General features: G+C 40.9%; 57 protein-coding genes and 1 pseudogene (1 of these 58 only partly in view). 18 read left to right on the plus strand and 40 right to left on the minus strand.

What is annotated here, in order from left to right; genetic code table 11:
• Positions 1–183 precede the first annotated feature (183 nt).
• The 3 genes from KHA99_RS17870 to KHA99_RS17880 all read right to left on the minus strand — a co-directional run bounded on the left by KHA99_RS17870 (position 184) and on the right by KHA99_RS17880 (position 4,282).
• Positions 184–705 carry a cupin domain-containing protein gene (locus tag KHA99_RS17870; RefSeq protein WP_213118925.1) on the minus strand — a complete coding sequence of 174 codons (522 nt, stop codon included), beginning with the start codon at positions 703–705 and terminating at the stop codon, positions 184–186.
• A gap of 1,097 nt (positions 706–1,802) precedes the next feature.
• Positions 1,803–2,804: a 3-dehydro-L-gulonate 2-dehydrogenase gene (gene yiaK / locus KHA99_RS17875; protein WP_213118795.1), complete on the minus strand. Its 1,002-nt coding sequence runs from the start codon at positions 2,802–2,804 to the stop codon at positions 1,803–1,805.
• 77 nt (positions 2,805–2,881) lie between these two features.
• Complete coding sequence (locus tag KHA99_RS17880) at positions 2,882–4,282, minus strand: aminotransferase-like domain-containing protein (RefSeq protein WP_213118796.1); 1,401 nt, start codon at positions 4,280–4,282, stop codon at positions 2,882–2,884.
• A 115-nt stretch (positions 4,283–4,397) separates the two neighbouring features.
• On the opposite strand from KHA99_RS17880, the gene KHA99_RS17885 reads away from it, so the two are divergent.
• From KHA99_RS17885 to KHA99_RS17915, 7 genes are all read left to right on the plus strand, one after another.
• Positions 4,398–5,117, plus strand: coding sequence for an AzlC family ABC transporter permease (locus KHA99_RS17885; protein ID WP_213118797.1), 720 nt, complete (start codon positions 4,398–4,400; stop codon positions 5,115–5,117).
• On the plus strand, positions 5,108–5,434 hold the full coding sequence (locus tag KHA99_RS17890) for an AzlD domain-containing protein (RefSeq protein WP_213118798.1): 327 nt from the start codon (positions 5,108–5,110) through the stop codon (positions 5,432–5,434). The genes KHA99_RS17885 and KHA99_RS17890 overlap by 10 nt, the downstream gene beginning before the upstream one ends.
• A 463-nt stretch (positions 5,435–5,897) precedes the next feature.
• A complete protein-coding gene (locus KHA99_RS17895) occupies positions 5,898–7,121 on the plus strand; it encodes an ABC transporter substrate-binding protein (protein ID WP_213118799.1) in 1,224 nt (407 codons plus the stop codon).
• A gap of 133 nt (positions 7,122–7,254) precedes the next feature.
• Complete coding sequence (locus tag KHA99_RS17900) at positions 7,255–8,118, plus strand: branched-chain amino acid ABC transporter permease (protein WP_213118800.1); 864 nt, start codon at positions 7,255–7,257, stop codon at positions 8,116–8,118.
• Positions 8,119–9,126, plus strand: a complete 1,008-nt coding sequence (locus tag KHA99_RS17905; protein ID WP_213118801.1) for a branched-chain amino acid ABC transporter permease — start codon at positions 8,119–8,121, stop codon at positions 9,124–9,126.
• Positions 9,127–9,135: 9 nt separating this feature from the next.
• Positions 9,136–9,906, plus strand: coding sequence for an ABC transporter ATP-binding protein (locus KHA99_RS17910; protein ID WP_213118802.1), 771 nt, complete (start codon positions 9,136–9,138; stop codon positions 9,904–9,906).
• On the plus strand, positions 9,899–10,594 hold the full coding sequence (locus KHA99_RS17915) for an ABC transporter ATP-binding protein (RefSeq protein ID WP_213118803.1): 696 nt from the start codon (positions 9,899–9,901) through the stop codon (positions 10,592–10,594). The genes KHA99_RS17910 and KHA99_RS17915 overlap by 8 nt, the downstream gene beginning before the upstream one ends.
• A gap of 137 nt (positions 10,595–10,731) precedes the next feature.
• Here the strand turns inward: KHA99_RS17915 and KHA99_RS17920 are convergent, their stop codons facing one another.
• The 17 genes from KHA99_RS17920 to KHA99_RS17995 form a co-directional block, all read right to left on the minus strand.
• The gene (locus KHA99_RS17920; protein ID WP_213118804.1) at positions 10,732–12,309 is read right to left on the minus strand and encodes a benzoate-CoA ligase family protein; all 1,578 of its coding nucleotides are present in this window, start codon (positions 12,307–12,309) and stop codon (positions 10,732–10,734) included.
• A 151-nt stretch (positions 12,310–12,460) separates the two neighbouring features.
• The gene (locus KHA99_RS17925; RefSeq protein WP_213118805.1) at positions 12,461–13,258 is read right to left on the minus strand and encodes an enoyl-CoA hydratase/isomerase family protein; all 798 of its coding nucleotides are present in this window, start codon (positions 13,256–13,258) and stop codon (positions 12,461–12,463) included.
• Between the two features lie 36 nt (positions 13,259–13,294).
• Positions 13,295–14,788: an aldehyde dehydrogenase family protein gene (locus tag KHA99_RS17930; protein WP_213118806.1), complete on the minus strand. Its 1,494-nt coding sequence runs from the start codon at positions 14,786–14,788 to the stop codon at positions 13,295–13,297.
• A gap of 120 nt (positions 14,789–14,908) precedes the next feature.
• Positions 14,909–15,073, minus strand: a complete 165-nt coding sequence (locus KHA99_RS31655) for a PaaD-like zinc ribbon domain-containing protein (protein ID WP_443677939.1) — start codon at positions 15,071–15,073, stop codon at positions 14,909–14,911.
• Positions 15,066–15,704, minus strand: coding sequence for a Phenylacetic acid catabolic protein (locus KHA99_RS17935; RefSeq protein ID WP_213118807.1), 639 nt, complete (start codon positions 15,702–15,704; stop codon positions 15,066–15,068). Before KHA99_RS17935 ends, KHA99_RS31655 begins: the two co-directional genes overlap by 8 nt.
• A complete protein-coding gene (locus KHA99_RS17940) occupies positions 15,697–15,933 on the minus strand; it encodes a hypothetical protein (protein WP_213118808.1) in 237 nt (78 codons plus the stop codon). Before KHA99_RS17940 ends, KHA99_RS17935 begins: the two co-directional genes overlap by 8 nt.
• Entirely contained in the window at positions 15,930–16,250 is a 321-nt protein-coding gene (locus KHA99_RS17945; RefSeq protein WP_213118809.1) for a metal-sulfur cluster assembly factor, read from the minus strand. Before KHA99_RS17945 ends, KHA99_RS17940 begins: the two co-directional genes overlap by 4 nt.
• 1 nt (position 16,251) lies before the next feature.
• Complete coding sequence (locus tag KHA99_RS17950) at positions 16,252–17,190, minus strand: Phenylacetic acid catabolic protein (RefSeq protein ID WP_213118810.1); 939 nt, start codon at positions 17,188–17,190, stop codon at positions 16,252–16,254.
• A 207-nt stretch (positions 17,191–17,397) separates the two neighbouring features.
• Positions 17,398–18,276, minus strand: a complete 879-nt coding sequence (paaX, locus tag KHA99_RS17955) for a phenylacetic acid degradation operon negative regulatory protein PaaX (protein WP_213118811.1) — start codon at positions 18,274–18,276, stop codon at positions 17,398–17,400.
• Positions 18,277–18,352: 76 nt separating this feature from the next.
• Positions 18,353–18,802, minus strand: coding sequence for an acyl-CoA thioesterase (locus KHA99_RS17960; protein WP_213118812.1), 450 nt, complete (start codon positions 18,800–18,802; stop codon positions 18,353–18,355).
• Between the two features lie 125 nt (positions 18,803–18,927).
• Complete coding sequence (locus tag KHA99_RS17965; protein WP_213118813.1) at positions 18,928–19,722, minus strand: enoyl-CoA hydratase/isomerase family protein; 795 nt, start codon at positions 19,720–19,722, stop codon at positions 18,928–18,930.
• 291 nt (positions 19,723–20,013) lie between these two features.
• Positions 20,014–21,801 (minus strand): adenine deaminase C-terminal domain-containing protein, encoded by a 1,788-nt coding sequence (locus KHA99_RS17970; protein ID WP_213118814.1) that lies wholly within the window; start codon positions 21,799–21,801, stop codon positions 20,014–20,016.
• A gap of 179 nt (positions 21,802–21,980) precedes the next feature.
• The gene (locus KHA99_RS17975) at positions 21,981–22,184 is read right to left on the minus strand and encodes a CLC_0170 family protein (RefSeq protein WP_213118815.1); all 204 of its coding nucleotides are present in this window, start codon (positions 22,182–22,184) and stop codon (positions 21,981–21,983) included.
• Between the two features lie 25 nt (positions 22,185–22,209).
• The gene (locus KHA99_RS17980; protein WP_213118816.1) at positions 22,210–23,424 is read right to left on the minus strand and encodes a Ger(x)C family spore germination protein; all 1,215 of its coding nucleotides are present in this window, start codon (positions 23,422–23,424) and stop codon (positions 22,210–22,212) included.
• The gene (locus KHA99_RS17985; protein WP_213118817.1) at positions 23,405–24,511 is read right to left on the minus strand and encodes a GerAB/ArcD/ProY family transporter; all 1,107 of its coding nucleotides are present in this window, start codon (positions 24,509–24,511) and stop codon (positions 23,405–23,407) included. Before KHA99_RS17985 ends, KHA99_RS17980 begins: the two co-directional genes overlap by 20 nt.
• A gap of 50 nt (positions 24,512–24,561) precedes the next feature.
• On the minus strand, positions 24,562–26,157 hold the full coding sequence (locus tag KHA99_RS17990; RefSeq protein WP_372447611.1) for a spore germination protein: 1,596 nt from the start codon (positions 26,155–26,157) through the stop codon (positions 24,562–24,564).
• Positions 26,158–26,309: 152 nt separating this feature from the next.
• Complete coding sequence (locus tag KHA99_RS17995) at positions 26,310–26,795, minus strand: SdpI family protein (RefSeq protein WP_213118818.1); 486 nt, start codon at positions 26,793–26,795, stop codon at positions 26,310–26,312.
• Positions 26,796–26,922: 127 nt separating this feature from the next.
• On the opposite strand from KHA99_RS17995, the gene KHA99_RS18000 reads away from it, so the two are divergent.
• Complete coding sequence (locus KHA99_RS18000; RefSeq protein ID WP_213118819.1) at positions 26,923–27,852, plus strand: ABC transporter ATP-binding protein; 930 nt, start codon at positions 26,923–26,925, stop codon at positions 27,850–27,852.
• Between the two features lies 1 nt (position 27,853).
• Positions 27,854–28,975 carry an ABC transporter permease gene (locus KHA99_RS18005; protein WP_249366723.1) on the plus strand — a complete coding sequence of 374 codons (1,122 nt, stop codon included), beginning with the start codon at positions 27,854–27,856 and terminating at the stop codon, positions 28,973–28,975.
• Positions 28,976–29,522: 547 nt separating this feature from the next.
• Here the strand turns inward: KHA99_RS18005 and KHA99_RS18010 are convergent.
• From KHA99_RS18010 to yycF, 4 genes and pseudogenes are all read right to left on the minus strand, one after another.
• Positions 29,523–30,302, minus strand: a complete 780-nt coding sequence (locus tag KHA99_RS18010; RefSeq protein ID WP_213118820.1) for a nitroreductase family protein — start codon at positions 30,300–30,302, stop codon at positions 29,523–29,525.
• Positions 30,303–30,425: 123 nt separating this feature from the next.
• Positions 30,426–30,491 (minus strand): annotated as a pseudogene (locus tag KHA99_RS31405) (hypothetical protein); the annotation flags it as partial.
• 226 nt (positions 30,492–30,717) lie between these two features.
• Positions 30,718–30,951 (minus strand): hypothetical protein, encoded by a 234-nt coding sequence (locus KHA99_RS18020; protein ID WP_213118821.1) that lies wholly within the window; start codon positions 30,949–30,951, stop codon positions 30,718–30,720.
• A 194-nt stretch (positions 30,952–31,145) separates the two neighbouring features.
• Positions 31,146–31,856, minus strand: a complete 711-nt coding sequence (yycF, locus tag KHA99_RS18025; RefSeq protein ID WP_213118822.1) for a response regulator YycF — start codon at positions 31,854–31,856, stop codon at positions 31,146–31,148.
• Positions 31,857–32,703: 847 nt separating this feature from the next.
• Here yycF and KHA99_RS18030 point away from each other — a divergent pair.
• The gene (locus KHA99_RS18030) at positions 32,704–33,084 is read left to right on the plus strand and encodes a GNAT family N-acetyltransferase (RefSeq protein WP_213118823.1); all 381 of its coding nucleotides are present in this window, start codon (positions 32,704–32,706) and stop codon (positions 33,082–33,084) included.
• Positions 33,085–33,245: 161 nt separating this feature from the next.
• Here KHA99_RS18030 and KHA99_RS18035 read toward each other — a convergent pair whose 3' ends face one another.
• Complete coding sequence (locus KHA99_RS18035) at positions 33,246–33,896, minus strand: YdeI/OmpD-associated family protein (protein WP_213118824.1); 651 nt, start codon at positions 33,894–33,896, stop codon at positions 33,246–33,248.
• 530 nt (positions 33,897–34,426) lie between these two features.
• On the opposite strand from KHA99_RS18035, the gene KHA99_RS31410 reads away from it, so the two are divergent.
• Positions 34,427–35,806 carry a M28 family peptidase gene (locus KHA99_RS31410; protein ID WP_213118825.1) on the plus strand — a complete coding sequence of 460 codons (1,380 nt, stop codon included), beginning with the start codon at positions 34,427–34,429 and terminating at the stop codon, positions 35,804–35,806.
• Positions 35,807–36,836: 1,030 nt separating this feature from the next.
• On the plus strand, positions 36,837–38,060 hold the full coding sequence (locus tag KHA99_RS18045) for an NAD(P)/FAD-dependent oxidoreductase (protein WP_213118826.1): 1,224 nt from the start codon (positions 36,837–36,839) through the stop codon (positions 38,058–38,060).
• 39 nt (positions 38,061–38,099) lie between these two features.
• Here KHA99_RS18045 and pgoN read toward each other — a convergent pair whose 3' ends face one another.
• Positions 38,100–38,936 carry a glyoxal/methylglyoxal reductase gene (gene pgoN, locus KHA99_RS18050; RefSeq protein ID WP_213118827.1) on the minus strand — a complete coding sequence of 279 codons (837 nt, stop codon included), beginning with the start codon at positions 38,934–38,936 and terminating at the stop codon, positions 38,100–38,102.
• 230 nt (positions 38,937–39,166) lie between these two features.
• Here pgoN and KHA99_RS18055 point away from each other — a divergent pair, with 230 nt between their 5' ends.
• The gene (locus KHA99_RS18055) at positions 39,167–40,171 is read left to right on the plus strand and encodes a DUF3231 family protein (RefSeq protein ID WP_213118828.1); all 1,005 of its coding nucleotides are present in this window, start codon (positions 39,167–39,169) and stop codon (positions 40,169–40,171) included.
• A 182-nt stretch (positions 40,172–40,353) separates the two neighbouring features.
• Here KHA99_RS18055 and KHA99_RS18060 read toward each other — a convergent pair whose 3' ends face one another.
• The 5 genes from KHA99_RS18060 to KHA99_RS18080 all read right to left on the minus strand — a co-directional run bounded on the left by KHA99_RS18060 (position 40,354) and on the right by KHA99_RS18080 (position 44,739).
• Positions 40,354–40,947, minus strand: coding sequence for a class D sortase (locus KHA99_RS18060; protein WP_213118829.1), 594 nt, complete (start codon positions 40,945–40,947; stop codon positions 40,354–40,356).
• A 93-nt stretch (positions 40,948–41,040) separates the two neighbouring features.
• On the minus strand, positions 41,041–43,143 hold the full coding sequence (locus tag KHA99_RS18065) for a PhoX family protein (protein ID WP_213118830.1): 2,103 nt from the start codon (positions 43,141–43,143) through the stop codon (positions 41,041–41,043).
• Between the two features lie 359 nt (positions 43,144–43,502).
• A complete protein-coding gene (locus KHA99_RS18070) occupies positions 43,503–44,114 on the minus strand; it encodes a DUF2812 domain-containing protein (protein WP_213118831.1) in 612 nt (203 codons plus the stop codon).
• A 15-nt stretch (positions 44,115–44,129) separates the two neighbouring features.
• Entirely contained in the window at positions 44,130–44,444 is a 315-nt protein-coding gene (locus KHA99_RS18075) for a PadR family transcriptional regulator (RefSeq protein ID WP_213118832.1), read from the minus strand.
• Between the two features lie 139 nt (positions 44,445–44,583).
• Positions 44,584–44,739 (minus strand): hypothetical protein, encoded by a 156-nt coding sequence (locus tag KHA99_RS18080; protein ID WP_213118833.1) that lies wholly within the window; start codon positions 44,737–44,739, stop codon positions 44,584–44,586.
• 155 nt (positions 44,740–44,894) lie between these two features.
• On the opposite strand from KHA99_RS18080, the gene KHA99_RS18085 reads away from it, so the two are divergent.
• Complete coding sequence (locus KHA99_RS18085; protein WP_213118834.1) at positions 44,895–45,401, plus strand: DUF1648 domain-containing protein; 507 nt, start codon at positions 44,895–44,897, stop codon at positions 45,399–45,401.
• 82 nt (positions 45,402–45,483) lie between these two features.
• Here KHA99_RS18085 and KHA99_RS18090 read toward each other — a convergent pair whose 3' ends face one another.
• Positions 45,484–46,050, minus strand: coding sequence for a hypothetical protein (locus tag KHA99_RS18090; RefSeq protein ID WP_213118835.1), 567 nt, complete (start codon positions 46,048–46,050; stop codon positions 45,484–45,486).
• 117 nt (positions 46,051–46,167) lie between these two features.
• On the opposite strand from KHA99_RS18090, the gene KHA99_RS18095 reads away from it, so the two are divergent.
• The gene (locus tag KHA99_RS18095; protein ID WP_213118836.1) at positions 46,168–46,755 is read left to right on the plus strand and encodes a TetR/AcrR family transcriptional regulator; all 588 of its coding nucleotides are present in this window, start codon (positions 46,168–46,170) and stop codon (positions 46,753–46,755) included.
• A gap of 724 nt (positions 46,756–47,479) precedes the next feature.
• Here KHA99_RS18095 and KHA99_RS18100 read toward each other — a convergent pair.
• The 5 genes from KHA99_RS18100 to KHA99_RS18120 form a co-directional block, all read right to left on the minus strand.
• Positions 47,480–48,625 carry an ABC transporter permease gene (locus KHA99_RS18100; RefSeq protein WP_213118837.1) on the minus strand — a complete coding sequence of 382 codons (1,146 nt, stop codon included), beginning with the start codon at positions 48,623–48,625 and terminating at the stop codon, positions 47,480–47,482.
• Positions 48,625–49,737 (minus strand): ABC transporter permease, encoded by a 1,113-nt coding sequence (locus KHA99_RS18105; RefSeq protein WP_213118838.1) that lies wholly within the window; start codon positions 49,735–49,737, stop codon positions 48,625–48,627. The genes KHA99_RS18100 and KHA99_RS18105 overlap by 1 nt, the downstream gene beginning before the upstream one ends.
• Before the next feature lie 12 nt (positions 49,738–49,749).
• Complete coding sequence (locus tag KHA99_RS18110; RefSeq protein WP_213118839.1) at positions 49,750–50,688, minus strand: ABC transporter ATP-binding protein; 939 nt, start codon at positions 50,686–50,688, stop codon at positions 49,750–49,752.
• Between the two features lie 115 nt (positions 50,689–50,803).
• Positions 50,804–51,904, minus strand: coding sequence for a sensor histidine kinase (locus KHA99_RS18115; RefSeq protein WP_213118840.1), 1,101 nt, complete (start codon positions 51,902–51,904; stop codon positions 50,804–50,806).
• 1 nt (position 51,905) lies between these two features.
• Positions 51,906–52,544 (minus strand): response regulator, encoded by a 639-nt coding sequence (locus tag KHA99_RS18120; RefSeq protein ID WP_213118841.1) that lies wholly within the window; start codon positions 52,542–52,544, stop codon positions 51,906–51,908.
• A gap of 147 nt (positions 52,545–52,691) precedes the next feature.
• On the opposite strand from KHA99_RS18120, the gene KHA99_RS18125 reads away from it, so the two are divergent.
• A complete protein-coding gene (locus tag KHA99_RS18125) occupies positions 52,692–53,261 on the plus strand; it encodes a TetR/AcrR family transcriptional regulator (protein ID WP_213118842.1) in 570 nt (189 codons plus the stop codon).
• A gap of 80 nt (positions 53,262–53,341) precedes the next feature.
• Complete coding sequence (locus KHA99_RS18130; protein ID WP_213118843.1) at positions 53,342–54,298, plus strand: SDR family NAD(P)-dependent oxidoreductase; 957 nt, start codon at positions 53,342–53,344, stop codon at positions 54,296–54,298.
• Positions 54,299–54,330: 32 nt separating this feature from the next.
• Here KHA99_RS18130 and KHA99_RS18135 read toward each other — a convergent pair whose 3' ends face one another.
• The 3 genes from KHA99_RS18135 to KHA99_RS18145 all read right to left on the minus strand — a co-directional run bounded on the left by KHA99_RS18135 (position 54,331) and on the right by KHA99_RS18145 (position 57,014).
• Positions 54,331–55,608 (minus strand): serine hydrolase domain-containing protein, encoded by a 1,278-nt coding sequence (locus KHA99_RS18135; RefSeq protein WP_213118844.1) that lies wholly within the window; start codon positions 55,606–55,608, stop codon positions 54,331–54,333.
• 253 nt (positions 55,609–55,861) lie between these two features.
• Entirely contained in the window at positions 55,862–56,359 is a 498-nt protein-coding gene (locus KHA99_RS18140) for a DinB family protein (RefSeq protein ID WP_213118845.1), read from the minus strand.
• A 223-nt stretch (positions 56,360–56,582) separates the two neighbouring features.
• Entirely contained in the window at positions 56,583–57,014 is a 432-nt protein-coding gene (locus tag KHA99_RS18145) for an SRPBCC family protein (protein ID WP_213118846.1), read from the minus strand.
• A gap of 231 nt (positions 57,015–57,245) precedes the next feature.
• Here KHA99_RS18145 and KHA99_RS18150 point away from each other — a divergent pair, with 231 nt between their 5' ends.
• A protein-coding gene (locus tag KHA99_RS18150; RefSeq protein ID WP_213118847.1) for an SDR family NAD(P)-dependent oxidoreductase crosses the window boundary here: on the plus strand, positions 57,246–57,671 show its 5' portion. Its footprint extends 489 nt past the window's final position; only the first 426 of its 915 coding nucleotides appear in the window; it begins with the start codon at positions 57,246–57,248; the stop codon falls past the right edge of the window.

Genomic DNA, 57,671 nt, shown 5'->3' on the forward strand with positions numbered 1-57,671 from the left:
AGTTTTTCCAATCTATCACTTAATATTATTCTCCTCGTTCACCCTTTTTTATAGATGGGAATCGGAGCAGGAAAGGGCGGAGTTACAACGATAAGGAAATTACAATAATAAAAAAGGCCAATTTCTCAGTAGTAAATTGAGAAATTGGACGGACTGCTACAGTTACTGTGGACGGGGTTTGTATTATTCCGCAGCTAAAGCCTGTGCTTTAGTTACATGAACTGTTCCGGCGGGGTGTTGTGGAGGAGCGTATATAGAATAAAGTTTTAAAGGGATATTACCTGTATTGGTTACATTATGCCAGGTGCCTGCGGGAATCATAATCGCAAAATCATCATAAACGTTTTGAACAAAGTCTAAACGCTCTCTTGTCTTCCCCATTTGCACAACCCCTTGACCTTGCTCAATCCGTAAGAATTGGTCAACGTGAGGGTGAATTTCTAAACCAATGTCTTCACCAACATTGATGTTCATTAGTGTCACTTGCAAATGATTCCCTGTCCATAAAGCGGTACGATAGGTATTGTTCTGCCTCGCAGCCTCATTAATATTGACTACAAATGGTCTCCGTCCATAATCTTTTGCCTGATTTCTTGCGTGATCATGCATATTCCAGTAATTAGGATGTCCTGTATAATTATTATATATTGGGGCATTAGGTTGATATGGATTTGGATATGAATACATCCAAGGGCTATAGTACATCAAATTCAATCCCTTCATAGATTAATACAAATTATCGTATGCACTATTTTATGGGAATGTACTTAATGTGTGAGCTACTTTTCCGGTGCTCACGGGAAGTATAGACCCCCTTATTTTTACCAGGGCGATATTTTTCCGGTGCTTACGGGAAGAATAGACCCCTTATTTTTACCGGGGTGCCACTTTTCCGATGATCACGGGAAAAATAGACCCCCTTATTTTTTACCGGGACTACACTTTTCTGGTGCTCACGGGAAGAATAGACCCCTTATTTTTACCGGGGTGCCACTTTTCCGGTGCTCACGGGAAGAATAGACCCCTTATTTTTACCGGGGTGGCACTTTTCCGGTGCTCACGGGAAGAATAGACCTCTTATTTTTACCGGGGTGGCACTTTTCCGGTGCTCACGGGAAGAATAGACCCCTTATTTTTACCGGGGTGCCACTTTTCCGGTGCTCACGGGAAGAATAGACCCCTTATTTTTACCGGGGTGCCACTTTTCCGGTGCTCACGGGAAGAATAGACCCCTTATTTTTACCGGGTCACTACTTTTCCGGTACTATCGGGAAGAATAGACCCCTTATTTTCACCGGGACTACACTTTTCCGGTGCTCAAAGGAAGAATAGACCCCTTATTTTTACCGGGACGACACTTTTCTGGTGCTCTCGGGAAGAATAGACCCCTTATTTTTACCGGGGTGGCACTTTTCTGGTGCTCACGGGAAGAATAGACCCCCTTATTTTTACCGGGGTGGCAACTTTCCGGTGCTCACGGGAAGAATAGACCCCTTATTTTTACCGGGGCGACACTTTTCTGGTACTCACGGGAAGAATAGACCCCCTTATTTTTACCGGGGCGATATTTTTCCGGTGCTCACGGGAAGAATAGACCCCTTATTTTTACCGGGACGACACTTTTCCGGCGCTCACGAGAAGCATAACCCCGGATGCATATCATCTACTCCATGGATTTTAGCCAGTTCAATAATTCCATCACTGTCTAAATAACACGCACAAAAAAGCCATACAATATTCTAATTGCATGGCTAACCAAATTTGTTTTGACTGACTAGTTTGATAAACTAAAACTTGCGAAATTACAATTTCAGTACTGTTTCCCATATATTCTGATTTACCGGAATACCGTCTCTAAGGTTGTCCGCACGCTCCTTCGCGGTCCTTTCGCCTGGATAAAGGATATCCGTAACACCAGGCATCTTTGTTGAGGTTTTAATATAGGCAGACATATTTTCTATGTATGAATCAGCATATTCCTCCCCTGCATATTGCGAAGGATTTATAGCGATAAATACCTGTGAAATTCCTGAATCCTGGCGTTCCATCCGCAAATCGAAAGTAGATCTGCCAACTGATAGTGCGGAAACGACCATATCAATGGCTATGGAGAGACCGGATCCCTTCCAAAAACCTGCAGGAAGGACCTTACCGCCATTTATAATAGCATCCGGGTCGTCCGAAAGATCCCCATCCTCCGTATAACCTCCCACAACCGGCAATTTCTTTCCGGCTAACGTATAGGTTTGAAGTTTACCATATGAGAATTGAGACTGTGCCATATCCAAAAGCAAGTGTCTTCCACCTTTATGGGGAACCGAGATGATTAAAGGATTGTTGCCGATACGGTCTTCATTACCACCCCATGGCGGCATATTAGGAAATGTATTTGTCATGCAAATCCCAATACATCCTGCGTTGGCAGCTCTTAATCCGTAGGTGCCTCCACGAAGCCAGTGGGTTGTATTCTTTAGTGCAACACAGCCTAAACCATAATCTTTCGCCAATTCAACAGCCCTGTCCATGGCAATGGACGCATTGATAGGACCGAAACCTAACTGCCCATCCCATTGTTCAAGGGCCCCGATACTGTTCAGTTTCACAGGCCGCATCCCCGGCTTAATAACTCCGTCTTCTATCGCTTTAACAATGGAAGGAAACCTGTTTAAGCCATGAGAGTACACCCCATCACAGCTGTTGTCAGCTATTATGGATGCTGCGGTTTCCGCAGTTCTCGTATCAACTCCCCTTTTTATGAGAACTCTTTTGAACTCACCTTTCATTTCATCATATGATATACGCATTATTCAGGCCACCTTATTATTACTAGTAAATTACCCGGAAATATCTAAATCCCTAGGTTTCTATATGAAACCTTGTTCTAGTACATAACTTCATCCGACTCCAGCAAAAATCTTTTTAGGATGCAAAGCCCTTTCTCCAATTCGTCGGAGTCTTTAGGAGATGTTAGTGAAATACGAATAAATTGGGGAGATTCCTCTTTTTTGACCAAGAAACGATGTGAATGATAAACATGGATCCCCCGGGTTAAAGCAAAATGCTCAAACTGGTTTAGCTGCCATTCTTTATGCAATGGTATCCAGCGAAAATAACTAATAGGGTTTTCGTATTGATGATTGATTTGAAAATACTTCTGGTATATCTGGTTCCGTTCTTGAGAAATTTTTTGCTTTTTCTTAACGATTTGTTCAGCAGCCCCTGTATTAATTAATTCTGTTACAATTTCTGCATTTAAGGCCGATGTTTTTACGTTCAGATTAAAGATTCCATAGGTGATTTTTTCAGTAAACTGATTGGCGTATGCGACAAATGCAACTCGAATGCCGGAGCTGAGTGATTTAGCAATACTCAGGATATAGACAAACTTTTCCGGCACAAAATGTGAAATAGGGAAATAGCCATCCGGTGCCAGGAAAGAGTATACGTCATCCTCTATTAAAATAAGCCCGTGTTTATTGATGACCTCTGCTATTTCCTTTCTGCGATTCATATTCATTGTGACAGCTGTAGGATTATTGCAGGAGGGACTCAAATATATTCCCTGCAATGAATTTGTTTTGCAGACGGCATCTAATCTCTCCGGATTTATACCTAGCTCATCCCCCTCAATAGGGATTAATTGAATTTTCAACATCTTGGCTAATTCCATAAAATTAGGATATGTATAGATATCTACCGCAATTTTATCTCCCGGATGAAACAAGGCCATCAAAATCAGCGAAAACGAATTTTGCCCCCCTGAAGTGATGGCAATATTTTCAATGGATACATCCATGTTAAAACGCTGCATCCACTTTTTGGCTGCCATTCGATGATAAGGCATTCCCAACGGGTGCCTGTAATCTAATAAATTTTCCAGATAATCTTTAGCCGCAATGCTTTTAATCGCTTGTGCGACGAATGAGTTTGTGTGATCAAGGGGCTTGATGATTCCCATCTCTATAACATTCTTATTCTCGTCACTATCTGCCATGAAAATAGCATTTTTTATATTGGGAGTAACAAAGGTTCCCCTTCCAGTAACGGCATAGATTAATCCTTTCACTTCGCAGATTTTAAAGGCCCTTGTGACAGTGCTGAGGTTAACATCAAGATAATCTGCCAGTTCTCGCTGAGGAGGAAGCTTCGTATTGGGTGCGAGATAACCATTGAGAATATCATATTCAAGCAAACTAGCAATCGATTGATACAATGGAGTGACAAGCTGTTTTTTATCTGGCTTCCACGACATAGGGTAATCTTCAAATGAATTAACTGGCATATCATTCCCCCTCCTCGAAAAATTGTATTGCATACAATTATATCATTGAAGCCATACAATCAGGATGGTAAAGTAATCTTTATACAAATAATTTTTTACCAGGGGGTGAAGGATGATGAACATTAGTGAAAACACTATTTTGCGGGAAGAAAGCAGCTTCCTTGCCGGTGTACGGGATTGTCTGCCCACTGTACTTGGTTACTTAAGCATTGGTTTTGCGGCCGGAGTTGTGGAAAAAACCGCAGGACTCTCGATTGTTGAAATTGGGCTGATCTCCTTGCTTTTATATGCGGGTTCTGGTCAATTTATTGCTGCCGCGATGATTGGGGCTAATAGTCCCGCGCTAGCGATTATCTTTACTATTTTCTTTATTAACCTCCGCCATCTGTTGATGAGCGCGGCTATATCGCCTTATTTCCGTCATCTTACACCCTTCAAGAATGTATTAATCGGTTCTTTACTTACAGATGAAACATTTGGTGTAGCAATGAATGAAGCAGCAAGTAAGAAAATGCTCAGCGAAAAATGGATGCACGGCCTAAATATAACGGCTTATTTAAATTGGTTCCTTGCCAATCTTGCAGGAGCATTTTTCGGAGAGTGGATTTCGGATCCGGAAAAATTCGGACTTGATTTTGCCTTGCCGGGCATGTTTATTGGCCTTCTTGTCCTACAGATGTTCAGCCGAAGGAAATGGATGAAGGATGTTCTTGTTGCACTTAGTGCTGTTGCGATTGTGGTAGGGGTAAGTTTAGTGACATCTGGAAGCGTAGGGGTTATTGTGGCGACAATCATTGCCTCAACCATAGGGATGGCGGTGGAAAAATGGAAGTAAGATGGTCTATCTTTTTAATTATTTTTGGCTCAGCCCTTGTCACATTCATTCCAAGAGTGCTTCCCATTGCGATCTTAAGTCGTGTAGAACTGCCAGAATGGGCCATGCGCTGGTTGAGCTACGTTCCGATTGCCGTTATGGCAGCCTTAGTGGGGCAAGAATTGCTCATGCCAAACGGAAAATTGGCACCTTTGACAGATAACCTTGAACTAATCGCCGCGCTGCCCACTTTTCTTATTGCCATTATTACACGCAGTTTGTTAGGAACTGTTTTAGCTGGAATCATCTCTATCATGGTGTTGCGTTTTGTGTTTTAAATAAGTAAACATTGATTGGAATACATGCAGGATCAATCTTCTAACCTATTAATCAATATTGATGTTAAAAACTCCTCAAAAACTTTTTGGGGGGTTTTTTCTATTATCAAATACTGCAATTCACCACATACATAATCGTTTTATTATCAAACGAAACTAAAACGTAATATAAAATAACTTATCTACCCTTCCTTCTCAAATTCCATTTGTAACAGCATCCGCTATCAAAGCGCATTATTTATGTAAATTTCCTCCACATTTCTCGGAATCTCAATATATTACACTTTTGCTTTATGAATTTTCAAGAACGGAATTTATATTATGTTTTTGTAACTAACTTTTAAAATATGTATTGTAAATTAGTAACATTGACACTATAATAATATTTGAAATATTCAAAATCTTAAGGGAGAATGGTTTTTTGAGTATTGAAAGCGTCACCAAAAAAACGGGGGGTCTGTTAATGAAAAGTTTTAAAAGAAACGCTTTTTTACTAATCGCCTTAGTTCTATTACTTTCCGCGTGCAGCTCTGGTGCCATTAACACAACCACAAAAGAAAAAGATAAAGATACCAAAACTAACACGGAAGAGAAAGGAACCATCAAAATCGGCGCTCTCCTTCCAACAAGTGGTGTGTATGCTTCTTTGGGTGAGAATCTCCTAAATGGAATGAAATTGTATTTTGAACAGCAGAATTGGGAGGTTGCCGGGAAAAAGATTGAAATTGTCCAGGAAGATGATGAATCGGATCCTCAAGTTGGACTGAGAAAACTCAGAAAATTAACCGACCAAGACCAAATTAATATTTTAACAGGAACGGTAAGCACTGCCGTTGCCTACGCCATCCGTGATGAAGTGGATAAACGAAAACTTCCTTATATTAATTCACATGCCGGAGGCAACGATTTAACACGAGCCAAGAGAAGCGATTATATTTGGCGGTCCTCATTCAGTTCTTGGCAAATTGGCCATTCAATGGGTGAATGGGCTTATAAAAATATCGGGAAAAAGATCTATGTCACTGCCGCTGACTATGCATTCGGCCATGAAGTGGCCGAGGCATTTAAAGCAGCCTATACAGCAGCTGGCGGAAAGGTTGTCGAAGAGGTTTACCCGCCCCTTGGAAACAATGACTATTCCTCCTATCTTGCAAAAATGAACCGTGATGACATTGACGGCATATATGCTTTCTATGCGGGAAGTGACGCGGTAAGGTTTGTCCAACAATACAACCAATACGGATTAAAAGGGAAAATTCCGTTAATAGGCTCCGGCTGGCTTACGGCTGAGGATGTCCGTCCGCAGCAAGGGATGTCGCCAGATGGCATCACCGCCTCGATTTTCTGGGACTACAGCATAAGTACACCAGAAAATAAAGCGTTTATCAAAGCCTATGAGAAGAAATACAACAGCCGTCCTAGTATTGAATCAGCAGAAGGATACGATGCGGCGATGATTATCGCAGAAACAATCAAGAAACTAAATGGAGATATTTCCGACTCCGCCAAAGTTGTGGATGCCATGTCCTCTATCAAAATTACAAGTCCAAGGGGTCCAATTAGTTTTGATAAAGAAACACATAACGTGATTCAAAACCTTTATATCGTGAAAACAAGCGTTGTCAACGGAAAAACAGAAAATAAGGTGATTGATACAATTGAGCAGGTTGTAGATCCCGGAAAGTAAGCGCTCAACTAAAATAGTTAGCTATATTCATATCTAGTATGATGTCTTGTTATATGTCTATGGAAAGAGGCAATCAATTCATTGCCTCTTTCTTTTCAAGATTGGGATGACCACTAATTGAAGGAGGTTACACATGAGTACCCTGCTGCTCCAACTGATCAATGGGTTCAGTTACGGATTTCTACTATTTATTATTACTTGTGGAATCACGATTGTATTTGGAATCTTAGGAGTTTTAAATCTTGCCCATGGTTCCTTCTATCTTCTCGGTTCTTATCTTGGCTACTCGCTCATCATGAAGGCGGGTTTGCCGTTCTGGGCTGCCTTGGCGGCAGTTCCACTCATCATTGCCGTACTTGGGTATATGCTGGAAACGATTATACTGCGCCCGACCTATAAACTGGGTCACCTTTCACAGGTGCTCTTAACTTTTGGGCTTGCCTACATTTTTCACGATCTATTCGCGATCCTGTGGGGAAAAAACATGTTAGTAGTTGACCCGCCGCCAGCACTGAATATGTCGATTCAACTTGCCGGGTATTCTGTTCCTGCCTACCGTATCGCTCTCATTGTAATTGGCTTGGCAATTGCCATATTTCTGTGGTTTTTCCAAGAAAAAACGAAATGGGGTGCCGTCATCAGGGCCGGTTTGTCGGATAAGGAAATGGCAGCAGGGCTCGGCGTTAACATTCACCTTGTCTTTACGTTCGTATTTGTCCTGGGAAGCCTGTTTGCCGGTGTAGGCGGGGTCATTGGGTCACCGATACTTGGGGCGTTTCCAGGAATGGAATTCCAAATCCTCATCCTATCACTGGTCGTGCTCGTAGTAGGCGGACTCGGTTCGGTGTCAGGCACCCTTATTGCCAGCCTCCTGGTCGGATTTGTGGAAACCTTTAGCCGCTACCTTGTACCGGAACTTAGCTTGATTATTACCTTTGCATTAATGGCAGTCGTGCTCGTTGTTCGCCCGCAAGGTCTGATTGGAAGGAGAGTATAGATGAGGAATCTGCCTGTAAAAGGACCGCTGCTGTTTTTAATCATGGTATTTGTGCCTTTCTTTTTAAGCATATTTTACGTTAATTTGCTGACGGAGATTTTCATTCTTGGCGTTTTTGCCCTCAGTTTAAATATCCTTGTCGGGCAAACTGGCATGGTGTCATTGGGCCATGCCGCTTTCTTTGGTGCCGGTGCCTATGCAGCCGGGCTCGCGGCAATACATGTAAGTACAAACACATTCCTGAGCATTGCGGCCGGCCTGTTGGCGGCATTTCTACTGGCGGTCATCATTGGTCTGTTTTCGACCAAAGCAAATGGTTTTTATTTCCTTATGCTTACTTTGGCATGTTCGCAAATCGTTTATTCGATTATCTACCAATGGAGGACCGTCACTGGCGGGTCAAACGGATTAACCGGGATTGCCCCGATTGACTTGGGTGCAAATATCGTTCTTTCCAATCAAGTATGGGTTTACTACTTTATCCTAGTCGTATTTACGATAGTATTATTCTTGATCAACAGGTTTTTGCATTCCCCTTTAGGTTCGGTTTTGATCGGAATCAGGGAAAATGAAGAGCGAATGAAATCAATCGGCTACAATACCGCCCTTTATAAAAATATCAGCTTTATCATTGCCGGTACACTTGGCGGACTTTCCGGCAGTTTATATGTTATTTTCAATGGATTTATTTCACCGGCAGAGGTTTATTGGACCGCCTCGGGATCTGTTTTAATTATGGTCTTAATCGGAGGGGCCGGTACATTATGGGGACCTGTCATTGGCGCTGCCTTTATTGTCATTTTGGAAACGCTCATCAGCTCCTACATGGAAAATTGGATGATGATTATCGGAGCAGTATTCATTATCTTTGTCATCTTTGCACCTGATGGAATGGTTGGCATCTTCAATGCATTAAAGAAATTCTTTGTTCAGCCGAAGAAACTGGAAGTGGATGCCGACGAGCCAATCATAAAGCCAATCAAACAGGAAACTAAAATGGATGGATAGGTGAATTCAATGGAGAAGGATAAAATTCTATCACTCAAAGGTCTTTCAAAACATTTTGGCGGCATAAAAGTCATTGAACACGTGAGCCTGGATGTAACGGCGGGAGAACGGGTCGGCTTAATTGGCCCCAACGGCGCCGGCAAGTCGACCCTTTTCAATATGATTGCCGGAGATCTTGAGCCCTCCGGAGGAACGATTCACTATTATGGGGATCGTATCAATTCTATGCCAAATTATAAACGGACACAAAAAGGCATCGTCCGCACATTTCAGAAAAATAATTTAATGATGGGTTTAACGGTAAGAGAAAATATATTACTCGTTTTACAGCGAATCAACCAAAAGCACACGCAGTGGTGGAAACAGGCAACACCGGGAAATTATCAGCTCCTGTTTGAACATGCAGGCAGCCTCCTGCATGAATGGGGACTTGAAGAATACAGCCAAACGAAGGTAAAGGACTTATCGTATGGAGTACAGCGCCAGATCGAAATGATTATGGCCATTGCCGGGAACCCGAAGCTGCTTTTATTGGATGAACCTACAGCAGGCATGTCACAGGTGGAGACGGACCAGATTATTTCATTGATTAATAAGCTGCCAGTTGAAGTGACGATCATGATGATTGAGCATGATGTGGATGTGCTATTCGGCAATACCGATAGGGTCATTGTTCTGCATGCCGGAACTTTAATTGCCGATGGCAGCCCGGAACAAGTGAGGGAAAATCCGGAGGTAAAAGAAATCTATATGGGCAAGGAGGTAATCGCCAATGCTTAGCCTGAAAGATGTTCATAGCTACTACGGAGCAAGCCATATCCTTCAAGGTGTCAATCTTGAGGTGAAAAAAGGAAGTGCAGCGGTTCTGCTTGGAAGAAACGGAATGGGGAAAACCACGGCCATTCACTCCATCATCGGGTTTGTTACGAAAAAAGAAGGAGAGATTTCCTTCGAGGGAGAAAATGTGATCAATCTTAAAAGCCATCAGATTGCTAGGAAAGGAATCGGTATTGTCCCGCAAGGAAGAAGAATCTTTACAAATTTATCCGTCAAAGAAAATTTAACGGTGTTTGCCAATCAGGAGCAAGGCGGCTGGGACCTCGAAAAGGTTTATAAGCTGTTCCCTCGGTTAAAAGAACGGGAAAAATCACATGCCGGGAATTTAAGCGGCGGCGAACAATCGATGCTGTCGATTGGCAGAGCCTTGATGCGCAACCCGAAAATCCTCCTTCTGGACGAACCGACAGAAGGACTGTCTCCATTAATGGTCGGCGAGGTAATGGAGGTTATTGTCAAACTGAAAGAAGCCGGAATGTCGATGCTCCTGGTGGAGCAGAACATCGCAACAGCCTTAAGTATTGCCGACGATGTCTACATTATCAACAAAGGCAGGATTGTCTACCACGACCGCCCTGAAGAGCTGAAGAAAAACATGGATATTGCCTACCACCATCTTGCGATCAGCTAAAAATAAGCTAAGGCGGCCAATTTGGCCGCCTTTACCTTTTTGTCTTTGATCATTGTGAATGTTAACAGGGATTAACCAGATTATCGATCTGTATTTAGTCCGTATACACATACCTATTGCGTTAAGCTTTATAAAATTTATACCTGTTTCAACCTAAATCGCTGTACCTTCCCAGTGGTTGTTTTAGGCAATTCTGAAATAAATTCAATTTCGCGGGGATATTTATAAGCCGCCAACGTTTGTTTTACGAATAGCTTGAGCTCTTCCTTTAAAGCGTCTGTTGGTTCGACACCCTCCTTCAGAACAATAAACGCTTTCGGGTGAACCAGATTGTTATTATTTTTCGCTTCGACAACCGCAACTTCCACTACCTGCTCATGCCGGATGAGGGTTGACTCAATTTCTATCGGCGAAACCCAAATCCCCCCCACCTTAAGCATGTCATCCGAGCGGCCGCAATACCAGAAATACCCCTCTTCATCCTGATAGTATTTATCCCCGGTATACATCCATTCACCATGAAATTTATGGTGATTCTCTGCTAAATTACAAAAATATCCGATGCTTACGCTGTCTCCGGATATCACAAGGTCGCCAATTTCATTTACACCGACAGGCCTTGATTCCTCATTGACAATTTTCGCTTTGTATCCTGGAACAACCTTCCCTGTACTGCCCGCTTTTACCTCACCCATTTGATTGGATAGAAAAATATGCAATGCCTCGGTCGATCCAATGCCATCGAGAATATCGACATTAAACAATTCCTTCCAACGCTGAATAAATTTTGCCGGCAGGGCTTCTCCGGCGGAAACACAAACCCTGACAGATGATAGGTCAGGAATGACCCCTGTTTTTTCTACATATTGAATTAGAGCTCCGTACAATGTCGGAACACCAAAAAAGATGGTCGGCTTTTGTTTTTCAATCGTTTGAAAAATAAGCTCCGGTGTTGGCCGCTCCTTTAATAAAACAGTAGAGCCGCCGGCACTTAAAGGAAAATAATTGCCATTGCCAAGTCCATAGGCAAAATAAAGCTTCGAAGCGGAAAATGTCCGGTCATTTTCATTAATCTGGAGAATATTTTTAGCATAATTTTTATAGGCCATTTCCATGCTGCGCTGGATATGAACAACACCCTTTGGATTTCCTGTACTGCCTGAACTGTAAAGCCAAAAAGCGGGATCTTCCGATGTAGTCAGAGCAGCCTTCAGTTCTGTTGAAGCCGGCTCTACAAATTCAACATAATCCATTCCATCCGGCTTGTGGTATCCTGTTTCTGAAACCACGATGACATGCTTCAAGAAAATAAATCGCTCTCTATTGTCCTTGATGGTATTCCAGACATGCTCTTCGACCAGCAGAACTTTTGCCCGGCTATGGTTTAAGAAATACTCATAATCCTGCGGCTTCATGGACGGGTTCACAGGGATCGGTACGGCGCCGGCTTTTATCGCTCCATAAAATGAAGCAATAAATTCGGGCGTATCATCTAGGACTTGGAGAATGCGGTTTTCCCGTTCAATCCCCAAATCTTTGAGAGCGTTTCCAAATTTATTGATTTTTTTCAAGAGTTCCTCGTATGTAACCTGCTCATCTCCACTATAGATGGCAACCTTACTGCCAAGGCCCCTCCTTACATTTTCTTCGACAATATAGTCGACACTGTTATAGTAGTCCTTTATCCCTTTTAATTGTTCAGTTGATTTTAGCATTTTTATCCTCCAATAGATTAGTAAACTTGTCTATCCGGACCAATCCTGCAGCCAAAATCTAGGTGGAGTCAATTCTTCTTTCGTTTCTTTTGACAGGGGGAAACAGGGCTGGCTCGTTTGCTGTCTGAACCAGTCCTGCTCCTGCTCTATATTACTGACCTGTCCATTGCGGTGGTCGTTTTTCAATGAATGCCGATAATCCTTCTTTTGCATCCTGGGAACGGAACAATAAATTTTGTAGTTCGCCTTCGTAACGGATGGCGGCATTTAATGGCATTTCCTTGCCATTCATGATAGACAGCTTAATATTGGAGATGGCATAAGTGGCGCTTTCTGCAATCTTTCTTGCGTAGGCCAATGTTTTTTCACGTGTCTCTTCTTGAGGATATACTCGATCAACCAATTTAATTTGCAGAGCTTCTTGCGGTGTTAAGGTTTCCCCAGTGATATTCAGGTCTAGCGCCTTTGAATGTCCGACCTGCCGGGCTAGTCTCTGCGTTCCTCCCGTACCGGCCAGCACACCAAGCGAGACTTCCGGAAGGCCAATTCTTCCAGCCTGGTCGCCCATGAAACGGAGGTCACAAGCCAATGCCATTTCCAGGCCTCCGCCGACGGTATGCCCTTCCAAACAAGCAATCCAAACCTGTGGAGAGCGGGCGATTTTGTCAAGGGTTTCATTACAGAATAAACAAAATTGTGTTTTGAATCGCGGCTCTGCTGCCTTCAGGAAATTGATATTGGCACCCGCCGAGAAAAACTTAGGCATATCACTCATCAAGACTGCTACTTTTATATCTTGATCAAAGCGGATATCATCAATTGCCGCGTTCAGTTCTTTGTAAAATTCCAAATCATAGGCATTTGTTTTATTTACATGAAGATGGATTTCCGCGATTCCATTCTCCTTTTTCACTGTCAATGTGTTAGTGCTTAATTCTACTTGCGACATGTTTTTTCCTCCTATTATTTGAAGATTTTGATAATTTTAAATCCCAAAAATATTCAATGGTTTAGTGCCAATGTAGGATACAACACTCTTTGTTTCGCTGTATAACTCAAGGGTTTCCAGGGATAATTCCCTGCCATAGCCTGATTGTTTATACCCTCCAAAAGGTGTTCCCGGGAAGGCGGAAATCGGACTGTTGACCATTACGATTCCGGCTCGAAGTCCAGCGGCGATTCGGTGGGCTTTGCCATTGTCGGTCGTCCAAACAGCAGAACCCAGCCCAAAAATGGAGTCATTAGCGAGTTCGAGCGCTTCTGCTTCATCGGTGAATTTCATTACGACAACTACCGGTCCAAATACTTCTTCTTGCGCAATCCTCATATCGTTTGACACATTACCGATGATAGTAGGCTCATACCAGTAGCCTTTTTCAAATTCCGGTCCTTCAGGACGTTTGCCGCCAAAGAGAATCTCTCCTCCTTCTTCAACAGCAAGCTTCACATAGCCATCGACCGTTTCCTCATGGCTTTTCGAAATAAGCGCTCCCATATGGGTATCCTTATGGAAGGGATCTCCTACTTTAAGCTTTCTGGCTTTTTCAATCAGCTTGACAACAAATTCATCATAAATAGATTCCTGTACAAAAATCCTTGAACGTGCTTCGCAGGATTGACCTGTATTATAGAAGATTCCATAAATTGACCCAATCACCGCCGCCTCCAAATCGCAGTCAGCAAACACAATGCTTGGCGATTTGCCTCCCAATTCCAAGGTTACACGCTTCAACGTTCCAGAAGCCCTGGCCATGATGTCCTTCCCGGTTTCCGTTTCACCGGTGAATGCTACCTTATCTACTCCTGGATGTTCGGTTAAATAAGGTCCGATTTCCGCGCCGCTGCCCGTCACGACATTCACGACACCCGCAGGTACACCTGCCTCATGGCAAATATCGGCGAGCATAAAGGCGGTGATCGGAGTATAGCTGGCCGGTTTTAACACGATTGTACACCCCGCAGCTAATGCAGGAGCTACTTTCCATGCCGCCATCATTAAAGGGTAGTTCCATGGAACAATTTGCGCACAGACACCAACAGGCTCCTTCAATGTATAGTTGAAAAATCCATTTGGAACCGGATTCGTGCGGCCGCCGAAAGTGGTGATGGCACCGGCATAAAACTCAAAGTCCTCAATCGCCTGATTAATTTGCCCCTGGGCCGCTGCCACGGTTTTGCCTGTATTCAACACCTCTGCCTCGACTAATTCATTAAAACGCTCCCTCATGATTTGGGCGATTTTATTTAGGACCCGGGCCCTTCTGGCTGGTGTCAGCTTTGGCCATTTGCCTGTATCAAACGCCTTGCGCGCGGCAGTAACGGCGCGGTCGACATCCTCCTTCGAGGCTTTGGCGACCTTCGCCAGTACCTCACCTGTTGCCGGATTATGGGTGTCAAAGAATCTTTCATTACTACTATTTTGATAGTTTCCATCGATCAGAAGCTGGTACGTATCCTTTATGGTTCTGGTTTGCAGCATCGATTTAACTCCTCTCATAATTTTTTTACCATGGCAATTCCTTGGCCTACCTCATGAACCTGCTGGCATGGCGGGTTCGGCAATCGCGGTTTTGTTTATCTGAAGGGCCCCCCTTCTCCCTCATTCATTCCCCTGGGGTTCCTGCCAGCGGATATACTCAAAGACACTATAGCAGCTGTTGCAGTAATATTGTCTGACTAGTTGCGCAGTCCCAAAGGAGGAGATTTTCTCTACCTGTTCGGAGGAGCAGAACGAACATTGGACCATTTCTTTCCCCTTACACATGTTGGACCTCTTCGAAATTCGTTAACTGCTCGATTTCTGATTTAAAGGTTTTTACAAGATTACTATTATTTAAGATAATTGCTTCAGATTGTAATTGAGGGTCCTTCTCCACTTTGACCAGCCATTGTTCAACCTCTGCAACAGCTTTTTCCAAGTGTTGTTTAAAGACTCTCGGAACGGCGCCACGGTCCCGAAGCAATTGCTTGCACCAGCTTTTTGCATAGAGTAGATGTTCTTGCTGTTCTCTGATCATTTTATTAAATGGTGTGGGAAGATTTGGCGGCTCCGCTTTCAAAATCGCCTTTATCACTAAATCGACCGCTTGATTATTTGCATATAACCCGGCAATGAGCGACAGCCAATTGGAGGCATTCACCAAGGCAGGAAATGCCTTACCGGTTTGTTCTTTTACTTCCATCTTGCTTGCATTCAGTCCTTGTAATTCATTGGACCATTTATACATTAATCGTGCATGGCCAAGCTCTGCCTGAGCCATCGCAATGGAAGATAGGGAAGCTTCGAGTGTTGGGCCGCTGATGCCAATTTCCACTAACCGGTCGCCGGTGATAAATTTGTTATCGGCAATGGTTTCCGCCAGCACTATGAGAGAGTCATTCTTTTTATTAGCCACAAGAAACACCTCCTTTTGCAAATAACGGTTCCGGAAGACGCACTTCAATTAAATGATCTTTTCTGACCACTTGCATTTCCACCCAGGTTTCTTCATCGTAAATATGCTGGGCATAGATTTTTGCCAAATCGGCATTTTCTGCCAGTAAGGAGCCCACCTGGATTAAATCATCCCCCCGGTTGATCCGGGTAAACAAGAAATACTCATGCCGCTGACTTTTTTTTGTCATGAACTGACCCCCCATGTCTTTAATTTTAGTTTTCCTTTTTCGCTTAAATTGCTGACCGTCCATGGCGGGTCCCACACTACATGAATTTCCACATCCCTGATTCCTTCTTCCTTCAGCAGGCGTTCCCTGATATCGTTTTCAATCCATTGCATGCAGCCGCATCCGGTTGAGGTATAGGTCATTTTGACGGCAATTGTGTCGTCACCAATCTTGGTGATGTCGTAAATTAACCCCATGTCGACGACGCTGATTGGAAATTCGGGATCCATGACCTCTGTTAATGCCTCCCAGTATTTTTCCGTTTCCATGGTTTTCATGTCATCCGGCCTCCATTGCCCGTAATTCCTCTAATTCAAGGGCACCCTTTTGAATTCTTTCAACAAATTCCACATTTTGCGGGCCGCGCTTTTTAAAGCGTTCAATGACACCTTCCCATGTGTCCGGCTGGTCGGTGAGCCATTTTTTATTTTCGACATTAAATTTGCACGGGAACGGAACATCTATTACATACTTTCTTTGCTCCTCATCATAGTGGGCAGGTACTTTTACACCAATTGATTCACAAAATGGAACGGCTGTGGACAGCCACTTTTGCCTTAACTGGTCATTTGATTTTCCCTTCAGTTTGTAATCCAGCTGTGCAGAACGGCTTTTCAAATTGTCGGCAACACCGAAAAACTCCAGCCCCATTAGGAACATCCAATCTACAGCTTCCTGAACCTGCTTGGCTGTGTCCGGATTTTTCATTCCGGCGCGCATGATGATTTCGCCATTTCGGAGATGAAACAGTTCTTCTTTGTCAACCTTTACGAGAGCGCGCTTCCAAGGTCCATAGGAGGTGTTTTCGTATGCATCACCAAGCAAGGTGTATCCTGCCCGGTCAAACAGTCCGTTGAAGACGCCCAGTTGAATCCAATTGTCCAGTTTAAAATCAAATGCGTACGGATTTTTCCACCGATGGGCCGGGCGTTCGTACAGAAGAGCTTCTACATCTTCACTAAGTTCTTCCAACAATCGATAGGCAATATGGGCATGACCGATTTCATCCTGTATAACAGCTAATGCCGTAATCTTATAGTTTAGATTGGGCGCCTGATTATAGACTGTTAACAGCGGAGGAACGCTTAAAAGCTCTGTATCGCCAACAATAGTCAATGTCTGCTTCAAGGCGCGAAGATATTCTTCGTTCATATCATCCACACATTCCACCATAAAACCATCCTTAATCTTGTCGATCAACACCTCAGCTTGATTCAATTTTTTCGCCTCTTTTCATTACGTTTTATTTTTCATCGTCTATAATTAGTAATATAGAATATTTAAAATTATCTGTCAACAAGTTTATTACGTTTTTATGTTGATAATGATAAAAACATAATCTATTAATATCTTTCATATTTATAGGATGATAAAAAAAAGACGCCTTTCGTGTGAAAGACGTCTTTCCATTTCCCGACATGTAAATTATATATAAATCTCTTTAAAAGGGTTAATCGCTCTGCCCCGGTTGGGGGATATTTCTTTATCAGGGGCGCCTTCAAAGATTGATTCAAAAAAGCGGATCGATGGTATGGAAATTAATTGGTGAATATTCCAGAAAAGCTCTCTTGCCTTGGCCCCAATCCAGTCATCCGGCAATAGGTCACGCGGAAATCCGGGGTCCTGGAAAAGAAATTTTCGATATTCATGAACAATATTCGTCCGCTCAATAAAACATTCTTCGTCTTGCAATGTATTATTTAAAGCTCTTTCCCTGAGCTCTTCGAATCTTGGAGAAAATTCCTCAATGAACCTATGATAATTTTCCGCAACCTGATCCAAATCCCAGGCTTTTTCAATAATCCCTTCACTCGTATGGGAGAGCACGTCGGAGGTATTAAATAAAACGGTATTTTCTTCAATTTGGTAATTGTGAATCATCGCCATTACTTGATCCTCGAGCGGATTGGGGCTGATCCAAATACTGTTTGAAATCATGCCAAATCCCGTCCAGGTCAGCTCTTTGCGGATTTCATTTCGCAGCTCGCGTTTTTCCTCAGGGAACGAATAACTGAAAACCCGCCATTTGCCGTCCCAAGATGTATTAGAAGCTGAAAAAACCCGTTTTACCCCATCATCGACTCTTCTCTTTCCTTGGGCTGTAACAGAATAATAGCTTTTATTTCCCAGTTTTCTTACTTCCAATAAATTCTTTTGTACCATTCGCAAAATCGCACCGCGAACAGAAGATTCCGATATGCCAAACCTATTCATTAGCTGAATTAAACTTCCAACCCAAATTTCTCCACCATAATGTTGAATGTATTCCCCATAGAGAGTAAACATTAATGACCTTGGTTTCATCGTTGTCACCATCTTCTTTTGTTAATAGTTAGATTCATGCGATCATTCTTCATCCATTATAGAGGAATACCATTTTTTATGCATTATAACTGGTGAAATTCTCCTTTAATTTAGTATGAATATTTTCTTGTAAAATGTCTTTTACATCTTCTGGGATCGGCACTGCCTTGATCCCTTCCGGCATTTTCTGCACCCAGCCACGCACCTCATAGCCATGTGCTACACGGTTTCCGTCCCTAAATACCTCGTGGCGCAGTTTTAGTGTTTTCCTATTCACCTCCGCTACTTTGGTTTGAATAGTGATAAGATCGTCATAAAACAACGCTTTTTCAAATGTACATTGAGCATCCAGTAAGGGAACGATAATTCCCCGTTCTTCCTCCAATTTCACAGGAGCAAGCTGGCAGCTTTTGAAAAATTGATGGCCAGCAATGTCGAACCATTTAAAAAAGTTGGGATAATAAACAATTCCCGCTTTATCCGTATCACCCCAATTAACAACGAATCGCATTTCATTGGACCTCATTCTATTCCTCCTATCAGATTTAACAAAAGGCGATATCGATGACCGATATCGCCCTTGGTTGGTACTATAAAAATGTATTCCTCTACTTTGCTCAGCTAATTTGTGTGGTCGCTAGCTTTATTCAATTACTTTCCGGCCCATTCCGGCTGGCGCTTTTCAATAAAGGAGCTTAACCCTTCTTGCGCATCTGCGGAACGGAATAATAGATTTTGCAGTTCCCCTTCATAGCGGATTGCCGCATTTAATGGCATTTCCTTGCCATTCATGATGGAGAGCTTAATATTTGAGATGGCGTAGGAGGCACTGCTGGCAATTTTTCTTGCATACTCCAATGTTCTCGCTCTAGTTTCTTCCTGCGGGAACACCCGGTCAACCAACTTAATCGCCAACGCCTCTTGTGGTGTTAAGGTTTCGCCGGTAATATTCAAATCAAGTGCCTTAGAATGGCCCACTTGACGAGCTAAACGCTGAGTTCCTCCGGTTCCGGCAAGTACCCCAAGTGTTACTTCAGGGAGTCCAATCTTTCCGGCTTGGTCGCCCATAAAGCGGAGGTCGCAGGCCAACGCCATTTCCAAGCCGCCGCCGACCGTATGGCCCTCAAGGCAGGCAATATAAATCTGCGGAGAACGGGCAATTTTATCCAGTGTTTCATTGCAGAATAAGCAGAATTGTGTTTTGAATCGCGGATCCGCGGCCTTAAGGAAATTAATATTTGCCCCGGCTGAGAAGAACTTTGGCATATCGCTCATTAACACGACAACTTTAATATCGCTATCAAAACGAATATCATCAATGGCAGCATTTAATTCTTTATAGTATTCCAAATCGTAGGCATTCGTCTTGTTTACATGAATGTGAATTTCGGCAATTCCATTTTCTTTTTTAACGGTTAAATTTTTTGTTTCGGTTACTGCTGACATTTTTATTCCTCCTCGGATTTTTTATTATGGTTTTTTAAACAACGTTTCTAATACATAATATACACAATATTTTAATAATTCACAACACTGTGAATTCAGTCGATTTCATTACAATACCATTCTTTTTCTCCTTGTTTCTACCCTATTCTTCTATTTCCTTAAATTATCATTTTTTTACTATGAAAATATGAGAAACCATCAGGTATCCCCCCAGCAGACAAATCATACTGTTCCTAAAGCAAATGGACCATACATGAGCAATCATGTGTGGTCCATTTTTTGTTTAAGCAGTTAATTTTTTATATGATAGCATTCTGTATTTAACGGAGCGGCGGCGAGCAAAATTTCATCTGTTTTCACTTCATATAAGCCGTATGGAACCAGCCTTAGGCCTGGCAAGAAGTCACATGTTAAAAACAGCAGAGTATAAAGAATGTCGTGGAATGGAAACCCTCGCTCCTGCAGCATCAACAATAACCGGTCATGGTATTCTACGGAAACATCAAAGGAAGGACTGGTCGTCATCATCCCTGTAAATGGGAGCGGGATCTCTAATACGATCTGATAGCCATCGACAATCACAATTCCCCCACCCATGTCATAAACCCTCGCTGCGGCTATTGACATTGCCTTTGGATCTCTGCCGGCCACCAGCAATTCAGTGGTCGTATTATAGGTTGATGCCATGCCATCAAGATGAACAGCAAACCTTTCTAGAATGGCTTTTGAAATCCACTTGCCGCTTCGATCAATCAAGACAGCATTAATCAAGCCTTCGTGATTGGACAGATCAGCATATCCATCGACGGACGGAAGAACTGTATCCTTGCGCTGGGTGATCACATTGCTTTTAAAATAAGCAACAGGAACAGTGCTGTCTTCAGATGGATGGGGATATCGGTAGAGATCGGCCTCGTTTAGGATTGTTTTGCTAAAAGCAAATGGTTCTTTTACTATATATTTTTGCCACTCGATTTCAGGAAGTTGAACCAGCATTTTGCCATTTTCAGCGGCAATTTCTCCCGAGGCAATGACGAGATCTGGGCGGAAGTCGTGCAAATCAGGGAGGATCAGGATGTCCGCTTTCTTTCCTGGCGCCAGGCCTCCGACATAATCGTCCAGTCTTAAATAGGCTGCTGCATTAAGGGTAACCATCTGAAGGGCCTTCATGACGGGTACACCAAGTTCGACGGCTTGTCTGACAAGCCCATCTACATAGCCATCTTTGTTAATAAATCCGGGGTGTGGTCCATCTGTTGTCATCAAGATTTTATCGGTACTGACATTCCCTTCTGTAATCAGTTTAATCAGTTCAGCCAAATCCGGTCTTAATGAACTATTGCGAAGGGTCGTCCACATTCCCAAGCGAAGCCTTTCTAATGCTTCCTTTGCCGTAATCGCTTCATGGCAGGCCGACACACCTGAGGCAACAATGGCATTTAATTTTTCATAGGAGCAGCCGGCCGTGTGTCCATCGGAAACTTTCCCCAATTTCTTAATAAACTCCATTGTTTCAAGCAAAAATGGATCTCCATTATATAGTAACGGCCAACGGGTCACTTCCGCTGAACCAACTACCTCGTCAAGTTCTAGCAGCTCCCATACATTCTTATGGTTAAACCAGCCTCTTTCCCCAGGGAAATCAGCTTGAGAAACAAGCCTCGCCAGCCAAAGAAAGTTTCCGGGCAAACTCCGTAAATCCTTCACCATTTCCTTGAACCCTTCCGCCCCCATATGCAGATAAAAAAATAAATTATCATTCACTGATGTCGTCGTCCCGAGAGGCAGAACTTTTTCTGTAATGCTAACAGGGTTATAAATGACCCATGGATGGGCGTGCGCCTCAATAAATCCTGGGGAAATATATTTTCCTTCCGCATTGATGACCTTCGTGCGCTCCCCAATGGAGGCTTCACTAGTACCGATATAGGCGATTGCATCCTTATAGACAGCAATATTCTGCTGCAAAAATTCCCCTGAATAGACATTAATGACGGTTCCGCCCTTGATATACAGATCGGCAGGCCGAGTTCCCTTGGCCACTTCAATTAATTCACTGCGTTGTGCTGTTAATCTCAATCCTCTTCTCTCCCGTCCTTTGGAATTCATACACGCCTTTTCTAGTTGAAAACATTATGTTTTATTTACCTTTGTATATTTAACATAATATTACTAGGTTGGAAATTTATATGTCAAACAAAATATTAATTGTTTTTTGGCGCCCACCAGGTCGTCCAACCTCTATCAAGGGAACAAAATCACCAGACAAGGTTCTGATAGATCCAATTGAACAGTATTAATCCAATTCCAATGGATATATTAATCCAGCCTAGGATCAATGAGACTTTTTGTTCCTTTTTCTGAGCTGCCTTTTTATATTTTTTGGCGTCTGTTAGTAGAAGCATGAAGCCGGATAGGCCGAATAGAATGATGACGTACACCATATAACCGATATTATTCAAGCGAACCTCAACCTACCTTTATGTATTATTTTGCTTTCATGCCGACGCGGTGAATCAGGGTATCCACTTTAACCTCGTATGTTAGCTGTTGATAGGCTCTCTCCCAGTTTTCTTTGGTTTTTATTTTTCCGTTCCAATACCGCGGAAGCTTTGCCCGAAAGTATTCCCCAAAACCGAAAACATCGGAACCGGCTGCTTGCGTCGTGGAAATCAATTTTTCAATCGAATTCTTCATGTTTTTGGCTGTTTCTTTTTCAATACTTTTCAACACTTTAGAGTGGTTTATCTTAATTTTGGGACTTTCCTTTTCATCGATTTCACATTCATAGCGGATCTTAAGCCTGACGTGAGGAAGACCGTTCTTCAGCTCAATCTTCCGCTTGGTTTTGCGGCTTCTTATTCGCACCATGACCGTTTTGTCGCTGCCAGGTACTTGGACAAAGGCGCCGTACCCGCCTTTGCCGACCCCTTTTATCGCCATAAAAACGCCAATTTCAAGCGGTGATGTCTTGCCAATCATCTTATCGCCCTTAAAGTAAGCAAGGCCTTTTAGCTCAATGATATTCTTCTGCTTAATCGATAAGTATGGAAGGTAGGCTTCCTGCCCTTTACTCGAGTAAATGGTCCAAAATAATCCGATAAAACTAGGCGGGAACCTCCCCAAAGCTGATAAATTATCTACCATATCCGCCAAATACAGTGAGGGAACCCGGTCCAGACTTGGTTCTAGCTTCATATATTCAGAGGCTGCCTCTTTTGACACGACAAGCGCAGCGGTCCTTCGTATTTCTGGATTACGCCTGAGCAAATCATTTAGCCGTTTCGTTCCGTGCCTCGCCACTTTTTCATTTAACACAATTATGCGTAAATGACCGAGAAACAGCTCATTAGCCACCTGCTGCTGAAGATTTTGCAAAGCGTCTTCCAATGAATGGCCCACGACACTCATGATCAATACCGGCTTTTGGCCTCCTCCTTGTTCAGGACCAAGCGGAATCCGCCCTGGTATCGCAATCTGTGCCGTCACCTTAATCAAATTCCCCTGTGGCTTAAGAAAGCTATTTTTTAAATGAGCCACTTCTCCATCTTTATTCCGATCCTTTTCGCCGGCTTCATCAATTCCAATGGCCAAAACATTCGCGCGACGTTCCATTTCCATTGCGTCCCAGCAGCCTGAAAGCAAAGGGAGGATGAGGATAAAAACCAGCAGAAGTCTTAGGCTACGTTTGTTGTGAAGCACTTCCTTTCAGCCCCCTATTCTTAAAGAAATCAATTGTCAGCAGCAAGCCGGGGTACACAATGGTAATCAGCAAGCCTACTCTGCCCACAAATTTAATAAACTCATACATTTGTAAAAGATTTTGGGGCAGCATGGCCGAAATAAATATGAATGGGAAAATAAAACAAGATAACATTCTTTGGTCCGGAAGGTTGAGCAGCTGTTTGATCGAATGAATCGTAAAATAATAGCTGGAGAATAATGTAGTGAATACGGCGGTTACCCAAACGGCTAGGAAGATAACATCCAGCCTCTGCAGGACATTTCCCGGCACTGCTGTCGTTCTCGCCAATTCCAGAGTCGGCCAGAAGATTTGCTTCATCTCTTCCGTCCCAAAAACAGAAACCGTCGCGATAACAAGTAATAAATACAATCCTCCGGAAATGGAAATCCCCCAAAGGCTGGCCTTTATGGCTTTCTTCGGATTTTTCATCGAGGGGATGATCATCGTCACAATAAATGAGCCCTGAAATAGGGCAGAAATGGTCAGTGTCCCAAGAAACATATGCGGCAGATTGGTGCCTATTATCGGACGTAAATATAAAAGATTGGCATTCTTTAACGATAAGGCCACCACGATTAAAACAGGAGCCAATATCATTGGAAGATAAAAACTGTGAATATAGGAAAAGACATTGATATTATTTCGGCAGCTGATACAAGCGAGCAGCAGCATGACAATCACGGTGACCTCCAATGGGGTTTCCTGCAAAACACCGGCCACCACTACCTCACCGAATTCGCGGGCAGCAAGACCGGTTAAGATAAAGAAAAACAGGATGACAAATAAGCTGCAAAATCGGCCAAACCACTTTCCGATGATGTCTTCACTATAGGTAATAATGGTCTTTTGCGGATGGCGGATCCCCAAAAAGGTAAGAATGAATAACCCAATCGCCCCTAAAACCATTCCTAGAAACGTGACAAGCGGTGCTCCGGTGCCGCCCGCCTGTACCGCAAACAAAGGCAATGGCAGAACTCCCACGCCGATAATGGTGCTAATTAAGATCGCAGCAGCTTGAGTTGTTGTGATGTGTCTAGTGTCCATTCCCTAGAAGCCTCCATTCCGTGTATCCTGATCGCATCAATTGCTTTACGCTATTCGTTCCCGAATTCACTTCGATTAATATCTTTACTTAATCGACTGCGGTTTGCGGGATTGAGAAATGCCGGTCTTTTAGGCATCGACCACAATGGGGCCCGGAAAATCACATCTTTCAACCCCTGGTAGTTTTCTGGGGAGACTGGCGCCATATACGGCACCCCGAACGATTTCAACGACAGCATATGGTTGAAAATAAAGATAATGCCGATGACGACTCCATATAATCCAAAAATACCTGCCAGAATCATGATGGGAAACCGCAGCATACGAAGGGCAAATGCAGCGGAATAGGCAGGAGTCGCGAAAGAGCCAATGGTGGTCAGGGCGATCGCCACAACGGTGATTGGGCTTGCCAAACCTGCTTCAACAGCTGCCTGCCCGACAACTAAAACCCCGACAATGGATAAGGCGCCGCCGACCTGCTTGGGCAGACGTACGGTGGCTTCCCTTAAGACCTCCATGGCTACTTCAATAATCAATACTTCCACAACGGCTGGGTATGGAACCCCCGCTCTTCCTCCTGCCACGGCTATGGCAAATTCGGTTGGCAGCAATTCCGGATTGAACGAGATGAACGAGACATAAAGCGCAGGAAAGACCAGCGAAAACACAAGGGCCAGCATCCGGGCCAATCTGACAAAGCTGCCCATCAAAAACCTGGACGAATAATCCTCTGCTGTTTGATAAAATTGGTTAAAGACAACAGGGACCAGCAAGGCAAAAGGGGAACCATCCACAAAAATGGCCACTCTGCCTTCGGCCAAATTGGCGACTGTTTTATCCGGTCTTTCTGTACTTTGAATTTGCGGAAACGGGGAAAAAGGATTATCCTCGATAAATTGTTCAAGATAGCCAACATCCATGATGGCATCGATATCGATTTCAGACAGTCTTTTTTCCACTTCCTGAATGACGGTTTCACTGGCGATGCCTTTTAGATAACAATAGGCTACGGTGGATTTAGTCAAGCGTCCAATTTTCATAGTTCTGACTTGGAAATCGGGGGTTGGAAGACGATAGCGCAGTAAGGCGAGGTTGGTTTGGATATTTTCAATGAATCCTTCACGGGGCCCTAATATAATCTGTTCGGTTTCTGGCTGACTGATGGCCCGCTTTTCCACATTGCGTGTCCCAATCCGAATCGCTTCCTTGATACCGTCGATGATCAGCAAGGTTTCACCGCATAAAATGTACTCGATTAATTTTTCCATATTCCACTCAAGTTTAGCCTGGCTATGATAGATCGTTTCTTTGATAATCATATCGGTTATTTGGTCTAATGACCGGTTCCGATCCTTTAAATGATCCGGCACATACATAAGGGGTTTCAAAATATCATGATTAATACTATCCTGATTTACTAAATTAGAAAAATACATAATTGCCGCTTCATACTGGCCAAATACTTTGAAGTACTTCATGATCAAATCATCATTATCACCTAAAGCCTGTTTAATTCCAGACACTGTGTCATCAAGTGAAGGAGAGAGAATCGCATCGGAATCGGCCTTCACTCCTTTATTAAAAGGCGCCGCGTCTTTTCCAATGTCCCTTTTTTTCGCCCGTTTCCTCTTTATAGTAAAAGCCACGATACCGCCTCCATAACTATAACATTTGCAAAATCACTCTAAATAAACTGGGGCTTTTTACCCAGATTCAAAGTGAAACACGGGGACGGTTCTACTGCTTCAAAAGCAGTTGAACCGTCCCCGTGTCTCTATCATATTCAGTTTCCGGCGAATTACACTTTCCCTTTTTCCCTTTTATACACCATATAGGAATAAATCATGACCAGGGCAATTCCGACCACTAATGCCCCAAGGAAAAGGTACATTCCCATGGAACCTATAAAGGTGGTGATTAATGGTACAAGGCCAATAACGACAAAAACATATCCTCCAAATCGGTGTGTTTTTTTCCAGACATATTCTGATGCCAGGGTCCAAGGTGTCCGAATGCCGAAGAAATAGTTATGCCGGATTTGCGTCATGAAATTTCCAAAAACGATAAACATAATACCAAGCAGCGCCGGTACAACTTTTTGAAAAGGAATATCGTATCCCAGCCCACTAAACAGCCCCATTAAATTAGTGACGACGAGAAATAGGATAATCACAGAGTTGATGATGGAAAATGCGCCGGTATGCTTTTTATAAGCTTCCCTCTTCGGATCAATGGACTTAAAAGCTAAATAAAAAAAGAGGCAGGAGAATGAACTGCGCCCCATGCCTCGGTTTCTTTAAAATTTATGAATCCTTTCCTATTTCACAACATAGGTATAACGTGGTATGCAACTTTTGGAATTGGGGCTTTTGTGACAAAATGGCTGGTTTCCAAGGAAAGGTGATGTGACGATGAATATTTTAGAGGTCCGGAATTTGAAGAAATCGTTTGGTTCCATACAAGCCGTCAAAGATATTAGCTTTTCTGTGGAAGAGGGAGAGATTTTTACCATTATCGGGCCAAATGGGGCAGGAAAAACGACCACACTTGAGATGATTGAAGGCTTGGTTACACCGGATCATGGAGAAATACAGTTTGGTGAATTGAACTGGAACAAGCACACCATAACGATTAAAAAGAAAATTGGCGTACAGCCGCAATCTAGTGCCATGTTTGATTTATTGTCTCCAGAAGAAAATTTGAATCTATTTGCTACATTTTACGATAAGGCACGGTCAACTGAAGAAATTCTCAAACTGGTTAATCTAACCGAGCATCGAGTGAATCAAGTCAAGAAATTATCTGGCGGTCAGCGGCAACGACTGGCTATCGGGCTAGCCATGATTAGTGATCCTGACATCGTATTTCTGGATGAACCCACGACCGGACTCGACCCTCAGGCACGACGCAATGTTTGGGAGATTATTCTTGAGCTTAAGAAATTAGGAAAAACCACTATTCTCACCACTCATTATATGGAAGAAGCCGAAAAACTAAGCGACCGGGTTTGCATCGTGGACCAAGGATTGGTTGTAACCTTGGATTCCCCCTCCGCATTAATCGAAAAATTAACAAATGAACGAGAGGTTCGCTTATCATTCCTTGATGGAGAAAAAGCCGCCCAGGATGCAGAGCTTTTTGCAAGTGCTCTTGATTCTGTGACACGTACAGAACGTGAGGGCACCGCACTTAAGCTATGGACCATTAAACCCGAGGATTTACTGTTTGACCTTTTTAAATTTACAAAAGACAAGGAATATCAAGTGGAACAAGTTTCGATTCGCGAAATGAGTCTTGAAGACGTCTTTATTGCTTATACCGGCAAAGAGTGGAGGGATTAAGATGAATAACCTCAAGCAATTTAAACAAATGTTCCTTGCTCAATTAAAATTAACACTCCGTGAAAAACAAGCGTGGTTTTGGGGGATCTTTTTTCCAGTTATTTTAATGGTCATCTTTATGACGATATTTGGCGGCAGGTCAAACGATGATTTTAGCACGAAAGTTGCCATTGTTAATGAATCTTCAAATGAAACGTCTGCTGTGATGGCGAAGCAATTGCGGCAAATTCCTATTATTGAAGTAAGCCAAAAGGACCCTATTAGTGAAAAGAAAGCAAAAGTTTTAGTAAAAGAGAAGGAAGTCGATGCTGCCATCGTCTTACCAGAATCAGCAAAGGCCACCTCGATTAAACTGATTGTGAACAAAGAAAATGAACAAAGTGTTTCCACCCAAGTCGTTGCGGGTGTCCTAAACCAGTTCATTCAGCAGGCAAACCTGCAGGCAGTTGGTGCAGCCCCAACCTTTGAGCAGCAATTTGAAACCATTTCTTCAGGCAGTTCGGAATTGGAGTATACGGATTTTCTCTTAACCGGGATGATTGCGTTATCGATTGCCCAAGGCGGCTTATTCGGCATGGTTGACTTAGTGGATATGCGCAGGAAAGGGTTAATCAAAAGGCTGCGGATGACCCCGGCAAAAATGGGCATCTTTGGCCTCAGTGATATGGTGATGCGCCTGTTATTCAGCACCATTCAAATCATTCTCTTATCCTTAATTGGCGTATTCGTATTCGGCGCCAATTTGTTTATTAATTTTCCTAGCTTGTTGCTGGTTTTCTTAATGGGAGCCCTCTCCTTCAATGGAATTGGCTATTTGATTTCTTCTTTTAGCAATACAAATGAGGCCTACATGGGTGTAGCAAACATTGTCAGCTTCCTGATGATGTTTGTCAGCGGCATTTTCTTTCCGGTTGAAACCATGCCCGATTGGCTGCAGCCTGTATCCAACATCCTCCCGCTCACCTATTTTGCCGACGGTCTAAGAGACAGTATGGTCTATAATACTTCTATTCTCTCAACCCCACTTTGGTATGGATTTTGCATTATGCTCCTTTGGGGTGGAATTGCCTTTATCATTGGTTCCTTGTTATATAAAAGGAAATCGATTGTGTCAGTCAGGTAATACGATCATGTAAGAGGAATAGCTTTTTGCCACGCTGTAAGCGACCGAACACTTGGAAAAATAACATGTTCGGTCGCATATAGCCTTTCTATGCTCCCCAACTCTTGAAAAATTCAGCGGTTCGGTCGCATATAGCCTTTCTATACTCCCCAACTCTTGAAAAATTCAGCGGACCGGTCGCATATAGCCTTTCTATACTCCCCAACTCTTGAAAAAAACAACGGTTCGGTCGCATATAGCCTTTCTATACTCCCCAACTCTCGAAAAATTCAGCGGTTCGGTCGCATATAGCCTTTCTATGCTCCCCAACCCTTGAAAAATTCAGCGGTTCGGTCGCATATAGCCTTTCTATGCTCCCCGACTCTTGAAAAAACAGCGGTTCGGTCGCATATAGCCTTTCTATGCTCCCCAACTCTTGAAAAATTCAGCGGTTCGGTCGCATATAGCCTTTCTATACTCCCCAACTCTCGAAAAATTCAGCGGTTCGGTCGCATAGGAGCAAAAACAAAAATATTTACGAAAACAGCATAAACAAAACTCCTACTCCCTACTCATTTTCCATAAAATTCTGCCTCTCCAAGTAGTTCAGCACTGTCTGTGAAAACTCAAGGTGAGATTCCTTCGTATACTTGGCAATGGTGTAGATTTGGGCGAGGTTTTTCAATCCTAAACGTTCGGTCATTTCCTTAAGCCTAGGGTTCGCCATGTACCGGTTCCAACCGTTTTCATTTCTATCTTTGTAGATTTCGAGAATGTCTTCTTCTGAATAATCTTGATACTGGTCATAGTGAACAAGTCCATGCCTGGGCAATCGGTCACGTGGGGCAGGGTTTTCTGCAGGATACCCTAATGAATAACCAACAACCGGTACGACATTTGGCGGCAAGTTGAGCAGCTCGCCAATTTGATCGCAATTTGCAAGAGTTGAACCCATATAGCAAATGCCCAGCCCGGCATTCTCTGCTGCTAACGCACAGTTTTGTGCGACCAACGTGGCATCAATGGCGCCAATCATAAAGCTCATAAAGTTATCGAAATGCACAGGTGCATCATTAAGAGCAAGCCATTTTCGCATTCTATTAAAATCAGCACAAAATGTTAGTAGAATAGGTGCATCCACTACCATCGATTGGTCCATATGTGCGGAGTACAATTTTTTCTTTAGCTCTTTGTCTTTCGTGACGATAATTGAATACGTTTGCATATTTCCGCTAGAAGACGCACGGATGCCCGCATCTAGGATTTGATCCAACAGTTCTTGACTTACTTCCCTATCTTCATATTCTCGTATCGACCTGTGCCCGAAGATAACATCGTTTAGTTCCAACGTAATCACTCCCTACAAATAGTATAGCATGGGCAGAGAGATGAGGACGGTTGGGATTTCCTTTTTTCACTCTTCCATCCAACAACAGTAAATTAGATAGTATGTAGTATTTAAAACATTTTTTTAATTTGTTTCCAAAATATATTTTTTACTATATTTATACTCTTTTTCAAGGTCACTCAGAGTTAATTCATAAAAATGCTTATTATTTTTTTATAAATACCTAATTTGAGATTATGCTGCTGCAAAAGATATTGGAGGTTGCCTTAAAGGACATGAAATAGATGTGTTTATCCCATCAAATGAAGCTATGGATGATTAAGAGGAACAATTGGATTGCACCATTCTGGACCAGATACAAAGAAGCCGCTCAGGTAGAAGCGGATTCTTTGTCTGGTAATCGTATTAATCTTTTCTATGATATCATTACAATACTTTTTTTAGAGACCTTCCCAAATGCCTTGATAAGATTATGTAAACATTGAATTCGTAGTGTTTCTTCAAACAAAAAAGTATTTAAGATTTCCTTTTCCAGCAAGTCAAAAACTCTTTTGGCAGCATCTTCATGATCATAACTGTATCTATTAGATAGATAATTAACTATTTCTCCCTCATAATATTCGATTGTGCCAAATAAAACAGTTGCCACGAACCTCACCTCCCAGTTAACCCTTCGTTGTCTTTTGATCATATAACTGTAATATCTAAGCATCAACTAACTTCAGCATTTTTTAACAGAAGTGTTAGGATTGTTTAATATAATACGAGATTTTAATACTACTGAAACACAGTCAACATTAAATGGGCATTTTTAAGAGATTTCATTAGAAGATTGATAGGTCATCAGACATTACACTGTTCAGGATTCCGCAAATAATATCCAACTCCGCGACGTGTAGCAATCAAAGCTGGATGGCTCGGTGTATCCTCAATTTTTTCTCTTAATCTTCGGACCGTTACATCCACAGTCCTAGCATCCCCGTAATAATCGTACCCCCATACGGTTCGCAGCAGATGTCCCCTTGTCATGACTTGACCGATATGCTGCGCCAAATAGTAAAGCAATTCAAACTCACGGTACGTCAATTCAATCGTATTTCCGCACTTTGAAACAACATATGCATCTGGATGAATAACAAGGGAACCAATGACAATATCATTTGAATCATTTTCAAATACCGTTTGGGTAATACTTGTATTACGACGGTGCAGTTTCGCTTTGACACGAGCGATTAATTCCCGTGTACTAAATGGCTTTGTTACATAGTCGTCAGCCCCAAGTTCAAGCCCCAGCACTTTATCAATTTCAGAGTCTTTTGCAGTTAGCATAATGATTGGCATTTCATATTTTTTTCTGACCTCCCGGCAAACTTCCATTCCATCCCGGAGCGGCAGCATAATATCGAGAAGGATTAAATCCGGCTGAATCTCCTTCACCAATTGAAGGGCTTCAATTCCATCATAGGCGGAATAGACACTATAACCTTCTTTTTTTAAATTAAACTGCAAAATATCCGCAATTGGCTTTTCATCATCAACGACAAGTATAATCATTTGATTATTAATACTCCCTTCATGATAAATTGATTTATTAATATTTAGGATATAAATAGAGCCAGCACCTTAATAAAAGGAAGCCGGCTCTGCATGGAGGGTACTTGGTGTAGAAACTACTTTATCATAGTTGTTTTACATTTCAGTTAAAGAAGTAGAACAATTTGGTAAAATTTGTTTAAAAGTTTAATTATTGAATAACCACTGCTTCTGTTCTTTTTCATTAACTAAACCTTAATTTTTTTACACAATTGTACTATTTTCCCAACCGAACTGTAAACAAACTTTGATATAGTAAATACAATCGATATTCTCGATACTTTTCCTAGGTTAATGGCTAATTAAAATCCATAAAAAAATTTCCTGTTTCTTTTGCTTTAGATACGATTTTTTCGATGACACTCCTTTTTGTTGTGTGTTTCCTAAATATCTATTTGAAAAACGGCAAGAAGAAAGGGGTTTTTTTCGTGGATTCATTATTAACAATTATTATAACCGGACATCCTTTTATAACTTTAATGATCGCAATTGTGGCGCTTGTACTTTTGGAAATAGCACAAAAATAAATCGTGCGATAATGGAGTGAAATTTAATAAGATGAAAATCCTAACTTTTCACGACATTATATTTAAACCTACATTATAATTTTGCTAACGGGTTAAATTGTGTAAATTTTCTGAAATATATTTTTAATGAGATATACAACATTTTGTAAAACAATAAGATTTAATTCTGCTAAGTTTAATGTAATTAATAACAGAATAGTAAATCAACATCATACCATTTTCATAATGGAGTACCTAATTGACTTGCTACAAGTCCATTTCATATGAATGAGGGATTAAAAATGTTGACACGTTACAAAAAATCGTATAATAAAATAGCCATGGGCTTATTATCGTTTATGCCAAATGAAAAAGATATGCAGAAACTTCAGATTACGATTAATCAATATGAAACTGACCAAGACCACCAACTCTTTTTATGGAAGGAAGAAAAAGGCATCATTGGTCTTATCGGTGTTGTATTTGTAAATAATCACCTTATCCAAATCCAACATATTTCAGTTAACCCTTCCCATCGTGGTCATGGAATCGGTAGTAGGATGGTTAAAGCCCTAAAACAGCTTTATCCAGATACTAGTTTTATCCCCGATGAAAACACAGCTGCATTTTGTGAAAAATGCGACCTAAATGAATCCTTCCTTTGGTCGGAAGCACCGGTATGACTCTTCATAAAAATACATACAAGTAACGCTTATTAACAGATACTCATTACATTTTTTCTCTTTATACACAAAGTTTATCTGCTAACTACTCCTGTGATAATCCTGCTCCCTTTCGAAAATCTTTTATCTTTTTACCTAATGTCAAATAGAACACTAAAAGTCTATTTCTTTTTTTGACGATATAAATCAACTGATTTATATCCCTGTGATAGGATTTCGACCATTTGTTTTTGGCGTTTTTCACGTGTTTGCTGCTGCTTAGCAGAAAATATGTAGCGCGCCCAATCCTTTTGATAACCTGGTGTTAACTCTTTATACAGTTTCAGTTCATTGGGATGATCAGTTAAAAGCATTTCAACATCCTTTATATTTTCTTCATAATCTGCTACACATTGACTAGCAGCTGATGACTTTTGAGGCTTCATTTTTTCGCGCTTTAATCCAACTACAGTAAAGACATCATCCATCCCCACCATTCGTGAGAATTTCAAGTCGCTGTTGGCTACATACCCATCTTCGCCCACTTTCATGGCTGGAAAGATTTCATCTCTATGTATGAACGTTTCATACCTCTTGTTCCCTTTTTTCGGATAGGCAAAAAATAAGTATCCTTTTTCTAGTAATTGCTGTTCATTGATTATCCTTTGAGTATGGGCCACCATTTGATCGAGCGTTTCAATAAAAATAAAGATCGCATCTTGTTCTCCAGTTAATTCATTCTTATATCCATTAAATAAATCATAATCTTCCGGTTGATTAAGTACGGCAAGATTACTATACTTGCCCAGATTTAATTTATCGATAATTGACATTACTTTTCTCCTTCCTTTAACCAGGGTCAAATTGGAACTCTGCTACTCTTTTCTTGTGGTTATTTTCACATCAATCTCTCTTAATAGTTTACCTACTTCAGCTTCTTCCCAAACCCCACACGTTTCTATCCTCTATCATAACCTTCAAAAATGCAAAATCCTATAAAATACAGGAATTAATTGTAATATTTTCAGGGAAATATTTTGTCTTTTTTTCGAGAAAAATGAAATTTAATAGGGATTTCGCAAGGAATGTCCTTTTTACTCGAATGTATTTGCAGGAGGAATAATTAATATAGTAATCTAGCTTTTTTATATGAAAATTTTTGTAAATTTAAAATAACATACTATTTATTATCATACTAATATAGATAGTTATGAAAACGTTTACAAAATGATGAATAGATTTCGTGTATAGTCATTAGCGGATTTTAAAGGAATTTCTATGATTTTGTAAAACGATTCTTGTTTACTATATTTGCCAAAGTAGGAATAATGAAAGAGTATCAATTTTTCAAAGGGGGAGTTTCATGTTTCGTCGTAAATCCATGATCACAGTCCTTGCAACAGGCATGCTTTTATCATCAGGGGTTGTCTATGCTCAAACGAATAGTGCACCAAATGCACAAGCCGCCACAGCGTTTGACAACAATGTTATCAAGAAAATCAGCGCAGACAATATGTATAATACCATTAAGTATCTATCAGCCGTGCCTAGGGAAGCTGGCACAGAGGGAGAGGTTCGTGGAGTCGAGTACATAGAAAGCCAGTTTAAGAGTTTAGGACTCGAAACTAGAAGAATACCGTTTCCGATCTATGATTATAAGTTAAACCACGTACTTGCTGTAGTTGATGGAGTTGATTTCAAAGGCCGTGCCTTTAGCGGCAGTGGAAGCGGAAATGTAACGGCAGAGCTCGTTGATGTTGGAAAAGCATTAGCTGGCACTATTACAGATGATGTGAAAGGGAAAATTGCCTTGATTGAGCGTGGGGATATCACGTTCGTTGAAAAAGTGGCAAATGTAGTTGCTAAAGGAGCAGTTGGGGTACTTATGTATAACAACAGTGCCAATGGCAATAACTTTGGCCAAGCCAATGGAGAAGTTCCTGCTGTGGCAATCACCCAAGCACAGGGGAAAGGATTGGTTGAAAAATTAAAGAACGGCCCTGTTACAGCCACCTTAGATGTCGATATCCAAAAGATCGAGAAAACATCCTATGTGGTTGAGGCTAAATTAAAGCCTAACAAGAACAAGGACACAGGACAGATTGTCACGATTGGAGCACACCATGACTCGGTTCCTAATGGACCGGGAGCAAATGACGATGCTTCTGGTGTATCAGCCGTACTCGAGCTAGCAAGAATTCTTGTCAATACTCCAATTGATACCGAAGTCCGCTTCCTTACCTTCGGCTCTGAGGAAAGAGGAATGGTGGGCTCATCCTTCTACGTATCGCAGCTTCCACAAAGTGATATAGACCGTATTGTTGCCCACTTCCAAATGGATATGATTGGCGGGGCAGAAGCAGGAGAAGATCATCCATTAGGTGGACTGATCATGTATACAATTAACGGTCAGAAGAATCTTGTTACGGACTTAGGAGCGTCTGCCTCATCAAGAATGTATGATGTGGCGGTACCGTACGGACAGTTAGGAAGAAGTGACCATCAGCCATTCCATGATGTGGGCATCCCTTCCGCACTATTTATTCATTCACCTGTTGAGCCTCAGTATCACAAGCCAACAGATACGATTGAACATATCAGTAAAGAAAAGCTACAACAAGCTGCATCAATCGTCGGAGCAGCAGCCTATCAAATCGTTCGTCCTGATACGCCGGCTCTCGAACGGGCACGTGTGGCTCCAGCATTAGTGGACTACGATTTCGAAAACCGCCCAGTAGATTAATAGAACAGTAAAAACGCTTGAATCAAATAGAGATTCAAGCGTTTTTACTGTTAAAAGGAAGCACGAGAACCGTCCGAGACTTCTGAAAAATGATTCTAATAAGCTGCAGCGTTACTTTTCTGGTTCTCACGGGCAGAATAGACCGCTTATTTTTACCGCTGCTCTTCTTTTCATGAACTCTCGGGTAGAATAGACCGCTTATTTTTACCGCTGCGCTTCTTTTCTTGGGCTCTCGGGCAAAATAGATCGCTTATTTTTACCGCTGCTCTTCTTTTCATGAGCTCTCGGGCAAAATAGACGGCTTATTTTTACCGCTGCCCTTCTTTTCATGAGCTCTCGGGAAGAATAGACCGCTTATTTTTACCACTGCTCTTCTTTTCATGAGCTCTCGGGCAGAATAGCTGGCTTATTTTTACCGGTGAGCTTCTTTTCTTGAACTCACGGGCAGAATAGACCATTTATTTTTTAGACAAACATTTGATTAAAAGTAAGAAAAAGTCAACAAAGATAAGCATTATATCCTTGTTAAAGCTAAAAATATTATCGTTTACACAAACGTTTGATTAGGTCTGTTATAAATGTTATAAACTACGTGCATCCGGGAATTGGCTGAATTTTGGGGTAAAAAAATTGTTGAATAAACATGGAACCTACCTCTCTCAAAACCATCAAGCTTTCTAACACAAACTACTTTCGCCAATCTTCACTAAATTTCCCCTTCTAGCAATCTAAATAAACGTTTGGTTAAATACTCTGAAATGCTTGTCATAAAAGCACAAAGCCTTATAAGCTTCTAAAATATTTGTCAATTAAATAAACGTTTGATTAAATATTGAAAAATCTCTTTACTAAACGGATTTTACGCAATAAGCATACAAAATAATGGCAGACGATGACGACAAAAAAACAAATAGCCAAATTTAAAATGATGCACGAGAACCGTCCCCATGCTTCACCCATGCCTCACGTATGTATAAAATGAGGCTGGTTATATTAACATTATCTATTTTTGATAACTGGGGGGATATATATGAATTTACAATCTGGAATTTATTATTGGCCCACTACTTTTCCTGATGCTCCCTCGTACCCAGCGTTGGAAGAAGACCTATCTTGTGATGTATTAATCATTGGGGGTGGAAGCTCGGGGGCACAGTGTGCCTATTATCTTGCTGGTGCTAATTTAGAGGTGGCTGTCATTGAAAAATCAACCATTGGCAGCGGCAGTACTAGTACGAATACCGCCCTCCTTCAATACTCCGGCGAAAAAATGTTTACAGATCTGATCAACACTTTTGGAACTGATTACATAAAAAGGCATTTACAATTACTAAAGGAAGCTATTAATGAAATGGAAGAGGCTTCCAAGAAAGTCACAATTGATTGTGAATTCAACAGAAGAGATACCCTATACTCTGCTAGCTGTCCAGAGGACGTTGAAAAACTAAGAAAGGAATACGAATTTTTAAAGCAGCAAAACTGTGACCTTACCTTTCTAACAAAGGAAGAGATTGAAGCAAACTATCCGTTTAGCAGGGATGCCGCTATTTACTCATACAATGATGCAGAAATCAATCCTTTCCGATTCACCCATGCACTATTGGAGTACGCCGCAAGAAAAGGAATCCGTATATATGAAAATACGGAAATGAACGGTCACCACTATGATGAAGAACGAGGAAAGATGATTGTTTCGACAAAGAATGGGCGTTCGATTCAAGCACGCTATATTATTTTTGCAGCAGGTTATGAAGGAATGGAAATCAAAAAAGAGAAAAAAGCCTCTTTTGTCAGTACATATACGGTCACAACCAATCCAGTCGACAATTTCTCCGAATGGTATAACAGGACACTCATTTGGGAAACTGCTCGTCCCTATTTATTTATGAGGACCACTAGAGATAACCGGATTATCATCGGAGGACTTGATGATAATACTCCATACCCTGAAGATCGCGATAGTAAACTGATTCACAAAAAGGATAAACTGATTGAAGAGTTTAATAAAATGTTTCCTACTATTAAGGTCCAGCCAGAATATTATTTAGCTGCATTTTATGGCGGCATAGCGGATGGCATTCCGATTATTGGCCAATATGAAGAATATCCTAATAGTTATTTTCTATTTGCCTTTGGTGATAATGGGACGGTTTACAGCCAATTGCTGTCGAAGATTATTGTAAAGGAGATTGTTGAGGGTAATTGTCCAGATTTGGCTCTATACTTGCAGGATCGCCCTTTGCTAAATAAGTGATGAAAAATGGGGTTGGTTTTCCCCATTTTTCTTGTTTTATTAGAACCCTACTCTCATGGTATCTGGATCCGATCCAGAGCGGCTGTTTTGGTTGAGTCCATCAATTTTTTCCATGTCTTCTGCGGTCAGTTCAAAGTCAAATACGTCGGCGTTTTCAATGATGCGATGCTCTTTGATGGATTTTGGAATTGTTACGATGCCATGTTGCAGATCCCAACGCAGAATTACTTGTGCAACAGATTTATTATATTTAACCGCAATATCTTCGAGAACTGGTTCATTTAACAGTTCTCCTTTTTTTAATGGCGACCATGCTTCTAGTTGAATTCCTTCTTTTTTACAATAAGCAAGAAGCTCTTTTTGAGTTAAATGGGGATGGAATTCAACCTGGTTGACCATTGGTTTCACTTCAGCGTCTCGAATCAAATCTTCTAAATGATGAACATGGAAGTTACTGACGCCAATAGCACGGACACGACCGTCTTTGTATAGCTTTTCGAAAGCCTTCCACGTTTCTTTATATTTATCAACACCTGGCCAGTGAATTAAATAAAGATCCAAATAGTCGAGTCCAAGCTTGTTAAGACTTGTTTCAAACGCTTCTAATGTGGATTCATATCCCTGCTCGGTATTCCAAAGCTTTGTTGTAATAAACAAATCCTCACGGGGAACACCTGATTCACGAATCGCCTGCCCCACACCTTCTTCATTTAAATAGATCGCAGCCGTGTCGATGCTGATGTATCCGTTCCGAATAGCCGCCTTTACAGACTGAATGACCTCGTCCCCTTCACTTACTTTAAAAACTCCTAAGCCAAACCACGGCATTTCCACGCCATTAGATAAAGTAACCGTATCTTTTAAGCTTGTTGGCATTATGTATCCTCCTATCAAAAAAGATTTCACTAAGAATATTCCTCTCCATAAAAAGAAAATACCACAGTCCTAATGACTATGGTAGTCCCCAATATATCTATTGAATAAAGGGGCATTCAGGATTATTCCCTTTTTCATTTGATGTATTAGGAAGGTTGTCAATTTATGTTTTCCGCTTTTTAGGAAATATTATTACATAATGTATGAATGTAAAATAGGAGGTTGTTCTAATGGATGATAAAACAAATATTCCGTTAACTGCCGCGGAAATGTCTGGTTTATGGACTCAATACATGGGTGATACGATAGTTGTTTGTATGAACAGCTATTTCTTAGAAAAAGTAGAGGATGAAGAAATACGTCCTATTATTGAATGGACACTTGATACAGCAAAAGAGAATATATCCATCATGCAGGAATTGTTTCAAAAAGAGAATTTTCCGATACCCATTGGATTTACAGAACAAGATGTTAATACAAAAGCTCCAAGACTTTTTACAGATACTTTTTTCTTAAAGCATTTAAGTCAACTGGCTGTATTTGCAATGACATCCAGCTGTGGAGGACTAACAGTTTCGACACGTCCAGATGTTGTTGCTTTTCATAAGCGTATCTTAAATAAAGGGGTTGAATTGCAGGATAGAACACGTGATTTAATGCTAAAACAAGGGATTTATGTAAAACCACCTTCTATACCTATTCCTAAAGGGATCGATTTTGTAGAAAAACAACATTATTTAACTGGTTTTTTTGGGAAAAAGAGATCTATTAATTCACAAGAAATCACACACTTATACTTAAACACTCTAATAAATACTATCGGTAAAGAATTAGTAACCGGCTTTGCCCAGACCGCTCAAAACGAAGATGTAAAACAGTATTTCTTAAGAGGAAAAGAGCTTGCCCAAAAATATATAGATATATTTAGCAACTTTTTAACCAAGGAGGATCTGCCAGCCCCTGTAAGTTCAGGTTCGGCAGTTTTAAATACAACAGCAAGTATCTTTTCAGATAAACTAATGATGTTTCATGTTACAGCCATGGTTGCAGCAGGAATCGGCTATTATGGAACTGCATTAGCAGCAAGTCCAAGGAGAGATTTAGGTCTTAAATATATTTCTTTGATTCCAGAAGTCGCACTGTATGTGGAAGATGGTGCCAATATTATGATTAAACAAGGCTGGATGGAGGAACCTCCACAAGCAGTCGACCGTGATAAATTAATACAACAATAATATTCTACAATATGGGATGCTCTTTTCTTGGGGGAGAATCAGGATTATACGGATTTACAACGTTAATACAAAAAACTTTGTATCAATAGATAGTTTGGCGTTGTAAATCCGCATTTTCGGGTCCATCTTATCCTTATGGTACGGTTTAATGCAACACATCAATTTTTTAAAAGATTAGGTGCTTAATTGATAACTTTCGTAAAGACAAGATACCGATATGGAGTTTCCGTGCCTACATCAAACGGATAACAGGTTTCCAGCACAAGAGATGGCGTTACCGTATTATAAATAGGGTCTCCTGTTTTGACCACTTTTGTTTCGTATACTTCAAAGGTTTTCGTTCCTGATAGGGTATCCACTTGAACAGTATCCTTTAACGCAAGCTCGCCAATGTGGTGGAAAAAAGTCGTATTATGAGCGGCAATCACACTTGTGCCATTTTCTCCTGCTGCTACACTTGTCGTCAGATGTCCGGCGCCCTTTTTTAAAGCCTTTTGATCGGTTCCTTCTACTATTGGTACCTCCAAGGAAATCTTTGGAATGACCAGTTTTCCAATTAAATCATCATCTTTTTGATTTTTTCGGTTAATTGGCTTGGGTGGCAGCTGATAATCTGTTGCAAAATCAGAAGTAAGTGCTTGTTCCTGTTTATTATAATCCTTTAACAGTTTCGTTTTGCTGGCATGAGATTGAATAAAATAAAGGGGGATGGAGATCAGTAGGCATAAACCAATAGCAGCCAACAAACTCCCTAACCAAAATTTTTTTGACTTCATCCTTTCAACCTCCTTTTGTTCAAATTGTATTTAGAATAAGGTCTTTCCCGAAAAAGTTCCAGAAAAGACCTCAGCGGTAATGCTCAAACGACCTTATCTTGTTGATTTTGACTTACGTAAAGACGAACGAACCAATGCAAATCCAGCTCCAAGCAGCGCAGCTGCTCCTAACAGGGCATTCACAAACGGAGTTCCTGTAACCGGAGAAGTTCCGCCTTTTACGACTTGATTAGTTGTTTGCGGTGCACCAGAGTTGGTTGTTTTCGGTGCATCAGGATTATTTGATGGCGGCTGAGTTGTTGTCGGTGCCGGTTCTTGAACTGGTGTTACATTCGGTATAGCAAGATAGCCGACTCCGCCTTTTTTATTGATCCCTATTGCATCATCAACGGCTTTTAACAAATCCGCCTTATTGACAGCCGTTCCCTGCCATTTGTCGAGCTCATCACCTGGATGCTGGTAGTTGCTTAGCACATAAGAGAACCCATTAAAATCATCAATGACACGTAATCCGGTTGCTTCTGCCCCTGCTGGTACTGATAACACGCGGGAAAGTTCTTTTGTGTCTACGTTATAAGCCCAAACATAGTTGTTTGTATGCTCAGTACCATCTTCGCCAATAAATAAAGTTCTCATTTTTTCGGAAAAGCTTAGGTTATCCGGTTTATTTACTTTGTCCGGATTTGATTTATTTCCGTAAGCATCAGGTGCAGCCAGATCCTCTCCGACAACAAGACCTTTCATATTCGTGGCAGCATATGCACTGTTGATTGAATTTCCTTCACTATCTTGTAATCCGCCTGATAAGTTAAGCTCATAGGTTACACCAGCATTAATTTTCTGGACATGAATATCATCTACAGGATCAGAACTGCTTGCTAACATTGCACCGCTGACACCTGACATCGCCATGTAGACTTTCTTATCTTTTGCATTCACAGCAATGCCTTCCATTTTATTGAATTCTGAAGTTGCACCCTTTATTGCGGCATAACGGCGTGATTCTAGGAAGGCCGCAGCTTTTTCCATTCCTGGCTTGACTTTCAGATATTCAATTTTTCCGCTTGGATATGTTTTAATGGCAGAAAAGCCGTTATCTTTTGCAGAAGCAGCATCAGTTGTTTTTTCAAAAATATCATCAAATGTTGTTCCATTGTCAATGATGGCCTTTACTTCATCATCCGTAGCATGTCCGAGTTTAATCCATTGTAAATTGGCTGATCCGCCATTTACATCACTCGTCTGGTTCCATTTTGCAGCATATAAGGTTCCAGCAGAAAGGTCTTTTTCTTTATCTGCAACGTACATAAAAGTAGCTGTATAACCGCCGTCATCACCAAAATAAGCAGTCCTGTTATCAGGCATGACCTCCATGACTTCATGAGAGAAACGGCCTGCACTGTAGTGTTTCACTACACTGGCATCGCCATTTGCCGTAACAGTGATTTCTGGAATCCAGCCATAAAAGTATGGATTGGCTTTTGCCTCATCGCCAAAATAGAAATTAGCAAATGCTTTTACATTAGTAGGGTCTGTCGTTGGATTTTCTAAAAATTTCCGTGCATCCGGTTCATATTCCTCTGAACCAAGATGTGTTCCCCAAGGAGATGTCGAGCCATTACATGGAATCCATAAACCATTGACGTTTGCAAAGTCAATTTTCTTCGCATTATTTACGGTTAATTCACCGGTTTTTTTGTCTTGGTTTAACGCTGTTAATGTCATCGATGCCGGAAGTTTACCGTATGCGGAACCGCCGGAATTATCTGCTGTATCATATTCAAAATGGGAAATCATATAAAGATTGCCACCGATATTTAATAAGCTATTGGAGTCGGGTGCATCGGAAATATAGTAAGATGGTTGGCTGGGAACACTTTTATCGACAATTGGATTGCCATTTACATCAATTGGAGTTCCTGCAGGAATTTTAATCCCTTTATTTGTGACAATGTTCTCGTCTGTCATATACAACTGTTTATATGTAAGCGGGAAATTCTTCTTGTCTCCATTACTATATGTAACATCCAGAGAAGCGTTGGTATACGTTTTTACCATTTCTTCAATTGTAGCTGGCGCCTTCATCGAGTTGAATTTATAAGATTGAATCGTGATATCCCCTGCCGCTAAGGCTGCAGGTGCTACTGCCGGTATCATTAAGCTTAAAGCTAATACCGCTGTTACCCTCTTTTTCATTTTTAATTTCCTCCCCTTTTGGACTTTTGAACTAGTACTTTCTTCTCAATTAAAACACTCGTTTTTTAATCCATGGTGAAAGAACGGTTACTTTTCTATGATTTTTTTGTAAATTATGTAAATAAAACATGGCATTCTGATTTAGTGCCAGGAACGCTCCGAATTTAATCGAAGATGAAACACAGGGACGGTTCTCATGCTTCAGAAGCAGAAGAACCGTCCCTGTGTCTCTCTTAAATAGTACCAGCTGCTAAAATTCCATTTAAAAAAACGGGCCTTTTAACCCCTATTTTATCTGGAAAACGTAGTCAGGGTCAGTCCTAGGAACTGACCCTTATTATTAATAAGGCTATTACCATTTATTTCATTAATTTTTTATAATGCTGTTCAGTTTTATAACTAAAGAAAAGGAATAAAATGATGATTACTGGGAAAAGAGCCCATGTTGCTGCCCTAAATAGGGCAAATGGTGTTTCAAACAGAAATGCTCCCCAAAAATCCGCCCCTGCCATATTCCATAACCCCGGTGTATAATAGAGTCTCTTTGGACTTAACAGACCAGCCGCATCAATGGCACCCGTTGTGATCAATGCTGCAAAAATAGGCAAATAACACATAGATAATGCCATATACATTTGTGACAGCCTTTTGTATCTGCCAGCCTTGGAATCTGCATCAGAAAAAATGTCTTCATCCGCATCTGCTCTGACTTTTTTAAAATATTGAGTCCCGGAACTTTTTGTCCCGGCAATATGCTTCCATCCGCAGTCCTCAAAAAGTGTACAATAATCGATAAAATCTTCTTTATTTTTAAATGTGCGATAGTCAATTTTAATATCTGTCTTTTCTGGCTTGGCTGGACGGAAATGATACCCCATTGACTTTCCTACAAATTCAAATCCTTCCTCAGCCATTTGATTCAGCCAGTTTGCTTCCTTTTCAAAGTTTAGGAAAAACTTAAATTTTCTCATGATTTCACCTCATTGTTACTTAATAAACGCTGCTTCCGTAACCTGTATCATATGCTTCATTCTTTCTAAATCAAGATGCAGCATTTCTTTTCCTTTATCCGTAATTAAATAAACTTTTCTCCGGCTATCCTCACTGGGAACCGGCTGTATAAATTTAAGCTTTAATAAATTTTCTATCGCTCCATACAATGTTCCGGCCGCCATCCTCACCTGCCCTCCGCTAAGTTCTTCCACCTTTTGGAGAATCAAATATCCGTGTGCCGGCTCTAATAATGATAAAAGTATATAATACACTGTTTCTGTAAGCGGAATATGTCGATCTCGTTTCATGGTTTCACCTGTCTTACTATAGGATAATATACAGTCTGACTATATAGTTACATTATATACAGTTAAACTGTATAATGTCAAAAAAATAAAAAGCGATTTTAGCCTTTTTTTAGAATAAAGTTAAAGGCTAGATTCGCTTCTACCGTGTCCAGTAAAAATAAATGTCGGATTTCTTAAAGTCAATATTCCCTTTATAATCTCTAACGACCTTTTTGTTCATTGTCGCAATGAGTATGGCAAACGTCGTTCCAAGAATTGCCGCGGCAATCGTGCCTATTAACCACCCTAATGCCATATTTCATCCACTCCTTCTTATCTCTTTATAACTTATACAGCCGAACAGACAAAAAGGTTCATTTTAGGAATGGGTTTTATTGGGATATATAAGCTCAAGATGTTAAAATAAATACATGAAACCTTAAAAAATATTATAGTCGGGGGTGGCAAAACATGTCCAACTCATGGGAACGGCCAAAAATAAATATCAAAAAGACAAAGAACGAATGGATTTGGGATATCATTGGTTACTCATTTTACTTTGGATCAATTATCTTTTTGATTGCTGTTTGGAACAGGCTTCCTGAAGAAGTGCCAGGACATTTTAATGCCTCCGGAGAAGTGGACCGATGGGGGTCAAAATGGGAACTTTTGATTTTACCTGGCATAGGGGCTTTCATTCTTCTTTTCTTGCAAACTTTAGAAAAATTTCCCCAATTTCATAATTACCCACACAGATTTAATCAATCGAACGCAAAACAGTTTTATTTGAACAGCCGAAAATTGATGAATCAATTAAAAAATACCTGTCTAATCGTCTTTGCTCTCATCTTATTTGAATCCATATCGATAGCTTTAGAATGGGGGAATGGTTTTGGCAAATGGTTTCTACCGATTGCAGTTATTTGTACAATCATTCCAATTGTGACAGGAATAATGAGGCAAAAAAAGATAAAATAAAACAACCTTTCTTGCATTTTCATCAATATAAATAACAGCCCCATTCTACACTAGAAAGTGGTACTTCGCTTTACGCTTTTCATTATTGGTGGACTGACCCCGTTTTTTCCTTTACTTTTTTCCTTTTTGGCCAAACAAAGTTTGATATGGCAATGAGTAAATCAATCCCCAGCACAAATGACCATAATCTTAGAACACCGAAAAGGGCTTCTGTTTTACTGGAGTCGTTAATAAGAAGAATGACTCCTGCTAACATAGCAGCTCCAATCAGATAAGCCACTAAATGCTTACCCCATCCTCTTAAATAATGCCGGGCGTACACTAAGCCATAACGCTTTAAGGGCTTTTCGCCTTCTTTTAAGAGATAATAACGAAACCTTTGATCAGCCCATTCAATCATCCCTTTTCCAAAGGCAAGAGAAACTCCTATATACACAGCGGCAATGGCATGTGCGATTGTTGCTGTCGCCCCCCGAAATATATCAATACTAGCGGTAATCAATAAAACTAAGTCAATAACAGGGGTCAACGCAAAGAAAAAAAGCCCCAGCTTCTTTTTCTTTAGAATATATCGCGAAACTAGCCCTAACAATATGACAATCCAAAATCCTATTTCACAGGCTATAATCATCCAAGCAATTAAATTCAAAAAGACACCTCGTTCCAATACAACTGTATTATTTAATACCAATATTAACATCTGATTTTTAATAATACAACTGTATTATTAAATTGCACACGCCCATTTTTATTGATAAAATAAGGTATGCCAAAAATTGTTGACCATGATCATCAAAAAAAGTTAATTGCGGAGGCAACTTGGCGGGTGATTCTACGTGAAGGAATGGAAGGAGCGACGGTAAGAAAAATTGCCAAAGAAGCCGGGCTGTCTTTCGGGGCATTGCGGCACTATTTTTCAACACAAAATGAATTGCTCGTTTATGCCATGAATCTCGTTAAAGAGAGGGTAATTGCTCGTATTAGTAAAATTGCAGCAAGTGATTTACAGCCAAAAGAGAAGGTATTAAAGGTCATTTTAGAAATAATCCCCATTAATGAAGAAACGATGGCTGAAATGGAAGTATGGTTTACCTTTATTTTTTATAGCAGGAAAAAGGGGGATGTATTTGGTACAGACACCGATGGAATTTTCCTGGCAATTGATAATATATTCACTTTTTTAGAAAAGCATCAATTGCTGCGGAAAAATCTACATATCGATATTGAAAAGGAAAAACTATATGCCATTATAGATGGATTAGCCATCCATGCCATGTTAGAACTTTCCCGAGTGAATTATGAACTGGTCTCCAGTGTCATTTCACATCATTTAAATTTAATTTGTAACGATTAAGAATAAAGTTCAACTTTCATTAACGGGTTCCGATACCTGTCACTTTTTATAAAAATCTCCTTATATTTGTTATACATTTTGTTATGTAAGAATATTACGAAGTGCCACCATTTTATGGCCAAGGCACTGTTATAAAACTGAATGTTGATTTCACTGTTTTTGAAAAATAACCGGAAAAATTCCGTTTAAATTGGGAAATACCCATATTTCCTTAAAAATAAGCGGAGTTTTTCCGCTTATATGATCCAAATCTTTGAATTTTGGCTTATTCAGAGCAGTTAACCGGAATTTCTCCGCTTATCTCTGCTACTTAAGCTTCCTCTATATACATTAGCCGGAAATTCTCCGCCTATGAATTCTCATACCTATACGAAAATCATCATTGAATAATTACAGAGCCAAGGCCAAAGAAAAACGTGGTTTTGTAAATAAAAAACACATCATTTTGTAGTCCAATTTGCGAGGTAACAGAAATCTCTGTAACCTTACATTTTGATATACAAATTGGACTACAGGTTCACGCCTATTTTTATAATTATTCGCGTTATATCAATAAAAAATGACCATCAAATTCACATACAAATTGATGGTCATTTTAATACACATTTTGGATTTTTGTGACAGGTAACAGAACCCGTTCTACTCATGTAGCTTTTTTCAGACAAGATTTTACGAGAGAAATCCCAATCAATTTTTGAGATTCCTCTCATTTTATTGTTCCGTCCTATACAAAATTCTCTGTTGTCTTATTGCGGCTGAATTTATAGACCGCAATTAAGAAAAACGCCGCCGCAAAGGCAAAGAGAATCAGCAAGTTCAAGGATAACTCACTGAACGCATGCCCTTCCTGCAGCTTCGTTAACGTATCAAGTGTCCAGCGCTGCGGTAGGAAGTTCGCTATTTTCTGCAAGGTTGTTGGCATGACTTCCACAGGCCAGAAGCACCCGGAAAGCATCACGGTTGGGGTAATAATTAAATTCTGCAGGGCGTTTGCTGCACTGCGGCTTTTTGAAAAGGAAATCAACACAAGCGATAGCCCAACCGCAATCATTGAGAACAGAAGCATAACGACCGCCGCTTCCCAATAAGACATGTTCAGACCAATATGAAAGACGCTTTTCATGATGGTTAGCGTAACGGCAACCTGAACCGTCATCACCAGCATGTTGACCAACACATTTGCCAATAAATATTTTCTTGCGTTAATCGGAGTCGATAACAGTCGAAAATAGGTGCGTTTTTCTTTTTCCAGCAGAATGATCTCTGACAAATTACTTGCAGAAATCAGCATGATCATAATCAGGAAACCAATCGTTTGAGTCGTCATATTTTTATTCCTCGATGTATCCGCTAAAGAATGTGTTGAGAGTTGAAATGACGATTGCTGGTAATCCTGGTACATTTGCTGAAAAGTCTGTTGATTTCCATCGGCTGCACGGCTGATCGTCGAGATATTATCGATGTATTGATATAAATAGGACTTCACGAAGCCTGTCACTTGCGCGCCTTTGATGGAAGTGAGCTGAATATGGTCAGGCCGCCCCGCCAATACACTGTCTGAATACCCCTTTTCAAAGGTAATCACACTGTCGAGCTTACCGGAAACTATTTCTTCTTGAACCTGCCCTGCCTCTAGCTCGGTAATCTTCACATTCTCTAATCCTGCTAAAAACTGAATCGTATCCGCAGTAATCTCAGCTTTGTCTTGATTGACAACGCCGACATGCAAGATCATTTTTTGATCACCGCCATAGGCCATCAGCGCAATAAAAATTCCGATTAACGGCATAAACAAATACAGCAAGATGTTTTTCTTTTTTCGAAATGTCACACGTAACGTGTTTTGCACGATCCAGAGGATATCCCTCATTATAGCCCCTCCCTTCTTTGCAGTGAGATGATTGCCACTAGTAACAATAAAAACGAGCCGATCAGATTGATGCTGATTGCCGGAATGACGGCAGCAAAGTCATTTGCATAGATGATTTTCGTTATCGCTTCATTCATCCAGGTAAGCGGTGAAAGCTCGGTTATCAGTTTAAAAATTCCTTCCGGATTGTCTATTTTAAAATAAGCCCCGCCAAAAAAGGACGATAGCTGCACCATGATCATAATGATGACTTGAGGTGCCGCACTAGATTTCGTTAGGAAGCTGATGCCAATTCCCAAACTAATTGCAAACACCACTTCTGTCAGCAGCACAAGAAATACCAGCCCCAGATGGTCACCCCAGTTTGCCTTGAATAATAGTTTGCTAAACAGGATGACGAGAATGACACACAAGCCGTTGCTAACGAGACTCCCCAACACCTTTCCGATAAAAATTTCACTTTTCCTTACTGGTGCAGCAATCAGGCGATCTGCTGTCCTTCGCACGCGTTCACTGACAATGAGCGAGCTGGCCGGCAGCGCCCCGTACAGCACAATCATCGTCGTGATCACAATCGCATAATAATCCATCGATCCCGGCTGCTTATTCGGATTTAGCGAGGTTTCTTTAATAAAATCTCTCTGCTCCCCCGCCGTAAAGGCTGCATTTAGCTTATCAGGTGCTGTCTTCATGATTTCAGAAGCAATATTATACTTGTCGACATACCCGGAGACCATGCCTTGCAGGATACTCCCTTTTATACTATTATCATCATTGACATAGAGCTGGACCCCATTTTCGGTCACTTCTACATACCCATCAAAGGTACTTCGCTTCACTTCTTTTTTTCCATCTACTTGATCGGTGACTTTCTTAAAATGCATCCCCGACTTTTCCGCTGCCTTGATAAATTGCTGAAAGCTCCCTTCTTGTGTTGTATCTTTATATAACACATGGAGATCATCCACTGGAAGACTGGTCGTAAACGTGTTCGACAGGGCTGTTCCAAGGACGAGCATTAAAAGAATCGGGAAAGCTAACAAGAAAATCAAGGTTTTAATGTCCCGAAACTCTGTTTTAATGCCTTTCCAGGCAATATTGAGTATGTTCAATGTGAATCCCCCCTATTGGTCCCTTAGGTTTCTTCCGGTTAAGGTTAAAAACACAGTCTCTAAATTTGGCGCCTTTTCTTGGAGGCCGCGGATTTCAATCCCATTGTTAATCAAGTGCTCAATGATTTTGTTTAAATTATTAACGCCCGTATCCGAGTTGATTTTAATAAAATATTCCTCTATCGAAACAGCTTCGACGCCAGGAATTTCTTTGATAGCCTGGATGTTCAAGTTTTCAGAGGATTTAACCTCAATCCATAAATCCTTCGTATTAGTAATGAGTGATTTCAGCTGCTCCTTCGTTCCCTCGGCAATGATTTTTCCGTGATCAATGATGGCAATCCGCGAACAAATCTCTTCGACTTCCTCCATATAGTGACTTGTGTAAATGATGGTGCAGCCCATTTCGTTTAGCTTCTTAACCGAATTCAGAATATAGTTGCGGGACTGTGGATCGATGCCTACTGTCGGCTCATCCATAATGATCAGCTTCGGCCGGTGGGCAATGGCACAGGCGATGTTTAAGCGCCGCTTCATCCCCCCTGAAAAACTATTGGGATAGCTCTTGTGTTTATCTTGTAGGCCGACAAACTCCAGTGCTTCCACAACAAGGTCATGCAGTTCGGCGCCGCGCAGACCGTATAGGCCGGCAAAGAATTTAACGTTTTCATAGGCCGTCATGTCCTCATAGATGGCCAAATCCTGGGGAACCATGCCAAGGTTCATTTTTGCAAAACGGCTGTGTTTGGCTGAATTTTTTCCAAGAATACTAATGATGCCGTCATTACAGCGCAGCAGCCCGGCAATCATATTAATCGTGGTGCTTTTCCCCGCGCCGTTGGCCCCGAGAAAGCCAAAGATTTCTCCCTCGGCAACAGCTAGACTCATATTATCAACCGCAATGAAATCTGCGAACTTCTTCGTTACATTCTTTATCTCCAACACGTTCATCTCTTCACCCCTAGATCGTTTCTATAGTTCAAGTATAAAAAAAAGAATGAACCTGCATAAGTGCAATCGTTCATTCTTTTCACATGAGAATTTTCATATTGTGAGCGTTAGATTTTCATATCGGCAGGAGGGTGGTGACGGAAAAGCCATGAGTGCTGTCGACAATCATCGTTCCGTCCACTGCGGCGGTGCGCTCCTCCATCCCAATGATGCCAAGCCCTTTTTTAATCGTGTCTGTTCCCACGCCATTATCCCTCACTTCGACTCTGACCAGTTTATTTAACACCTTCAAATCGACCGAAACAAGCGTTGCCTGGGAATATTTCATTGCATTTGTGAGCGCCTCCGTGATATTTTCATGGATAATTTTCCACTGGATCGGAGAAATGACATCTAAATTCCCTTCATACGTCAGCACGGTTTTAATTGGCTGTTTGGCATTGACATCATCAATCATCAGCTTCAGGCGATGAATGCCGACCTGCTCTGTTGGAGGCTTCATATTTTTCAAGGTCAAGCGGATGTTTTCGATGCCCTCCTTTGAAATCTGGATGACATTTTGCAGCAGCTCGGCTGCTTTCCCTGGATCGGTTTCCAGCAGCCGTTTCGCCGCTTCCATTTGAAAAAGGGCCCCTGTCATCGAATGACCGATTTTATCGTGAATCTCCTGTGAAATTCGATTTCGTTCCTCTAATTTAAAGGTATATTCCGACTGACGAATGTACTCGGTATTTTCATTTACACGCTTGGTTAATTTCCCCATCGCTTTTCGCATCGAATCCATCTGAGCCTCATCCTTCACCTGCATGTAATGGAAGCTTGTAGTGACGGAATAAAGCATAAAGCAAAAGATGGCTACTAACCCGTAAATCGGCTGGAACGTTTCCTGTATATAAAAGATTGGGATGATAGAAACGAGTAGATGTATGAATTTTTGTTCAATAAAGCCTGCGGCCAGTTCCACAATGGATAGTGGTAAAAGAATGCTAAAGATCGGGTGTACCATGGAATAGGCTGCCACGGTAATACAGATCGATCCGATTAGAAACAGTCTTTTGATGGTAGTATGTTTAAAAATATACAGGGTGATATTGATGCAAAAATAAAGCAGAAAGGTAAGAACCGCCAAGTCGATCGAACTACCCTCTGCCCGTACAAAGCAGAAGGCTATATAAAGCAGGAGGACGAGCTTCGTCCCAATCATCCACAGCTCCATCCTATTCCACTTTCCCCTTCAGATAGTAAATCGCAATCTGGGTCCGGTGCTCAAGCCCGGTCTTATTTAATATTGAAGTTATATAATTGGCCACCGTCCCTTCGGAAATAAACAATTGCTTGGATATCGCTTTATTGGAATACCCCTTGGCAATCAGGGACATGATCTCTCGTTCTCTTTCGGTGAACAGGCTGAGGTCCATTGGCGTCTCTGGAGCTTTTTGTTCCGCGAGATTGGACTTTATTTTTTCTAAAATAGCCTCCTGAATAATACTGTTTCCGTTATACACACTCTTGATCGCATCACGAATTTGTTCGGGGTCATTGTTCTTCAATAAATAGCCTTTGGCGCCATTTTTGATAGCATCAAGAATGTATTCATCATCATCAAAGGTGGTCAAGATAATCGGCTTTGTGCTGGTTTGCTCCGTAATCAGCTTGGACGCCTCCACCCCATTCATATTGGGCATGCGGACATCCAGAAGGGCTATATCGACCTTATTCTTTAAGCAAAAGTCTACGGCCTCTTTTCCATCACTCACCGTTTCAAGCACCTCAAACTCTGCGTATGTATGAAGGATAATTTTCAAGCCTTCGCGAATAAAGGAGTTATCATCCACAATGATCACAGAGATTTTCATAATCTTTCCACCCCTTCCAACTTTCCCTTGTAGTAATTATAGCAAGAAATTGGCAATAAATGGCGTGTCGATTAAAGATTACTTCTATAACGATATAAAAAGTGTTATACTGGTTATTAACCAGTGGTTAATTAAAGGAGTTTGAACATGTCCCCTCGCAAAACGGCTTCCCAGGAGCTGACAAGAGAATTAATTATACAGAAAGCACGGACCCAGTTTGTCGAAAAAGGCTTTCAACAGGTTTCTATGCGCAATATAGCTAAGGAACTGGGCTGCAGTCATGGTGCAATTTATTACCATTTTAAAAATAAAGCAGAACTTTTTTATGCGGTTGTCGAAGATGATTTTTCTATATTGAACAACCTTATAGAAGACTCTATTCAAGGGCCCGAAGATGACTCAACAAAGCTTTCTAACTTACTTCTTCGCTTTATTGAATTCGGATTAAACCATCAAAGTCAGTATGAAATTATGTTTATGGTAAGAAATACGGAGGTAGATAGTCTCTCCCAGGAAGCTGCCAACCTCTGTTATCAAAAATTTGCCCAAACGGTCCAATCCTTGTCTACAAAACAACTGAAGATTATTGACGTTTGGTCGGCATTTATCGCGCTGCATGGCTTTGTTTCACATTATCGTGGATATGTTGATCGTTTTGACGAAGCGGAATTGGCAGCTAAATCGCATGTACAATTCATCATAAAAGGATTGCTCTAAATCATTTTACCGTTTGGAGTTTCCCTCTATTTTTTTAGCAATATTTGACCAGTGGTCAATTGATGAGGAGGATGTTCGTAATGAAGAAAGCATTAGTCCTAGGAGCAACTGGTGGAATGGGTTATGCATTAGTTCGTGAGTTGGGTAACAGAGGTGTAGAAGTGGTTGCATTTTCTAGGGGAAAAGAAAAGTTACATGCTCTTTATCAGCATGAGCCGAGGGTAACCATTTTTCCAGGGGATGCCTTAGTGGAAAAGGACGTCATCGAGGCAGCTGATGGTGTCGATGTCATCTTTCATGCAGTGAGCTTTCCTTATCCAGAATGGGAGGAGAAGCATCCTTTATGCATCGAGATAATCGTCCGGGCTGCAGAAATACACCATGCAAAAATTGCCCTAGTGGATAATATTTATGCATATGGACGGCAATCCAAAATAGAAGTAAATGAAGATACCAAGAAAGAGCCGCATACAAAAAAAGGGAACATCCGGCTTGCAATGGAAAATCGATTGAAAGGAAGCGGTATCCCTTCTTTAATTGTTCATTTGCCGGATGTATACGGCCCCAATGCGGAAAATACGATTCTTCATGAAACGCTCAAAAACGTGGTTCAGCATAAAACTGCGAATTTCGTTGGTGATCTCAAAGTGGCTCGTGAGTATATTTTTACATTGGACGCTGCAAAGGCGATGGTAGAATTAGCTTCACGAGAGGATACGTACAATCAAAATTGGAATATCCCATCCGCCCATCAGATAACAGGCGAAGAAATTATAGAGATTTTACGAAAGGATGCAGGATATAAAAAGCCAATCAGAACCGTGTCAAAAACGATGATTCGCTTCATCGGAATCTTTCATCCTTTCATGAGAGAGCTGGTGGAGATGATGTACTTGACTGAGGACCCCGTAATCTTGAGCGGGAAGAAATACGAAGCAAAAATAGGACCTGTACCGCGGACGCCCTATCAGGAAGGAATAAAAAAAACATTACATTGGATGCAACAAGAAGATGTAGGATTTAAGATCAAAACGTAAACAGTGCTCTTAAAAGGAGTGAAAGGATTAGTTTAACGCCCATCTTGAGATTGATGGGCGTTTTTTGTGTGGTTTTGGCTAAAAATAGTACCTTTATTTATGAGATGGGGACTTAGTTTTAAAGAAATTTCTTTAAAAACATCTGTCCAGCTATCTACATTTCCCACCGATATACCCGTACGTAAAATGACAAGATTATTTTCCGGAGACATATATAGGTACTGTCCATACTTTCCCATTGCAAAGAAGTCTAAGCTGCCATTATTATTTGGTGTACTATACCACATGTATTTATACCCTATATTACTATTTTCTAAGAATGAACCTTTATATTCATCATTATTTAAAGGGAAGTCGCTTAGCGTAGATTGTTTTATCCATATTTCATTTAGTATTTGCTGCCCATTCCACGTTCCGCTATGAAGTAACATGCTGCCTATCTTTACAAAATCAATAGCTTTGAAATTAATACCGCTCTCCATCTTTTCAAAACCTGTTTTTTTACTGTCTAGACTCCATGAAGCATCATTTTCAGCTCCGATTTTATTCCATAACTTTTCTTCAAAATATTCCGATACATGTTTACCTGTACTACGCTCCAATATGATCCCCAGTAATAAAGGATGATAGTTGTTATAATGGAATTTACCTTGGTATTTTGTCGTCAGATTATTATGGGTCAACGTTAAATTACGTAAATCAGGCATATAATAGGTTTTAGCATCGTCGCTAAACCAAATTTTCCCTTCCTCGTAGCTAATGTTGGAACGCATCATAAGTAAATCTTCAATTGTAATACTCTCCATATTTGTTCCTTTGAACTCACTTATATAATCAGCAATGGACTGTTTTACGCTTTTAATATAACCATCTTCAATCGCCATACCAATTAACAACGAATCAATTGACTTAGCCATTGAGAAGGATGTATTAACCATGTCCTTGTCATATCCGTTGTAGTATTCTTCCATCACCACCTCTTCATCGTGGCCAATGATAAAAGACGTGGTATTTGTTTCCTGGAGAAAGAGGCCCAATGGTTTTGATTTTCCCTTTCCTCTATACATATAATCTATTGACATGGCTTTTAGAGATTCATCCAGGTTGTATTTGTAATTATAGGGCTGAGAGCTTTTTTGAATCATCCGCTCGGGGAAAACTTTGTAATCCATTACATCCGAATTTCCATTTACAATCGTCCTAAAAACATATGGTGGAGAAAATATTAATGAGGAAACTAATACAAGAAGGACTGAACCTATCAAGGGAATTGTTAGGACAATAAGTAATAGCTTAGTAGTTTTCTTCATTTTACCTCCTTAATTTCTAAAAATAATGTGACTGAAAGTTATTATCTAATCCATTCTATTTTAAATGAAGGAAAAAATGTTATCCCTCCCCTAAAATGAAAAAAAGTACTGCTGTACTCATTCACATAGTACAATCATTCTAGTATCTGTTACGGTTAAATTGTTTTTTTCGACAAAGTCAACTATACTAAGGGATTTGCTGAAAGTACAAAAAACCGGCAGGCGCCGGCTTTTTTGCAAATCATTTACGATATCAGCTCTTTTGAGCATTCATTGCTTCCCATTCTTCTTTGCTAGGACCATATACGCCAGGAACCTTCAAGTCAGCTTGTCTCATAAGGACAGTCAATTGTCCGCGATGATGAGCCTGATGTTGAATTAGCAGACGGAAAACAGCCTGAACTGGCATGTCCATTCCAAATAAATTCACCATTTTGTTCATATTTTCATCTGAAACCTGTTCAGGAAATGCTTGTGTTAACCGCTGATTTACTGTTTTATAGGTCTCGCTAATTTCAGCGGCTGATTTTGGTGCTTCTTTTTGAAGATCAGGAATCTCGAATTTTAATCCTACCTGTGAAGGAAAGTAGTAAACTGCTCCAGTAATGTGCCAAGCCAGGCTTCCAATGCTGTATAATCCTGGTGAAACTTCCTGATTCAACGATTCATCTGTCAGTGCATCCAGTACTTTTTGGGTAACAGCTGCTTCTTGTTTCCATTCGTTTAAGAAATCATTTACTGATGTAAACATTCCATTCCCTCCTTGAATTGGCAAAACTTTCATCTTTAAACAAGTTTTTCATATTCATTGTATCATGTTCAGCTAACTATTCGCTTCTCTCAAAGGCTTATTAATCAAAGAATATTTTACAATTCAATCATCTGGCCCATAAAAAAAAGAGCGCAGCTCTTATTCAGTGAATGCACCCGATTATGGAAGATCAATTATTTTTTTTATTGAAGATAAGCGCCCGTTACTTTGAAAAAGGATTTCTATTTTTTTCTTTGTTCTCTATGGTCTGCTTTATTACTTGGGCTGCCCGATCAATGCGGATTCTCATTTCAGGTTCTGTATGTTTTGGTAGAAAATCAGTTATCCAGACTAGTATACTTTCGTTATCATTCGCAGCAAAAACTTGAAAAGAAGCATGATGATGAATTAAGGGTGGTTTACTTCCTTCGATAACCGCATAAGCGAGCCGATATGATTCATCATCAATCGAAACAATCCGCTCACGTATTTTTCCTCCATGTGGGAAGAACAGAATTCTATAATCACCATCTAACTTGGTATCCAAAGTATACCCCGGCACAAACCGTTGATGTACAGCACCGATATCACTCACTGCGTCCCATACTTGTTCAGCATTTGCTTCAATTACGATTTCTTTACGAATAGTAGCCATCCCTTCTCCTCCTTACTCATTATTATATTTTTGATTGATATATAAGTCTCAAAATTTAATAATTAATGTAGTTTTTTCCAACCTTTTTATTTATTAGTTTTTAAAAGCGCTAAACTTACAATTTATAATATTTTACCTCACCCCAAATTATTGGTACTTTTTTCAAAGTCGTGAAATATACTGATTTTAAAAATGAATGAATTGTTCATTCAAAAAGGGAGAGCTAAAAAAATGGCGAATAATACTACAATAAAAGACTGGAACTTGCAGGACAAATATGTATTGATTACAGGTGCCACAAGCGGGATTGGCCTGGCAGCGGCACAGGCAATGGCAGCACGTGGAGCGAATCTAGGGATCATTGCTCGAAATCACCGCAAAGCTGAAGAAATTTCAACCCTATTAAAGTCACAAACAAGCAAACCAATTAATGTAGATGTATTTATTGCTGATCTATCCTCCCAAAAGTCCATCCGCCTAGTTGCAGCGGAAATTCTTGAACGGTGTCCAAGAATTGATATTTTAGTGAATAATGCAGGCGCTTTATTCGATACCTTTCAGAAAACAGAAGAAGGCGTGGAAATGACCTGGGCTGTGAACCACTTAGCCCCTTTTCTCCTCACCTCACTGCTTTTAGAGCGACTTAAGGAAAGTGAA

The organism is Neobacillus rhizophilus, assembly GCF_018343535.1.
Classification (GTDB): domain Bacteria; phylum Bacillota; class Bacilli; order Bacillales; family Cytobacillaceae; genus Neobacillus; species Neobacillus rhizophilus.

Bases quoted from the DNA above. Each gene is read 5' to 3' on its own strand.
- KHA99_RS17870 (WP_213118925.1), bottom strand. From the start codon at position 705: ATGTACTATAGCCCTTGGATGTATTCATATCCAAATCCATATCAACCT.
- yiaK (WP_213118795.1), bottom strand. From the start codon at position 2,804: ATGCGTATATCATATGATGAAATGAAAGGTGAGTTCAAAAGAGTTCTC.
- KHA99_RS17880 (WP_213118796.1), bottom strand. From the start codon at position 4,282: ATGCCAGTTAATTCATTTGAAGATTACCCTATGTCGTGGAAGCCAGAT.
- KHA99_RS17885 (WP_213118797.1), top strand. From the start codon at position 4,398: ATGAACATTAGTGAAAACACTATTTTGCGGGAAGAAAGCAGCTTCCTT.
- KHA99_RS17890 (WP_213118798.1), top strand. From the start codon at position 5,108: ATGGAAGTAAGATGGTCTATCTTTTTAATTATTTTTGGCTCAGCCCTT.
- KHA99_RS17895 (WP_213118799.1), top strand. From the start codon at position 5,898: ATGAAAAGTTTTAAAAGAAACGCTTTTTTACTAATCGCCTTAGTTCTA.
- KHA99_RS17900 (WP_213118800.1), top strand. From the start codon at position 7,255: ATGAGTACCCTGCTGCTCCAACTGATCAATGGGTTCAGTTACGGATTT.
- KHA99_RS17905 (WP_213118801.1), top strand. From the start codon at position 8,119: ATGAGGAATCTGCCTGTAAAAGGACCGCTGCTGTTTTTAATCATGGTA.
- KHA99_RS17910 (WP_213118802.1), top strand. From the start codon at position 9,136: ATGGAGAAGGATAAAATTCTATCACTCAAAGGTCTTTCAAAACATTTT.
- KHA99_RS17915 (WP_213118803.1), top strand. From the start codon at position 9,899: ATGCTTAGCCTGAAAGATGTTCATAGCTACTACGGAGCAAGCCATATC.
- KHA99_RS17920 (WP_213118804.1), bottom strand. From the start codon at position 12,309: ATGCTAAAATCAACTGAACAATTAAAAGGGATAAAGGACTACTATAAC.
- KHA99_RS17925 (WP_213118805.1), bottom strand. From the start codon at position 13,258: ATGTCGCAAGTAGAATTAAGCACTAACACATTGACAGTGAAAAAGGAG.
- KHA99_RS17930 (WP_213118806.1), bottom strand. From the start codon at position 14,788: ATGCTGCAAACCAGAACCATAAAGGATACGTACCAGCTTCTGATCGAT.
- KHA99_RS31655 (WP_443677939.1), bottom strand. From the start codon at position 15,073: ATGTGTAAGGGGAAAGAAATGGTCCAATGTTCGTTCTGCTCCTCCGAA.
- KHA99_RS17940 (WP_213118808.1), bottom strand. From the start codon at position 15,933: ATGACAAAAAAAAGTCAGCGGCATGAGTATTTCTTGTTTACCCGGATC.
- KHA99_RS17945 (WP_213118809.1), bottom strand. From the start codon at position 16,250: ATGAAAACCATGGAAACGGAAAAATACTGGGAGGCATTAACAGAGGTC.
- paaX (WP_213118811.1), bottom strand. From the start codon at position 18,276: ATGAAACCAAGGTCATTAATGTTTACTCTCTATGGGGAATACATTCAA.
- KHA99_RS17960 (WP_213118812.1), bottom strand. From the start codon at position 18,802: ATGAGGTCCAATGAAATGCGATTCGTTGTTAATTGGGGTGATACGGAT.
- KHA99_RS17965 (WP_213118813.1), bottom strand. From the start codon at position 19,722: ATGTCAGCAGTAACCGAAACAAAAAATTTAACCGTTAAAAAAGAAAAT.
- KHA99_RS17985 (WP_213118817.1), bottom strand. From the start codon at position 24,511: ATGGACACTAGACACATCACAACAACTCAAGCTGCTGCGATCTTAATT.
- KHA99_RS17995 (WP_213118818.1), bottom strand. From the start codon at position 26,795: ATGGGGCGCAGTTCATTCTCCTGCCTCTTTTTTTATTTAGCTTTTAAG.
- KHA99_RS18000 (WP_213118819.1), top strand. From the start codon at position 26,923: ATGAATATTTTAGAGGTCCGGAATTTGAAGAAATCGTTTGGTTCCATA.
- KHA99_RS18005 (WP_249366723.1), top strand. From the start codon at position 27,854: ATGAATAACCTCAAGCAATTTAAACAAATGTTCCTTGCTCAATTAAAA.
- yycF (WP_213118822.1), bottom strand. From the start codon at position 31,856: ATGATTATACTTGTCGTTGATGATGAAAAGCCAATTGCGGATATTTTG.
- KHA99_RS18030 (WP_213118823.1), top strand. From the start codon at position 32,704: ATGTTGACACGTTACAAAAAATCGTATAATAAAATAGCCATGGGCTTA.
- KHA99_RS18035 (WP_213118824.1), bottom strand. From the start codon at position 33,896: ATGTCAATTATCGATAAATTAAATCTGGGCAAGTATAGTAATCTTGCC.
- KHA99_RS31410 (WP_213118825.1), top strand. From the start codon at position 34,427: ATGTTTCGTCGTAAATCCATGATCACAGTCCTTGCAACAGGCATGCTT.
- KHA99_RS18045 (WP_213118826.1), top strand. From the start codon at position 36,837: ATGAATTTACAATCTGGAATTTATTATTGGCCCACTACTTTTCCTGAT.
- pgoN (WP_213118827.1), bottom strand. From the start codon at position 38,936: ATGCCAACAAGCTTAAAAGATACGGTTACTTTATCTAATGGCGTGGAA.
- KHA99_RS18055 (WP_213118828.1), top strand. From the start codon at position 39,167: ATGGATGATAAAACAAATATTCCGTTAACTGCCGCGGAAATGTCTGGT.
- KHA99_RS18060 (WP_213118829.1), bottom strand. From the start codon at position 40,947: ATGAAGTCAAAAAAATTTTGGTTAGGGAGTTTGTTGGCTGCTATTGGT.
- KHA99_RS18065 (WP_213118830.1), bottom strand. From the start codon at position 43,143: ATGAAAAAGAGGGTAACAGCGGTATTAGCTTTAAGCTTAATGATACCG.
- KHA99_RS18070 (WP_213118831.1), bottom strand. From the start codon at position 44,114: ATGAGAAAATTTAAGTTTTTCCTAAACTTTGAAAAGGAAGCAAACTGG.
- KHA99_RS18075 (WP_213118832.1), bottom strand. From the start codon at position 44,444: ATGAAACGAGATCGACATATTCCGCTTACAGAAACAGTGTATTATATA.
- KHA99_RS18080 (WP_213118833.1), bottom strand. From the start codon at position 44,739: ATGGCATTAGGGTGGTTAATAGGCACGATTGCCGCGGCAATTCTTGGA.
- KHA99_RS18085 (WP_213118834.1), top strand. From the start codon at position 44,895: ATGTCCAACTCATGGGAACGGCCAAAAATAAATATCAAAAAGACAAAG.
- KHA99_RS18095 (WP_213118836.1), top strand. From the start codon at position 46,168: ATGCCAAAAATTGTTGACCATGATCATCAAAAAAAGTTAATTGCGGAG.
- KHA99_RS18100 (WP_213118837.1), bottom strand. From the start codon at position 48,625: ATGAGGGATATCCTCTGGATCGTGCAAAACACGTTACGTGTGACATTT.
- KHA99_RS18110 (WP_213118839.1), bottom strand. From the start codon at position 50,688: ATGAACGTGTTGGAGATAAAGAATGTAACGAAGAAGTTCGCAGATTTC.
- KHA99_RS18115 (WP_213118840.1), bottom strand. From the start codon at position 51,904: ATGGAGCTGTGGATGATTGGGACGAAGCTCGTCCTCCTGCTTTATATA.
- KHA99_RS18120 (WP_213118841.1), bottom strand. From the start codon at position 52,544: ATGAAAATCTCTGTGATCATTGTGGATGATAACTCCTTTATTCGCGAA.
- KHA99_RS18125 (WP_213118842.1), top strand. From the start codon at position 52,692: ATGTCCCCTCGCAAAACGGCTTCCCAGGAGCTGACAAGAGAATTAATT.
- KHA99_RS18130 (WP_213118843.1), top strand. From the start codon at position 53,342: ATGAAGAAAGCATTAGTCCTAGGAGCAACTGGTGGAATGGGTTATGCA.
- KHA99_RS18135 (WP_213118844.1), bottom strand. From the start codon at position 55,608: ATGAAGAAAACTACTAAGCTATTACTTATTGTCCTAACAATTCCCTTG.
- KHA99_RS18140 (WP_213118845.1), bottom strand. From the start codon at position 56,359: ATGTTTACATCAGTAAATGATTTCTTAAACGAATGGAAACAAGAAGCA.
- KHA99_RS18145 (WP_213118846.1), bottom strand. From the start codon at position 57,014: ATGGCTACTATTCGTAAAGAAATCGTAATTGAAGCAAATGCTGAACAA.